The following is a 56,966-nucleotide window of genomic DNA, read 5'->3' on the forward strand; positions in this document are numbered from 1 at the left end:
ATGTCGGCTCATCACATCCTGGGGCTGAAGGCGGTCCCAAGGGTTGGGCTGTTCGCCCATTAAAGTGGTACGCGAGCTGGGTTCAGACCGGCGTGAGCCAGGTCGGTCCCTATCTGCTGTGGGCGTAGCAAACTTGAGAGGATTCTTCCCTAGTACGAGAGGATTAGGAAGGACACACCCCTGGTGCGCCGGTTGGGTCGCTAGACCCACACGCCGGGTAGCTAAGTGTGGCAGGGATAAACGCTGAAAGCATATAAGCGTGAAGCCCCCCTCAAGATCAGGTTTGCATGCGTCGCAAGACGTGAGAGACCCCCGGTAGACCACCGGGTTGATAGGCGGGAGGTGTAAAGGCAGAAATGCCCTCAGCTGACCCGTACTAACGGTCAATCGCTTGATCATTCCGACCATCGACCGATGTCCCTTCATGACGGCCTCAAACCCGACATGAACCATCGTCGAAATCATCCGGTCCCATGATGATCTCCCCCGGCGTTAACGAGCCGGATCAGGATCAATCATCAACCACCACGATCACCCTGCAAGCGGTCGTGGTCGGGATCGGCCTTGATTCAATATTTTCCCTCCAATCGTCACCTCTACTCTCACCACCGATCAGGTAGTGTCCGTAGCAGGTAACACGACGGGAATATTCATGGTCTCTATGTTCCAGCTCCTACGCTCTCTATCAAAACCTCAATGTACACAAGCAACACGATCACCCTTTCCCATCAAGGCAATGGGTGATCGACAACGGAACCTCAATACCGGCAAATGCCGCGTGTGAGATTCCCAAGTACCTTGGCTATTACTTGACAAATTCCTCAGCCCCCGGGGAGACCCGGAGGCTGGGTTTGTCGGTGACCATAGCGGCGGGGATACACCTGATCCCATTCCGAACTCAGCAGTTAAGCCCGCCGCGCCGATGATAGTGCACCAGCGCGAAAGTAGGTCATCGCCGACTTTATGAACCCCGACGGGAAAACCCGCCGGGGTTCTTTTTTTGCGCGAAGTCACTTCAATGCTTGGCCGCTTCGACACTCAACACCATTTCAAGAAAAAAACGCGACCGCTCACTGCGACCGCTGGCCGCGGTATGCGAACGACATTTCCGCAACGGAATAATTCAGAGGTTAAAAATTCAGATAGGTTCAATGCGCGTCGGATCGACGCCGTTGCGTGGCAAAAAAATCGACATCAATAAAACGGAGAGGGTGGGATTCGAACCCACGATGAGCCGAAGCCCATACTAGTTTTCGAGACTAGCTCCTTCAGCCGCTCGGACACCTCTCCAAAGGTGATTGCCGGGCGAACCGGCGAACGTCAAATCTTCGCTGATTTCACCGCGGAGTCAACTGCGCAGCTTGCGACTCATTTCCTCCCTCGCTGCGCACTCGCACGCTTTGCTTTCTCAACCCGTCGGCTGCGCCGCGAAGATTGTTCCCGGATGCGTGTGAGTCGCGCTGCTTCATCCCGACACGTCTTCAGCAGCAGGTCATACGAGCCGCGGTCGAATGGTGTTTGCCACACCTGATACAAATTCAACTTGTAAAACTCAGGCGGTGCGATGTAGCCCATCTCCGCGCCGGTCACGTTCATCACCACCACCGCGAAATCAGGAAACGCTGCGCGTAACTGGATCTGAAATTGTGAATAGGCTTCGTTGCAGTGCGCGATGATGAGTGTCTGTCCGATGCGGTAAATCCAGGCTGACTGCGCTTTGGTTTTGCTCTTACCTAGTGATTTGACGATCTGGAGTTTGCGAAAAAGCCGTTCCTTCATCGCGCGGTCTTTTGTTTGTGCGATTTGCTGTTCAAGCAAAGCGGGCGCGGGCATTTTCTTGAGCGGGAACGGGATCAAAACATGCCGCCCCTCGATGATGCGTGAAGGCTCAAACGCCTCCGGCCACCACACCGCCAGCGGCGCACCGGATTCGGTGACGCCTCGATAGGAGAGTCTCTGGCAGGGGGGGAGCATGGACTCGAGCGCCGAAAGAGCCGCGAACCCCAGACGCCTGCCATGACCGTCCGCCACTCGTGTGTCGCCTACGTACTGATGTGCCGGTGCCAGCTCGCCCGACGCGCCCTGGAGGAAAAGACACGGCGCGCCCCCGGTATGACTTTCCACAACATCACGCATCGCGCCGATGTAGTCGGTCGAAATCAGAGTGTTTAACCAGGCGAGCGTGGTTGGGTGGCAGGCATAGTTCACCACTGTCGCGAGCACGGAATCATCAGCATCGCGCGTGATGCGGCCGATCATTACGGTGTCATCCGCCTTGATATCGGGATTAAATCCGCAGACAACGCGACGCTTGGATTTATCCGGATCAGGCAGATCGCGGTTGGTCGCCAGATCACAGCGGCCGGTCGCCCACGTAAACGTCGCGGGTACCGTGGTCGCCAGGGCTTCTTCCGCTGCATTCGCCAGGGCCTCACCGAGCCGGGTGAGATAGGGGGCGATCATCTGACCGCCCGGCATCGAGGCGCGGCTGGACGCAGCCCACGGCGAGGCGTGGGTGTGCGAACAATTCACCATGATCTGCGCCCGTGTCAGGCCGAGGCGACGGTAGATCGGCTCCATCAGGCATTCTTCATCAGCACTTTCACCCAGATCACCCAGCAGCGCAAGGTCAGCACTGATGAGCAGGATCGGCGATGAATATTTATCAGCACGGATCGCCAGCGCGGTGACGCAGAGCGGTCGATGAGTGCCGCGGGAAACATCGTGCTTTGCCGCACCCCACATCCGGGCGTAGATGCCCGGAGGCGGAGTGATGTCGCGCCGCGCGACTCCGACGAATGCGCCGGCTGCCGGAGGAGTGTGATGCAGAGGAGCGGATTTATTTTTTGCCATGTGTGGTGCTCAGAAGGTTAGAAAGGAATGTACACGGATTAGCGAAGTTTTGACACTGCGCCAATCCTCGCGACAGTACCCGTGTGGCGAAGACCTGCATCATTATGAATCCGGTCGCAGCAAGAGGGCGGGGCGGCACGCTTTCAGGCGAATTGCTCGATGCCGCTGCCGATGGAGTGCTCATTCCGACTGAGTATCCGGGACATGCTCAGGAGATCGCCCAGCGAGCAGCGCAGGAAGGATGCGACACTCTGGTAGCCGTCGGCGGCGACGGTACGGTGCATCAGGTGGTCAACGGCCTGATGTCTGTCCCTTCGTCGCAGCGTCCGGCTTTGGGGATCATCCCGCTGGGCGCAGGAAACGATTTCGCTTTCGCGTGCGGCATCCGGGGTGATACCGTCGAAGCACGCCGACGCGCCATCCGTGGTACGACCAAACCGATCGATGCTGTACGCATCACCGATGATCGAGGCCGTGAGCGTTGGTTTGTTAATTCCGCCGGTCTTTTTTTTGACGCCTCCGTCAACCGTCGCAGCCATCGCCTTCGCAGCTTTCCCGGAGTCACACGATATTTCGTTGCGCTGGTTCAGTCGTTCTTTTTCGACTTCCAAAGCCCGAAAGTAGCCATGACCATCGATGGCCGTGTACGCGAAGAACAGGTACTGCTCCTGACGCTTGCCAACGGCCCCCGTGAGGGCGGCGCGTTTTACTGCACGCCTGCGGCGAAAGTCGATGATGGGCAGCTCGACTATTTGCTGGTGAGAAAAACCGGCCGGCTGTCTGCGCTCCGACTGCTCCCCCGTGTAATGCGTGCGGGGCCCACCCAGGACGACCGTGTGAGCATCGGACAGTTTTTGCGCATGGAACTAAAGTGTGACGGGTCGATTCCCATTCATCTCGATGGAGAGGTTTGGGTACGCGCCGAGGATGAGGTCAAATCGGTAAGTGTGCAGATCGAGCCGGGGGCGCTGCGCGTGCGCTCATGATCGAGCGGGTTGCCCTGATGGACATTACAGCCGATTTATCGGAGTCGCAGCTTTGCAGAGGCGGCGTATCAGCCTGCGATCAGGTCGTCGGTTCCAGTTCGTCGATCAGGCTTGAGTAGCGCAGTTGCTGCGTGATGCGGTTGCCTTCGCCAACGAGGACGACACGAGCCTCGTGCTCGTCGATCTCGCGTTCGTTGAGCAGGCCGTAACAGACGATGATGACCTTGTGGCCGGGTGCGACCAGTCTCGCCGCTGCTCCGTTGATGCCGATGATCCCGGAGCCAGCCTCGCCCCGGATGACATAGGTCTCGAATCTCATGCCGTTGTCGATGTCGAGGACGTGGACCGCTTCGTTGGGGCGGATGTCCGTAGCGCGCAGCAATTCAGCATCGATCGTGATGGATCCGACGTAGTCGGGATCACACTGCGTGATCGTGGCTCGATGGATTTTGCCGCGCAATAACTGACGGAGCATGGCTTACCTCGGTTGGAAGTATTATTCTAGCGTGATTTCCCGGGGTCGGCGGGAGCAAAGCAGAATGTTTTTTCTACACTGCCCGTTGAAACGGAGGCGTCCATGAACCCCGCGGTTGAAGTCGAGGAAGACGTTTACGCCTATGAAAACGCCAATAACGGGGCCACGCCGCAATGGTGTTTCGGCAGCCCAGCCTGCGTGCGTCATCACGACAAAGTGCTGGCAACGGGTCTGGAAACCATCCCTGATATCAAGCCCTTGAGCAATACACGCTGGACGCTTCTGAGCCGGGCTGATAACGCCGGCTGGCGGACCGTGTATCGGGACACCGAGCGCACGCGCGAGCCATGCCCGATGGGGCGGTTCAACGACGGGCGCATCTTCGTGACCACCAATGCGGCACTCACGCCGCCGGGTGAATACTCCGGCACTGCCCGTCCGGAGCTGTACGAGTTTGACGTGAATCGGCCTGACGCCGCACCGAAACGGCAACTGCCGGTATGGGATGAAAAGGTGGATTTCTACGATCACTCCTACCGCAGCTTTGCCGCGGACTCCGCCAACAGTGAATTCGTCTGGTTCAACAACATCGGCTACGACCTGGCTCATTGGGCGTTTCGTGATCGCAACGGGAATTGGATCGCCAACGGTAAGATTCGCTGGCCGCGCACGGACGAATACGGCCCCGGTAATCTCAACGGCGTCCCCACGCCTGATCAACCGCTGCGCGTGTGCTACCCGTGCGTAACTCTGAACAACCGCGCGGTTCACTTCTTCGGAGTCAGCGACATCAGCGAGCCGAACAAAGACTACAACGCCCTCAAGACCAGCATCACCGGCACCAAGTGGGATTACATTTTCTGCCGCATGTATTACACCTGCACCCCTGACATCACAAAGCAGCCCTTCGGCGCATGGGTTGAGGTCAGCAGTCGCGAAGCAATGCGTGGCTCGATGCGCTCCTGCGATTTATGGTTAGACCCCGACGGAGTTTTGCACCTGCTGTGGCTGGAAACCAATCTCGATCTGCGCCTGCGGGACAAGTATTTCCCCGGCGAGAAACTCACTGTCTCACTCAAATACGCTCGGATGCGTGAGGGCAAAGAAATCTGCCGCACCTCACTGATCGAGTCGCGGGAGGGCGGGCCGGCTGAAAAGCCGGAGTGGGGGCGATTCCACGTTACCCCGTCGGGCCGACTTCTGGTGGTGGCCACGGTCACGGGACATGACGCAGCCAATCGCAGGGTGTGTGAAAATCGGGTGCTGGAAATCCAGGCGGACGGCTCACCAGGCCGGGCATCCAAGCTGACGCTCGAACATCCGTTCAAGGAGCTGTTTTTCACCGCTACACCGCGAGGCGGCTCGGCACCTTCCGCAGTGCTCGATTTGTTCGGCGAGTGCCACGATCGGCCCAAAGTGATCCGCTATGCACGGGTGCGCGTGGAATAGTGACCGGCGGGCGGTTGCTCATCCGCCTTCACAGATGGGGAGTACGCGGATTCGTTCCAGCAGCGGCAGCAGTCCTTCCTCGATCACCTGATCCCAGCCCATCTGGGCTACCAGTGCCTGCCCCGATTTCACCAGCGCTTCGCGCGCCTGATCGTTCCAGGGCAGTCGCTTCATCAATTCATCGGCGATATCGACGGCGACGACTCGCTCGATGCGGTCACGCTCCTGGCGCGTCATGTTGAGCAACTCGCCGATTCCGCGCGGGCGGTCCAGCCGGGTGAAGTCGGCGGTGATGACATTCGGCGTGCCTTTGCCGCCGGTCACGTGGTTGATGAACCCGTAGCAGCCGCAAACGTTGGAGATGATGCAGACGGCACCGCTGCCCAGTGGTTCGAGCGGACTGATGCCGAAAGGCTCGTATGTCGCCATCCCGAATTCGGCATCGGTGGCGCGGCGGAAGTCGGCGAAATCCATCTCCGGCGGCAGGCGCTTACCGATCCGCGAGGCCGACCAGCCGAACTGATTGACCAGTACGACCTGCACGGCACGATGGCCTGCGTTGAAGGCTTCGATTTCCTTATCAAGCTCCTCCTCCGGCCCAACCAGGTCGGGATAACCGGAGCGATGAAGCCGCGGCCACCCGTAGTTGGCTTCCATCGCTGCGATGTCCTGCGCCCGCCGCACTCCGCCGCCGCTGCTGAGCAGGTAAAGCACCGCAGTCTTGCCGGCTTGGCTCAGCCTCTCATCGAGCGCGTGACAAACCGTCAGATCACGCCATAACCCTTTGCTGATCACCGGCCGGGTCACGTGCGTCAGCAGCACGTCGGGTTCATATCCCAGCAAAGCCTTGGAGTAGGTGACAAGCATCGCGCGGCTTTTAAGCTTGGCTTTCAGATCGACCTTCATGGCCGGGATGCCGTTGTAAACCAGGTCCACCGGCTGGTCGTTGAACCGCGAGCTGAGAAACTTGATTTCGTCGCGTGTCCGATCTCCGACCGCAATGATGCCGTCACAGAGGTATGAGCGGCTGACCAGCGCGTGTCGGAAAAGGTGGTCGAGACTGCCGAAGACATCCTGAATGTGTTTCCCCTGGGCGCGGGCCTGGTCGAGCACGTTGTAAAACATCGTGTCGTGGCCGGGATGGTCCTCGACCACACGGCGGGCGCTGGCGCATTCGTGGGCGTGAAACACAGTGCGGAAGTGGCGCTGGCCCTCCAGCGCGACGAGGAATGCCGTCGGCAATCCCATGAACTCATGCGAAAAGAGGATGCAGGGCAGCTCGGACTCCTGGAGAATCGCCCGCAGCGCATAAAACGCCGGCTGCGCCAGTCGCGCGTACTCCTCGTAGTCCCACATGGACTCGTAGCGCGACGAATCGAGGCCGAGCTTTTCCCACATCATTCCCTTGAACAGGTTGACGCGATCCTTGTTGATGCCGAAGACATCGATGAGGATCACCTCCGCCTCGCCGCGGCGTCCTTCACCGGGCGGGTTGTATTGCCGCTTGCCGTACACGATCCTGACGTTGAACGCCCATTCGATCGGCTGAAATTTGCTGGAGTATCCGTCGCGGTCGATGTTGTCGATCGAGCTGTAAAGCACCTTGCCGTGCTCACCGAGCCGGGCTTCGGGATCGACGGCGATGTGTGTGGCGGTCGGGCCGACGAGGATGGATCGCCCGACGTGCCGCTGGTACACGGGGCTGATCATCAACCCTTCGAGAACGGTGCCGATCCCGCCGATCTGCTCGACCGCCTCATGGGTGACGTGAGCGATGGTGAACGGTCGATCTGCGGCCCCCTCTGATCGATGAGATTGTCGCTTGGCCATCCTTGAGCCTCGGCACGGTCGCCATCGTGAGGGCGATCGCCTGTTGCAATTATCCCGGCGGCAGATGCCGCGGATCGACGCCGGAGTCCTTCGACCCCTTGCCTTTGGTCTTAATCGATCGCTGCGCCCGCGCCGGCTTGGCGCCGCTGGTTCCCGCGCCGCGAGGCATGGCGATCACACCCGTCCGCGCCAGCTCCGCAATGCCGTACGGCTGGATCAACTCGATGAAGGCTTCGACTTTTTCTTCCGTACCCGAAAGCTCGATCATCACCCGATCCACGCCTACGTCCACGACTTTGGCTCGGAACAGGTTTGCTAATTCAATAATTTCACTGCGCCGCGAGCGCCCGGATTCACCCGTGCCCGCGGTGAGCACCTGCACGAGCATCAGATCGCGCTCGACATACGCAGCGTCGTGATAATCCACGACCTTGACCACGGGTACGAGTTTCTGGAGCTGCTTACGGACCTGTTCGAGTACCGCGTCATCACCGCCGACGACAATCGTCATCCGTGATAACTCCGGATTTTCCGTCCGTCCGACCACGAGGCTGTCGATGTTGAAGCCTCGCGCGGCGAACATATCGGCCACCTGTGCGAGCACGCCGGGCTCGTTAGTGACCAGGGCGGCAATGACGTGGCGCATCACTGGGGAGGACGATTCACTCATAGACTAAGTATCATATGTCAGGAATGAGTGAAGTCACAAAGACGCACCCGCCAGCGTGAGCTTTTTATTAACCAGCCAACCTCAGAGTAGTAACCCATGACATTTTCATTCCGTGACGAATGGATCAACCAGTACCTCCGCGAGGGCTACTTGATTTTCCGACAGATTCTTCCCGTTACGCTCCTGCGCGATCTGCGACGTGAATGCGACAAGGCCCGCGCACTGGCGCATGAAGTCTCCGGCCCGCAAGCTCAGCGGATTCAACCCGTGGATCGCTATGCCGACAAACTCGACCTCAAGCCGTTCAAGGAATACTGCGAGCTGCCTGTGCTGCGGGATGCCGTAACGAGGCTGCTTGGACCGACCAGCCACGGCCAGACGCACATCATGGGAATCCTTGTGGAACCCAAGGATCGGCCGTGGTCCATCGGATGGCACCGCGACGGTCTGGTGGAAGTGCCGCTTGAAGCCCAGGATGATCTGCTGCGCGCCAAGCTGTGGGAGATATGGTATGACCTGACGCGCTTCAACCAGGTCAATTGTGCGATCTATGCCGACTCCTGCACTTGGTTTGTCCCCGGCAGCCACCTTCGTCAATACGACCTGCCCGGCGAGGTGGCATCAACCGGGGCCGGAACGCTCGAAGCCCTGACCAATAATCTTTCCAACGTCGAAGCTGAACGGATCAATTTCGAGCATTGTGAGTCGTTCCCCGGAGCGGTGCAGATCCGTCTGCAACCGGGTGATTTCATGGTGTATCGCAATCTGGCCTGGCATACCGGCAACTATGTGCCGTCGCAGCCGCGCGCTACGCTGCACGACCTGGTGATCTCACTTCAACCGTCAAACTGGAGCGGCTGGAACGAAGCCAAGCTCGCAGCCATCGAGCGGATGGGAAAGCGAAAGGCGGAAGCCGCGTCGCGCAGCGGCACGAGGAGTCCGCAGTCGGTGAGCTGATCCATTAATGGCCCCGGCGGGGATCGAACCCGCACGGCCCTTGCGGGCCAGGGGATTTTAAGTCCCCAGCGTCTGCCAATTCCGCCACGGGGCCGTGGTGAAACATCAGGTCGGCATTGTAATGATGAAAATGATCCGGCTGTGGGGTAGTCGCCGCATTGTCGCCGCCCGCTCCGCTTGACGAGTCAGGCCGACATCCGCCGCCCTGTTCCGCCCTTGTTCCGCGGGCTTGTGCTTTATGATCGCTTGACGACGATCCGAACCATCCGCGCACCCTGTACCGGGTGGCTGTTCCAGTTTTCGCGGAATTGCTGCACGTCGTAGGTCACCAGCAGCACATCGTCCTCCGTCTCGTTGAGCGACAGATACTCCCACGAATTGCTGTCACGCACGTTGGTGTCCTCCTGCACGCGCAGTTGTTGATTAGGCGGGACACCCATCATCGTCTGATAGGCCGTTTCCAGCTCATGCAGGTCGATCCTGCCTTGCCATTGACGGCCGGTGCCGGTGGGGTCGCACATCACAAACTTTCCGCAATGTCCATAGTGCTCAGCCACGTAGTCCACCTTCGCCATTTGCTCGAGGGAAGTGAACGTGCTCTTGGGCCTGCCGAAAGAGCAGACCAATCCGCCGCGCCGGAGCTTTCGGATGATCGGCCAGACGCCGGTGAGATATTCGCCGCTGTCGATGAGCCGAATGGGTTCGGGGGCTGTCCAGGTTTTGCCCATATCCGCCGAGCGAGTCTGAAGCATGGCGGCGCCGGTGCGTGCGATGACGTACAACTCGCCGCTGTCGAGCCGGGTGATCGACGCCTCATCGCCTCCTTCGGGGGTGTGGTCGGCGGCGAGTACCTCTGCCTTGCGATACCAGGTCTGCCCCGCATCGTGCGTTTCGTACAGCCAAACGCGGCTTTTTTTACTGTTGGCCGGCTGCCCATACCCCACAGCCATCCAATGTGTCGGTTTATCCAACTCGACAGTGGAGGTTATGTGGATGCGGCCGATCATGACGTTATCGAGCGATACGTCGCGGTTGTGGTTGCTGTGGTTGATGATTTCGTACCACGGGGCCTGCGGTTGACCGAAGGTCCGCATGGCGCGGAGAGTCATGGTGTCGGTTCCGGGCGCGTGGATGCGGACGAATTGATGGCGGAAATTCCGTCCATCCTCGGAGGTGCCGACATTCGCCACGAACCAGTCCGGCTCATTGGAGTCCTGCCAAACGTAGCTGTCGATTTCGTAGTAGCGACCGTCGGAGAAGGAATCCGACCACTCGACGCGGGGGCAGAGGTTTGGTGCATCATGCCACGTCTTGCCGCCGTCGTAGGAGTGATAGGACGTGTTCGGGGTGAAGTTATTGTCCGGGCCGATTCCGATGCTCATGCGCAGCGTGCCGCCGGGGAGCACAGCCACGTGCGGGATGTAGCGGCGATCCGCGCGCTCAGCAAGGATGGTGACGGGTTGTGAAGGGATGAGTTTCATCAGTTGGATTCCGGTTGCGTTTCCTGGCTGCGGATGGAGTTGCGATCAGACATCATGGGTGTGTCAGTGACATCCTGACGCCCGACGATGCTGCGTGCTGCTCCGGGAAGCAGAAGGTACAACAAACTTCACGGAGTGTCCTGTTGCTCGGGGGATTGATCTTCGGGAATTAAGAGCGGGCCGGGTGCCGCTTCTTCGTTGCGTTCGAGTGCCTGCGCCAAGGCGGCCTCCTGCGCAGCGTCGATCGCGGTTGCGAGTTTGTCCAGAAATACCCGTATTTTCTTTTGCGACAAAAGGCAGGCGAAATCGCGGTTGATCCCTGCGCGACGGATGCGGATATGTGTCTTGCCCCGCATGAGGACAGCAGCCGCGCAGAGGATCGCCAGGGCGAGAAACCCGGCACCCGTGGCGGATACCCCCGGTGCGTTTTCCGACCTGCCGATCATGATGAGAATCACAGCGACGATCAGGGGCGCCAGCGAGGTGAAGATCGCCGCAAGCCAGGCGACCGATTTCCATACGACGATGCTCTCGACTCGATCAAGACGGATGCGGCGAACGCGGTCGCGCGTGCCTTCACGTTGAAGGATCACCAGCGACTCAGGCTCAATGAGCAGCGATCGTTTCTTCGACAGGCTGTTGATGGTCAGGTCCGCGGGCATACGTTCCTTAGGAATTGTTGATGACGATGGCGACGATGATGGCGAGCACTCCGAATGCAGCCATCGCGCCGAAACCAAACGCGACGATTCCCAGCCAAGCCATGCGACCGGGGCCGACCAGTCTGGCGTAAAGAGGATTTTCGCGGCGCAATTTTCTCGTTGTAAAAAATCGAAGGATCATTAACGGGATAAAGATCACACCCAGAAACGAGACCAGCAGGGTGAACAGAGCCAGGGTGACGATCTCCGTGTCCGGTCGCGGCAGATAGTGCGTGTATGACTTAGTCAGAATCGATTTTCCCGCGCCTTCAAGGTACTGCACGCTGTAACTTTTACCGTCCAGGGCGACATGGCAGAGCGAGCAGATGTAGTCGCCCGTTCCGGCGCAGACCGCTACCGCGCGGTTGGCGGGATGATGGGCGCAGGCGGCATCCTCCGGGCCGGCAGGGGTTGGATGTTCGACCAGCAGGGGCAGCGGTCGGAACAGCAGGACCCGCGTTTTCAGATCGCAATGAGGGCAACGCATCTCTTCACCGGAACGCGCATCCATGCCGATCCCGCAGCGCGGACAGATGATGTCGTTGATCTCAAGCCGTGTGATCATGGGGTCGCAAACTTACGTTAGATGGAGAATGACTTTCGTACCCGCGAGTTGATCGTGGATCGACCTCTGCTGTCGGTCCGCCAGCGTGACAATGCAATCAGCGAAATAGAAAAGCGAGCCTAACCCGGTGAGCGTGACACCGATCATCTCATAGTCGATCAGAGTAACGGTAAGGATCGGGCCGATGACCTGCGGCCCGTAGAAGATCAACGACCGCTTGATTGACGTCCGCATGGAGATGGGCGAGCCGTTGAGCATGACCACCTTGATACCCGTAGCCCGTTTTCCCAAGGTCTGACCGTACTTGGCGTGCAGCACAACCGTGTAGAGAAAACACACAGCAATCCCGAAGATGGAAATGGCGGTCTGCATCAAGCCGGCATCCGTAGCGGTGCTCATCTGCGCACTGACGACCAGGCCAAGTATCCAGATGGGTATGAAGATAAGCAGATTGTCGATGAACAAGGCCCCGAACCGTTTGCCGAAAGTTGGCTTGAGCGATTCGCCGGGGAGCGGATCGCCGGCGAGCAGGCGTTCGAGCAGTTCCTGCTTTCCTTCCGCCGAGACGCGCAGGCCGCGCAGGATGATGGTCTGGTCCTCCGGCAGCCATTCGCCGGTCAGTTGGCATTGCATCTGACCGGGTGCCGGGGCGGTGGTTTCAGCCATGAATCACCTCTTATCGGAAATCATACGAAACTCGCGCCTCATTCACAGGCTTGATTCAGGACGTGAACGTCATGCTCTGCACCACAAGTCCCAGATTCATCACCGTCTGTTCATCGCTGAGGTAATCCATGTCTTCCGGCAGGGCGTACCGTTGACGAAACAGCTTGGCAGCAATCGCAAACAAGTCCTCGCGCACCGCGGGGTCAAGCTCATCACGCCGCATCATGAGGTCAAAGATCAGATCACGCTCATCGCGCGTCACCCGTGAGAGGATGCGATTGCGGATGGCGGTATCCGTCTGGAACGTATTCACCCGGCTTTGCTGACGGAGCAGAGCTGAGGGCAGGCTGAGCTTGGAATCGCGGATCACAATGGTATCCGCCGCCAGATCGCCGAGGCGTCGATGCAGCGGATCGATGAACGCGACCGCAGCACCGATGAACGCGATGAAGATGATCGTGTTGTCGATCCATCGGACCACGTTGCGGATGACGACCTCCGCGAAGCGCAGCCTTGTGCCGCGGGTGGAGATCACCCGCAGGTTCATGATTCGCTTGCCGGGAGATTGGCCGCCCCAGCGCAGCTCGAAGAAGGCGTAATAGCCAAAGTCGATGGCCAGCAGCCCGACAAAGGCGATCGCTGCCACCCATGAAGCCATCGAGAGGCTTGAGGCCATCCCCAGAAACCCCGCCAGCCATCCGGTTAACAGAACCACTGCCGCATACAAAATCAGGATGAAAAGCTGATCGACAAACCACGCCATCACGCGGCTGGCCAGACCGCCGATCTCGTAACGAAAATAAACCTGCTCAGGCGTGATGATGCGATGGTAGGGCACGCTGCCATTCTAATGGCGGCTGCGTTTTCCGGTTCAGCGGGTTGATCTGGTTGCGTCAAAAGCCGCAGTTAGGATCACGACACGGAAACCGGCTCATCCTTTACAATTCACGCCATGGACTTCAATGAGTTCCTCCTCCAGCGGCAACCGCGGTGGAAACAGCTCAGCCAACTGCTTGATCGCGTGGATCAGGTCGGTCTGGCGGGACTCGCAGCGCACGAGGTCGATGAGCTTTTTTCGCTCTATCGACTGGTATCGAGCGATCTGAATCTCGTGCAGACACGCACGGGAAACCCCACGCTGCTCGAATATCTGGAAACGCTCGTCGGCCGTGCTTACGCACGTCTGGCGGTGCCGCGTCAGTCGAGCTTCTTCCGCTCCTGGTGGACCATCCTCCGGCACTACTTCCCCGCGGAATTGCGTCGGCAGAAACGACTGCTGGCGATCAGCTTCGCGGTGATGGCGGCCGGCATTCTCTTTGGGGCGACGGCCACCCTCGTTTCCCCTCGAAACGCGGAGCTGTTCCTCGGCGCAGAGCATCTGGCTGAAAGCCCCAGTCAGCGCGTCGCCCGACTCGAGGAAAATGAGCGCACCGGAAAAACTCAGATCAGCAGCACCGGCGAAAATGCCTTCTTCTCCAGCTTTTTATTCACCCACAACATCCGCGTGACCATTCTGGGATTTGCGCTGGGATTTACCTTTGGCGTCGGCACGGTCGTTGTGCTCTTTGCCAATGGCGCGATGCTCGGATCGTTGGCGGTGCTTTACGCGCAGGATGGCGTGCTCAAGTTTTTCATCGCGTGGGTGGGGCCGCACGGTTCCATCGAGTTGCCCTGCATCATTTTCGGATGTACGGCAGGATTGATGGTCGCCCGTGCGCAGTTTCGACGTGACGGAGGCTCATTCATGTCGCAGTTGCGCCGGATCAGGCCGGCATTGGTCGATCTGCTGGTGGGGACCGCGAGTCTGCTGGTGGTCGCCGGCGTCATCGAAGGCGGATTCAGCCAGGTGAACGAACCGACGCTGCCGTACACGTTGAAAATCGCCGTCGCCGTGGCGCTCTTTGTCGCGCTGCTGCTCTATGTCTTCAAGATGCCGGCCCGATGTCGCGTGCCGGAGGAATCACACGGTCTGGCGAAGGAACTCCATGCGCTGGTCTCCTGATCCTGATGCAGCTCAGATCAATTGTCTTGCCTTGATCGACAGATAGCGGTTGACCAGCTCCACGCTCAGACGGTCGGCTTCGGATTCGAGAACCTGAACTCCCGCCAGCGCCAGCGACTGAATGGCGGCATCGCGCTCCGTGGCGAGCTGGTTGGCGGCAAGGATCTGGTACATCGCATGGCGGTGATGGGCCGCCGCTCCCGCCACGCGATCCAGCAACGGATCACGAAGACTGACGATCACTACGACATGCCGATGGGCCAGCAGCGGCATGACTTCCGCGAGGTTGGCCGCCAGTTGAGGGTCATTCAAATCAGTGAAAAGAAACACGAGGCATCGCCGTTTTTGATTGGTACGGATCGCCTGCGCCAGGGCTGCGTATGAGGGAAAGACTCCCTCCGGGTGGGCGTCCACCAGCGCGCGGATGATGCGATTGAGCAGGACCATGTCGCTGCCCGGCTTGATGAACTGCGTCACCGCATCGCGGAAAAGAGCCATCCCCACCCGGTCGCCCTGACGATGCGCGACATGGGCGAGCATGATGGATGCGTCGATCGCTCGGTCCAGAGCGGTGCCCTTGCCGACGGGGTTTCCCATCATCCGTCCGCAGTCGAGACAGATCAGGATGTCCTGACTGCGTTCCGCCTGATAAACATTGGTGATGGGTCGCCGGTGGCGCGCGGTGGCTTTCCAGTTGATGTCGCTGTAATTGTCGTCAGGGATGTAGTCGCGGAGTTGTTCAAACTCACGACCGCTGCCGACGATTCGCGTCCGATGGATGCCCAGTTGCGCCAGCGTGTGCGAACGGCGGAGCGTGTCGTATTGATTCAGCCCCTCAAGGTTCGGATAAACGGTCACCTGCGCAGCGTCGTTGAGGTCCCACCGCCTCTTGGCCAGACCAAGGGGAAAGCGCACATCCGCCTCAGCCGTCGGAATCTCGATCCGTCCGCGACGACGGGGCGTGACAGTGAGCGCAGCCACGACGACTTCACCCGGCTCGACCAGCGTTTCCAGACGATCCGTATCCGCTTCCAGCGTGGAAGGCCACGGCTGGCGCAGCCCGACGATGACGGCACGCTGTCCGCGATTTTCGATGCGGAAAAGGACATCGCAGGGCCGGTCGATCTGGACCCGCGTCCACTCCGAGCGTTGAACCGAAACCGGATTACGCGCCAGTCGCGCACCGTCCCAGTAAAGCAGGCCGATCAGCATCGCATCGACCGTCAGCGCAAGGTAAATGATCTGCGGGAACACCACCCCGACGAGGAGAATCATGGCGACGACCAGCGCGATGAAAAGCAGCGGCCGGCCGGGGACCGTGACGCCTGCAGTGCGGGCGGAGGGCGAGGGATCGTGCGTGGTCGGGGCGGCTGTCACCGGGGTACTTCAATTTTGTCGAGGATGGATTGGAGAACTTCATCGCGCGTCACGCCGCTGATTTCCGAATCAGCCGTCAACGTCAGGCGATGCCCCAGCACGGGTTGCGCCATGGCGACGAAATCATCGGGAGTCACGAAGTCACGGCCTTGCAGCAGGGCACGCGCCTTGGCTGCCATCAGGAGATAGATCGAGCCGCGCGGTCCCGCGCCGAGCAGGATCGAGTCATGCTCGCGCGTCGCACGGGTGATTTTCAGGCAGTAGTCCATCACCCCCGGCTCCACGCGCACGCTCGGCAGCATCGCCCGCAGCCGCAGCAGCCCCTGCACATCGAGCACGGGTTTGAGGTTCTGGGCTTCGAGTCGATCCGAGGGCGTCCCGCGATGCACCGCTTCCAGCACGGCGCGTTCGGCGTTGATGTCCGGGTATTCCACGGCGATCTTCAGCAGAAAACGGTCAAGCTGGGCCTCCGGCAGCGGGTAGGTGCCCTCAAACTCAACGGGATTCTGCGTGGCAAAGACGGTGAAGATCGGCGACAACTCGTAGCGCACGCCGTCAATGGTTGCGTGGCGTTCACTCATCGCTTCGAGGAGCGCGGACTGCGTCTTGGCGGGAGCGCGGTTGATCTCGTCACCCAGCAGCAGATCGGTGAAGATCGGCCCCTGGTGGAGCGCGAACGTGTTGGTCGCCAGATTGAAGACGTTGGTGCCGATCACGTCGGAAGGCATCAGATCGGGGGTGAACTGAATGCGCTTGGCGCGACAGGACAGGGTCAACGCCAGCACCCGCACCGTGAGGGTCTTGGCGGTGCCCGGCACGCCTTCGAGCAGCGCGTGGCCGCCGGTCATGATGGCGATGAGCATCTGCTCCAGCACGCGGTCCTGGCCGTGGATCACCCGCGCCATTTCCGTCTTGATGGCAGAGAGTTGCCGGCTCGCTTCCTTAAGGTCATCGCTGATGGGTTCGGACACGGGTAGCCTCCCTGACAAATTCAGAAGACAAGGTCAAGATTCTCGACAGTTGCACGTCATATCGGTGGTGCTTCGTCTCGGATCGCTTCTTCCCCGGTTGCGGCAGCGGTTCGCTGGCGATCCGTTGACGAGTTCTCATGGGGATGGGTGTCCGACATTCAGGGCAGGTCCCCGAAGTGTTGCCGGTCAGATCGTAACCGCACTGCTTGCAGAGTGGTGCGCTCTCCCGTTCTGTCTGACGCAGCGCATCGCTGATTTCCTGCGCCTGAGCAGCCAGCGCCGGCGGGAGCTGCGCCGCGCGTTTTTCCACGTCGGCGGGGCGGCAGCGCAGAGCCTTGGCCATCCGCTTCCGCACGGCCTGTGTCACCAGCGTGTGCGCCGCTTCCGCCTTGAGTGATTGACTGTAAAGGTGGCCGAGCGTCTCGATCTGCTCGACGCTCGATCGGAGCCGCGGCGGATCGTCGATCTCCTGAGGCCGATGTCCCCGTGTGCTCCAGGTGTACAGCGCGATGACGAAAACCAGTTGCAGGAGCACCGGCAGCAGCCCGATGCGCCTGAGCATCTCCATGATCGTCCCGCCATGACCGATGCCGTGCGACCATTCATCCATGATGACCGGCCCGCTGCCGATGAGCGAGAGAACGACTTCGAGATTGTCATTCTCCAGCAGCGAATGATTGAGGATCGGCGTCGGAGCACCGATGATGATCAGCTTGCCCCGCCCGACCCGCAGCTCGCCGGCATACGTGCCCTGTCTTGTCCCGGCGAGCGTGCGCCAGCGCGAATCCGTGACCGGAACCAGCAACATCGGAGAGCGAAGACTGATCATTCGCGACGGCGGAGAGGCCCAGCCGTCATCCGAGGAATCTTTCGCTGCGTTGGTATCAGGCTGCGTCTGATGTTCCGAATTCCACCCCACGGTGACGAGAAACCCCGGATGGCGGTCGGGCGGAAGTCCGTGGATTTCATGTGCGGCAGCACTCTGAAAAGGACCGAAGCTGTCCGCATTGACAGCGGGGGGCGCTCCCGCTTGCTTCATGAGTGAGGTCGTCTGTCGTGAAAACTGGATGACCGTGTTGCCTTCAGTCATCCAGTTGATTAACTCATCAGGCCGGAGCGACGATCCGCCGGTCTCGACGTTGTCGTCATCAGAGAGCACCTGTACGAGCACGCCGTGATCCGTCGATTCGAGGCGTGAGCGTTCGAGAGTGCGAACGGGTATGCCTCGTTGACGCAGCAGGTCGTAGATGGCCGCGGTGCCGTAGGGGTCATGCCGTCGAGTCGAGTAAACCGGCGACGCATCCCCGCCGCGTGTGGCGACCTCCGCCAGAAGGTAGAACGCCCAGACCATCAGCGCCAGTGCCAGCAACGTCACCGCGATAGTGAGTTTTCTATTCACCGGCGTTCCTCCGTGCCGTCGGCTGTCTGAGGAGGAATTGAATCGAATCCTTGACCCGGTCGATGCGGGACGACTCCGCGGGCCGCAGGCCGTACCACACGTTGTCAAACATCTCGGTCAGATCGGTGAACACCGGCAGGTCGTCCGGCGGGCCCTGGTAGCTGCGGACGTAAATCCAGTTGGTGCGGTTCTTGCGGAAGTTGATTTTTCCGGCCTGATGCAGCCCCGACAGCAGAGCCAGATAAAGCGCACGGTACACCGCCCGCGGGTCGCGCTCACTGAGCAGGCGGTCAGCCTCGGCGAGCCAAGACGGGGTATCCATCGCCAGTGCGTGGCCGTCTTCCAGCGCCTTGCGCACCTGATCGCGGCTCAGCACGCGCGCGCGGCCGGGTCCGCGTTCCATTCCGCGCAGCGCGCGGTAAGCCATGTACGCCGCCACGATGACCGCGATGCCCAGCACGATCCAGCCGAGCATTTTGACAATGCTCATCACCTCAAACCATGACCAGTTGGAGTTGGATGTTGACGGATTTGTTGAGCTTCGGGGTTTCCAGTTTTTGAACAGATCGCGCAGCCATTGCCCGAAGCTTTCCATCCATTCGCGCAGCTTGAGCATCAACTGCGATTCTTTCTGAGAGGTGGTTTGCGCTTGACGTTCCTGCCGCAGCCGCCATCGCTGGTAGAGCGGCTGGTCGAGAATGTGTTGGAGTTGTTCGCGCGGCGGGGCAGCAGCAGCGGTGTCGTCCGCGCCGGCAGGTACCGCGTACAGTGCCGCGAAAATCGCCGCGAGGATGATGAGCCATCGCTTCATGACGCGGCATCCTTGTAGGCCTGAAGCCGCCGCCGTAGATCGCTGCCCAGCCGTCGGGATTGCAGGTCATAAAACAGCATGACCGCCGCGACCGCCCAGAGCAGGTCAAAGACCAGAAAGAGCAGGTATTGAAGGAAGAAGAACCACGCCGGGCTGGAAAGCGTCAGCCGCAGGTCGTTGACATCGAGGCCGGCCAGCGTGGGAATCAGCATATTCACCACGAGCGTCTGGATCACGGTGACATTGATCCAGACGAGCATGGCGATCACCCCGATCGCGCCGGTGAGCTTGGTCATGCGACCACCGGAGCTGGTCAGCCACGATCCGGTTTCCATCAGTTGCTTGGTGGCCGGACCGCTCCGCTCGAGCAGTGAAGGAGTCACCAGCCCGGAAAGGTAAAATCCAAGGATCGACGGAACGATGAGAAACGAACCCCACGTCATCCCCATCAACGCCAGGATGCGCGTGAAGATGATCGGCACGATCCGCTTGCGTAAGGGTAACGGCGGCTCGCCGCGCAGATCGACCTGAATCCGCCTTTGTAAAAATCCCAGCCAGCCCCATCGCCAGACAAACGAGACCATGAACAGAATGACGACCTCAGGCAGCGCCGAGCGGTGACCGCTGGTGATCGCGTCAATGAGCAGAAACACGCAGACCGACATCGGCGCGATCGCCATGACATAAGCCGGCAAGACGCGCATCGGCCGTTGCCGGAGGTAATCAATGGCGGCATCCAGCGGGGGTAATACCGAACGCCGACCGGCCATCTCATATAAAAGCGGCGTGGCGGACACGCATTAAGCTCCCCAGGTTTGCTGAAGAATGTCGATCATCCACTCGCTGCTAAAGAGGAAAAAATAGTAGATGAAATAAAGCAACGCCGGCGAAACCATGATGACCACCGCCCCGACGATCCACGTACCGCCGGCTTCGACCTTGCGCTTCTGCGTCCGCTGCGACTGGAGAATTTTAAGGCCTTCTTTGCTGTAATTCACCCCTTCATAGCGGGTGGAGCATTCAGCGCAGATGGGAACCTTGGTGATCGTACAGATGCCGATGGCGGGCCGATCCGGGTGGCTTTTGCACATCTGCTTTTTGAGAGCCATGCAGTATCACGATAACCCCTTGGGCATGCGTCTGAAAGTCCCTTTTCCCGCCGCGCGTCGTGTCGTCGCTGACCTCGTGCCGCGAGGCGTCATTCGATCCCGAAAAAATCACTACACTTTTTCCAAATCATCCGTCTTCCACGGGAGGGTCCATGGCGTCCGCATCCAAGGGTAAGTTCAAAATCGAGCCGCTTTATTGGTTGCTCCTGGCGTTACCCGTGGCGATCGTGCTTGAGGTGACGCATGCGTCGCCGGTATGGATTTTCCTCGCCTCGTGCGTGGCGGTGATTCCGCTGGCCGGGCTGATGGGGCGCGCCACGGAAAATCTTGCCGAGACGATGGGGCAGGGCATCGGCGGCCTGCTCAACGCCACCTTTGGTAACGCGGCTGAGCTGATCATCGCACTCATGGCGGTCATCAAAGGTCCGCAGATGTATCCGCTGGTCAAGGCCTCGCTCACCGGGTCGATCATCGGCAACATCCTGCTGGTCCTCGGCGCGTCCATGGTCGCCGGCGGGCTTAAATACAAACGGCAGGTGTTCAACCGAACCGCAGCCGGCATGGGCGCGACGTTGCTCGCGCTGGCGTCGATCGGCCTGATCATCCCGACGATCTACGTTTACCTCGTGCAGGCGGGCGGCTCGACGCGCCTCGCGCCGCCGACGGTGCGCGTCGATCACCTGAGCGAAGAAATCGCCGTGATTCTCGCCATCACTTACCTGTTGAGCCTGGTCTTTTCACTCAAGACGCACCAGCATCTTTTTTCCGGCGAATCCGACCCGGAAACGTCAGACAACCAACCGCACAGCTCGGAAAATCATGGACATGGCCCCGTGTGGAGCCGCAAGGTCTCGGTCATCGTCCTGCTGGCGGCGACGGCGGCGATCGCGCTGGTCAGCGAGTTTCTCATCGGATCGGTCGAGGCCGCCGGCCAAAAGCTGGGCATGAACGAAGTCTTCATCGGCGTGATCGTTGTCGCCATCATCGGTAACGCCGCGGAACACTCCACCGCCATCCTGATGGCGATGAAAAACAAGATGGACCTCTCGGTGAATATCGCCGTCGGCAGCAGCATTCAGATCGCGCTCTTTGTCGCCCCCGTGCTGGTCTTCGCCAGCATGGCGATCAATCCCGGCCGGCCGCTCGACCTGCACTTCACCGCACTCGAAGCCATCGCGGTGGTCATGTCGATCGGCGTACTCGCGCTGGTGGCACAGGATGGCGAGTCGCACTGGATGGAAGGGGCGATGCTGCTGGCGGTGTATATCGTGCTTGGTCTGGCGTTCTTCAATCTGCCCCATGAGGCGCCCGGACAGGCGGTGCCGCCGCTGATGGAGCAGAGCGCAGTTCTGGAGACGGTGCCGCAGTAGCGGGCGCGATCCGTCCCCAGGGCACGAAAAGCGATCCGGCGATGAGGAACAGCAGCACGTACGCCGCCAGACGCAGCCGTTCCTTGCTCAGGTAATTGCCGACGCGGATTCCCGCCGCCATCCCGATGAGCGCGAAAGGCAGTCCCAGCAGGCCGACCTTGATGCCGTTCAACGCCTGATCGTGAAAGGTGTAGTAGAGCCATAAAAGTTGAGTCGGCGCGCTGGCGAGAAAGATCAGCCACAGGGCGACGCGGCTGCGGCGATTGTCCCAGCGGTGGGCCATGACCCAGAGGACGACCGGCGGCCCGCCCGTGCCGATCATCCCCGCCAGAAATCCGCAGGCGGTGCCTGCGATCAGACCCCAGACCATGTGAACTTTCTCCCGCGGCGCGATGCGCAGCCCCATGATGACCGCCAGCACTGCGAGGATGATGACGCCGAGAATCGCGCGGATCGTGTCCTTTTCGAGGCCGACCACGCGATGCAGCAGCCACACGCCCAGCGGTACGGAGAGGATGGATGTGATCATGACCGGCAGGATCGCGCGCCACGGCACATGGGCGCGGAAGTGAAAAGCAGCCACCGACGCCTGAATCGCCGTCGTCGTGCCGCAGACGGCAATCACCTGCGGCAGGGGTAATCCCGCCAGGAAAAGCAGCGGCCCGGCAAACAACGCAAAGCCGAATCCGACCGAGCCTTGCACTGCGGCACTGCCGGCGAGAATAAGAGCGATGAGAAAAAACATGGTCTGCCCGTCACGGGTCGATTCAGCGCGACGCTGCGCCGAAAAATTACTTCACCGGTTACACACTCAAGCGTACCGCGTCGGTGAGATTTTCAGGTCGTGTAGTCCGCGTTGATGGTGATGTATTCGCGGGAGAGGTCGCAGCCGAGCCATTCGGTCTGGTAACGGCCCAACCCCAGGTCGATGGTGAAGGTGATCTCTTTGGCGGCCATGAGGGTGTCGGCTTTTTTCTGTCGTGCGGGGCTGAGTTCGAGGGCAAAGCCGTTGCGACCCACGCAGAGATTGCCGATGTGGATGGTCAGCCGTTCGGGTTTGACCGCCGCACCGCTGCGTCCGACCGCCGCCGCGAGTCGTCCCCAGTTGGGATCGCCGCCGTGGACCGCCGTCTTGATGAGCGGGCTGCCCGTCACGGTGTAGCCGACCTTATCCGCGTCCTGCTGCGTCCGCGCGCCGCGCACGACGACGCGGTATACCTTCGTCGCGCCCTCGCCGTCTTTGACGATCTGGTAAGCCAGATCCCTGCACACGTCGGTCAGAGCCGCAGCGAAAGCGCGATAGCCCGCCGACTTGATGGACGTGATGGGGCGGTTCTTCGCCGCAGCGCTGGCCAGCACCAGCGCGGAATCGCTCGTGCTCGTGTCGTGATCGACGCTGAGACGGTTGAAGCTCACGTTGACCGCGCCGGTCAGAGCCGCCCGGAGCAAGGCCGGCGTGATGGCGGCATCAGTGGTGATGAAGGCAAACATCGTGGCCATGTTCGGCTGGATCATGCCGCTGCCTTTGGCGATCCCCGCAATCCGCACCGTCCTGCCGTCGATCCGCACCTGCGCGCCGGCCTGCTTGGGGACCAGATCGGTGGTCATGATCGCCCGCGCTGTCGCGGCGTCGGCGTCGGCGCCGCGCGTCACCGTCGGCATCAATGCCGCGATCCCACTCCGAATCTTTTCCATCGGCAGGTACTTGCCGATTACCCCCGTCGAGCAGGGCAGTACCGTCTGCGGACTGACCCGACCCGCCGAGGGCGCGTGCTGCGCCACGAGGCGGCACATTTCCAGGGCGTCGTCAATGCCGCGCTGACCGGTGCAGACGTTGGCACAACCGCTGCTGCAAATGATCGCCTGCGCGATGCCGCGCTTCAGATGCCGCCTTCCCACGATCACCGGCGCACCGGGCACCTTGCTGGTGGTGAACATGCCCGCCGCGGCACAGGGTTCGTCGGCGAGGATGACCGCCAGATCGGGCTTGCCGGATTTTTTGATGCCGCAGGTGCCGCCTGCGGCGCGGAACCCCAGCGGAGCTGTGATACCCGGTGAGTGCTTCGTCTTCATAGGGCCGGAATTATGCCACAACGCGGCGGAAGCGTGGTCCGCGCTGGAATCCGCGGCGCCGTTTTGTCTGCGAGTGCCGCCCTCGCTGTCGGCGGGTTTTTGATAGCGTTATGGATTCACGGGCGCTTCGGGTCTTTCCACGGGAGCAGTCAGCATGGCTTCAGACATCGCCGGTCAGATCGCGTTTCTCAACGGCCGCTTCATTCCTGCCGCCGAATGTCGCCTGCCCATCTACGACACCGGCATCGTGCTCAGCGCAGCCGTCACCGACTTCGCCCGCACCTTCCACGGCAAGCTCTACCGGCTGGAAGATCACGTCCAGCGGCTTTACGCCTCGGCGCGTTATGCCCGCATTGATCCGCCTCTGCCGATCGAGCGGACGCTCGACCTGGCGCAACAACTCGCTGCGCATAACCACGCGCTCGATCCTCAGGGCGAACTGGGGCTGGTCTTCTACATGACCGGCGGGGAAAATCCCTTCTACGCCGGCGCGGCTGCGATGCCTTCCAACCTGACGGCCACCTTTGCGATGCACACGTTTCCTCTGCCTTTCCACGTCTGGAAAGGCTCATTCCTGCAGGGCGTCCACTGCGTCACGCCATCGACACGCCACTGGCCGGCCCAATGCCTCTCCTCCAAGATCAAACACCGCAACCGCCTGCATATGTGGATCGGCGACCGAGAAGCGCGACTCGCCGACCCCGCAGCGGTGGCCCTCTACCTGGACCTGCAAGGCAATATCACCGAGACCGGCGGCTCCAACTTCGTCATCTACCGTCGCGGTACGGTGATCTCCCCGCGAAGAAATAACATCCTCTGGGGTGTGAGTCTGACGGTGCTCATTGAATTACTGGCGGAGTTGAACATTCCGTTTCAGGAAGACGACCTGCAAGGCCACGACGTGATCAACGCGGACGAAGCGTGGCTGCCGACGACACCCTATTGCCTCGCTCCGGTCACAAAGTTCAACGGCCTGCCCGTCGGTTCAGGGAAACCCGGTGCCATGTGGCGGCGAATACTCGATCTCTGGAGCAGCAAAGCGGGGAAAAATGTCTATTCGGAAGTGGTCGGCACGTCGTAACGGCTGCCCATCCGCGCTGCCCGTGCGTCGCGACGGTTCCTGTCGATGATCCGACGGCGATTTCCGTTACAATGTCCCGCTTCGCTGTTTCACCGATTAACAGGAGCAACGTCATGCTGATGACCACCAAGCCCATGTTCGATCTTGCTTACAACGGCGGGTTCGGCATCGGAGCCTTTAACGTCAACAATATGGAGATCACCCAGGCGATCATCGAAGCCTGCGCCGCGGAGCAGTCGCCCTGCATCCTTCAGATTTCCAAGGGCGCGCGGAAGTACGCCAACATCCGCATGCTCAAGCACATCATCGACGCCTGCGTCGAGCTTTATCCCCAGGTGCCCATCGCCATCCACTGCGACCACGGCGACACGCTCGACCTCATCAAGCAGTGCATCAACGACGGCTACACGAGCGTCATGATCGACGGATCGCACCACGCCTACGAGGAAAACATCCGCCTCACCCGCGAGGCGACTCAGGCCGCCCACGCCGCCGGCGTCGTCGTCGAAGCCGAGCTGGGAATGCTCGGCGGCATCGAGGAAGACGTCGTCGGTCTCGATGCCCACGAATATGAGAAAAACGTCGAGAAATTCCTCACCGATCCCGAACAGGCCCGCGACTTCGTGCAGCGCACGGGCATCGACTCGCTGGCGGTGGCGATCGGCACGAGCCACGGCGCCTTCAAGTTCAAGCATGAGCCGAAGCTCGCCTTCGACCGCATCGAAAAAATCATGAAGACCTGCCCCGGTCTGCCTCTGGTGATGCACGGCTCGTCGAGCGTGCCCAGAGAGTTTGTCGATCTGATCAACCAGTACGGAGGCAACATGCCGGGCACCATGGGCGTGCCTGAAGACCAGATCGCCCAGGCAGTGCGCAAGTACGGCGTGTGCAAGGTCAACATCGACACCGACCTGCGGCTGGCGATGACGGCGAAGATCCGCGAAGTGTTCGCCAAAAAGCCGGCGGAGTTCGACCCGCGAAACTATCTGGGGCCGGCGCGCGAAGCGATTGTCGGCATGGTCCGACGCAAGCTCCAGGTGCTCAACTCCGCAGGGCAGGCCCAACGAGTCATCCAGCACTGGCGCGAGCAGGGCGAACCGATGCCGACTTTCTACAATCAGCCCGCCGCAGTCTGATGCGGTGCGAAGGGTCTGACACATTAATCAACCGACTACCCAAATCGTCGCGGTCGATGCGCAGATAGCCGCGGCTCTACCCCCCCCATCCTCACGGATTGCCGAACTCGACGGCGTTCGCGGGCTGGCGATTCTGCTGGTGCTGGTCTGGCATTTTGTCGTGGGGCAGCTTGCCATTCCTCCGGGAACCTTCTGGGCTTATTTCATCGTACCCCTGCGGTTGGCGTGGTCCGGCGTGGACCTGTTCTTTGTGCTGTCGGGGTTTCTCATCGGCGGCATCCTGCTCGATAACCGTGAAGCGAAAAACCTTTTCAAGGTCTTCTACATCCGCCGCGCTTGCCGCATCTTTCCGCTCTACTTCGCCTCGATCGCGCTGTACGCGATCCTCTCATCGGTCGGGGCGGACCCGGCACCGCGCAACGTGGTGAATGACAGCACGCTGCTGGTGACATTCCTCACCTACACGCAGAACTTCGTGATGGCCTATCGCAACGAAATGGGCTGGATGGGTGTCACCTGGTCGCTGGCCGTCGAGGAGCAGTTCTATCTCTTTCTGCCGCTGCTGGTGATCGGATTACCTCGACGTTATCTGGCGTGGGTACTGGCGGTGCTCATCCTCGCAACGCCGATCATCCGCACGCTGATCATCGGCGATCAGACTTCTTTCGCCGCCAGTGCGGTGCTGCTTCCCTGTCGATGGGATGCGCTTTTTCTGGGTGTGGTCGGAGCCATGCTCTCCCGATCCAAGCGGTTTCGTGAGGCGACGCGGAGCAAGCCGTGGCTGTTGTTCGCCGCGCTGGGTCTGTCGTCGCTCGGAATACTCTGGCTGATATTCAAGCGAGCGACGATCGGCGATGCAGTCACGGCTCACTACGGCTACACGCTGATCGCGCTGTTTTACCTTTGTGTCGTGATGCTCCTGATGCACGGGCCGGAAAACAGCTTCAAATCCCTCTGTCGCACCCGCCCGCTCGCCTGGCTGGGGACGGTTTCATACGGCGTGTATCTCCTGCATGAAGGATCGAGCCATCTGCTCCATCATCTGATCCGCGGCCAAACCCCCGCGATGAAAAACGCCGGCGATGTCGTCATCACGCTCTCATCGGTGGTGTTGACGCTGCTGGTGGCGGGGGCGTCCTATCGGTGGTTTGAGTCGCCGCTGATCCGCCGCGGCCACAGCGTGAAATATGATCGCGCCCGTGTCGCCGTGACGAATCCCTGACCCGTGGCGCAGCCGGTTCGGGTTGCACGCTCAGGCGAAAGCGCGATTACTCCCACTCGATTGTCGCGGGCGGCTTGCTCGAAATGTCGTACACCACGCGGTTGACGCCGCGGACCTCGTTGATGATGCGGTTTGAGATCGTCGCCAGCACGTCGTAGGGCAGTCGCGCCCAGTCGGCGGTCATGAAGTCCTGACTCTCCACCGCGCGGATGGCGACGACGCGATCGTAGGTCCGCCCGTCACCCATCACGCCCACCGCGCGGGCGTTGAGCAGCACAGCAAAAACCTGCGCCGTTTTGCGGTAGAGATGATTGATCTCGATTTCTTCGAGCAGGATTTCATCAGCTTCACGCAGCAGGTCGAGCTTTTCCCGCGTCACTTCGCCGAGCACGCGAACCGCCAGTCCGGGGCCGGGGAAGGGGTGCCGCCAGACCATTTTTCCCGGCAGGCCGAGAACTTCACCGAGTTTGCGGGCTTCATCCTTAAAGAGGCTCCGCAGGGGTTCGATCAGCTCGAAACCCAGCTCAGCGGGCAGACCGCCGACATTGTGATGGAGCTTGATGTTTGCCGCAGTACCCGCGTGGCCGTGGCCGCTCTCGATCACGTCAGGATAAAGCGTCCCCTGCGCGAGGAATCGCGCGCCGCCCGCGGCATCGGCGGACGCTCTCTTGAACACGTCGATGAAGCGATGGCCGATCCGGCGCCGCTTTTCCTGCGGGTCGTCCACGCCCGCAAGGTCGGACAGGAATTCCTTCTCCGCGTCGATGACGCGCAGGTCCACATCGAAATGATCGCGGAAGGTGGTCTCGACAAACTTGCGCTCGTTCTTGCGCAGCAGGCCGTTGTCCACAAAGATGCAGGTGAGCTGCTTGCCGATGGCTTTGGCCAGCAGTGCAGCCACCACGGAGGAATCGACGCCGCCCGACAGCCCGCAGACCACGCGCGCCGAGCCGACCTGTCGGCGGATGAGCTTGATCTGTGATTCGAGGAAATCCGCCATTTTCCACGAGCCGGTCGCATGACAGACGCGAAAGAGGAAGTTGCTCAGGATTTCGCTGCCGTGCGGCGTGTGGGTGACTTCGGGGTGGAATTGCACGCCGTAAAACGGCCTGCTCTTGTGACGTACCGCGGCATTGGCGCAGGTGGGGGTGGTCGCCAGCGGGATGAAGTGGTTGGCCAGTTCCTGTACCTGGTCGCCGTGACTCATCCAGACCGTGGTGTGTTCGGGGACGCCGGCGAGCAGGTCGCGGGCGTCGGTGATGTGAATCTGTGCCCGGCCGAACTCGCGCGATTTTCCGGGTACGACCCGCGCCCCCAGCAGGTGCCCGCCCAGTTGCATGCCGTAGCAGATGCCCAGCACGGGTACGCCCAGGTCAAAGATTCGCGGGTCGCAGGTCGGCGCACCCGGTTCGTAAACACTCGCCGGCCCGCCGGAAAGAATGATGCCCAGCGGTTTCATGGCGGCGAGCTGCTCAATGGCGATCCCCGGCGCGACCAGCAGGCTGAAGACGCCCGCTTCTCGCACACGGCGGGCGATCAGTTGCACGTACTGCGATCCAAAGTCGAGGATGGGCACGACCTGCCCGACGTACTCAGGCGGCATGCCGAGCGGGAGATTTGGCAGGGTGGTAGAACCGGTCGCGGTCATAGAGGGTTTCCGCAAAAGCGGATCATAAGAGGAAACGGCAGGTGACGAAATTCGAGGGCGTCCGGTTTGCCCGGTTCGTCACGGTGCGCCGAATAGATACCGACCTATCGCTGCGATCGTGCGGCGACAGCTGCGCCGAAGCGGCGCTGGTCGGCGGCGCAGCGGCTTGCTGCGGTGTTCCGCCGCGATCCCCTATAATTCCCTCATGAAACCTCTGGTGCTGATCCTCGTCCTGCTGACGCTGGCCGTACCGCCCCTGACCAGCGACCAGAAAAACCAACTCGCCACCGCGGAAGATTACTCGCCCCTGCTCGACGAGCCGGCCCTCTATCCGCTGCTGAAAAACGCCAAGGACTGGAAGCCCGGCGACGAAGCCGGCGCGACCGTGCCCGACTACGACGCGATCCTCAAGGATCCTCCCGCGCATCGCGGCCAGCTTTTCCTCATCGAAGCTCCGTACATCGACGTGCTGCCGAAGATCAAGTTCAAGTCCCTGCCCGGCCCGTGGACGGAACACGCCGAGGCGTGGGGAGTCCGCGAGGGCAAGGACCCCAAGGTTCGTCGGTCGATCGTGGTCATCCTCACCGATCCGCAGCACCGGCCGGCGGCGATGAACACCGACATCCGCGTGGCGGCACGCTTCTTCAAGGTCTGGAGAAGCGAGAGCGATTTTCTTCAGGAGCAGTTCCTCGTCTTCGTCGGGCATTCGGCCCAGATTGTCGAAGGCAAGGCTGCACCGACGAAGGAGCCAACTGCCGCTGGTGACGCGGGATTTTTCGGGTCCACAGTTTTTCGCGTCATCATCGTGCTGATGGCGCTGACGCTGGCGGGGGCGATGCTTTATCGCAATCTGATGAAACGACGGCTCGCGGAGGAATCCGTGCGGCGTGAGGAGCTATTGGCGGTGCGGATGAATGAGCTGGAGCAGGAGTCCGCCGGCGAGCCGCCGCTGCCGGGCGATGCCGCCGATGCGATGCGCGAGATGGAGCGCCGCGCCCGGCTCAAGCAGGACCAGCCTGACGAAACTGCCCAGTGACGCCGTCGCCGCTGCCCGCCGTGATCGTTCGGCGGAGCACCCGTGCCGCTGCACGCGGTGGTTTCACGGCACATCTTCACCCAAACCCGTTTTCCCGTTTACACTGTCCGCCCATGGCGACCGTTGATCTTGCCCTGCCTCATCATCGTTACCAGATCGTCATCGAGCCGGGACTGCTGGCGCGAGGCGGCGATTACATCCGCAAGGTTGCGCCCCATCTGCGTGCTGCGGTCTTTGCCGACGCAGCGATCATCCAACGGCACGGAGAAATCCTTCAGTCATCCCTGAGCCGCGCCGGTTACAGCGTCGTCGGGGCGCAGGCTCCATCCGGCGAGGATCATAAAAATCTCGACACCGCAGCGCGGATGTACGGCTTCCTCACCGAGGCACGACTCGAACGGAAAAGCCCCGTCATCGCCCTCGGCGGCGGCGTCGTCGGCGATACCGTCGGGTTCGTCGCGGCTACCTACCTCCGCGGCGTACCCTTCATCCAATGCCCCACCACGCTGCTGGCGATGGTCGATGCCTCGGTCGGCGGAAAAGTCGGCGTGAACCTCCCGCAAGGGAAAAACCTCGTCGGCGCGTTTCACCAGCCGTCCCTCGTCCTCATCGACACCGATACGCTGGCGACCCTCCCTCGCCGTGAACTCTGCTGCGGACTGGCCGAATGCGTCAAGCATGGCGTGATCCGCGATGAAAAACTTTTCGCATGGATCGAGGAAAATCTCGACGCCATCCTCGCGCTGGATCCCGCTGCTCTGGTCGAGCTGGTGCGCTGGAACGTGCAGATCAAAGCCAACGTGGTGATGGCGGACGAAAAAGAAACCGGTGAGCGGGCGCATCTGAACTTCGGCCATACGTTCGCCCACGCCATCGAAGCGACAGCCGGTTACGCGACGCATACCTATCACCACGGCGAGGCGGTGTCGCTGGGCATGATCGCGGCGACACGATTGGCGGTCGATACCCGTCGAGTGCCTTCCTCGTTGTACGACCGGCTGGTGCGGCTGCTGACGCGGATCGGCCTGCCGACGCGCGGCCGTCTGGCGCCGACGGCCCGGCTCATCGAGTCGATGCGGTTGGATAAAAAAGTCGCCGATGGAAATATCAGGCTGGTGCTGCCTGACCGACTCGGTGCGGTGTCGATCGTGGATGACACGCCGCAGGCTGCGATTGAAAAAGCCTGGACCGCCGTGCGGGAGTAAGGGCGTTCAGGCGGTGGTTTTCACTCCGTAGGAAGGCTCTCCGGCGATTCTCCGTCTGCCGCCGGGATGCGGGTTGAAACCGCTAGAATGACACCATGCGCCGTCCGTTACGTCGAAGCGACAATGCCTACCGCCTGGAGATGACGCCGATGATCGACGTCATTTTCCTGCTGCTGACTTTTTTCGTTTACAGCATGGTGATGATGATCCGCGCGGATGTTCTGCCGGTGAAGCTGGCGCCGGTGGCGTCGGGTCGTGCCGCCGAGGGCGGGCGGATCGAAGCGATCACGGTGGATCGCGCGGGCAAGCTGTACTACAACCGCGAGCCGGTGACGGTCGAGCAGCTTGACGCCAAGCTGGCGGGGCTGGCCGCCGACCCGAAGCGGCCACGACTGTGGATCGCCATGGAAGCCGCGGGTGAAGCCGACCGCGGCCCGATCCTCTTTGCCCTCGTCGGACGGGTGCAGCGCGCGGGAATTTACGACATCGGTTTCGTCGGCCCGCAGGAGCCGTCTCCCAGCGGGACATCCAGCCCGTCGAGCAGCGGGGCTGCGGGTAGCCGGTGATGGATACGCGATACTCCATAACGTCAGGCACGATCCTGGCTGACCAGCGTGATTCATCGCTGCCGCTGATGGCCGGTCTGGTCGTTGCGGTGCTGGTTCACCTGGTCTTGATCGCTGGAGTCGAGACCGTCCAGCGGGAGAAATTATTTTCCTTCATGCGGTCGCCGTCGCCTGACGCGAAAAACGACACGCCCTCATCCGCCCGCCGACATCCCGCCGCATTGAAACATCAGGCCGCCAACGCGCCCGAGGCCGTCCGGCAACTGGCGGCAGCACTGGCGGAACCCGTCAAGCTGCCCGCTCGACAGCCGGCCGCACGCGAGGAGCCGGAACAGGATCCCATCCGTTTCGGCAAGGATAACGGCGATCCGCTTTCGCTCGCATGGATCGGGTACGACGACTTTCAAGACATGGTGGCTCTCCGAGGCAACACCGAGCAGCCCGCTCTCCAGAAAGACGTAGCTCCGACACCCGGCGCACCGCTGCGGCCTGATCCGACCTCCGCCCGACCTGCGCAGGCAGCAACTCCCGCTGTGCCCGGCTCACCCGGCTCGCCCGACGCCGCACCGCTTGCCGCAGTTCCCGCGCGGGTGACAAGCGCTGCGAATCCGCAGCCATCGCCCACAGCCCAGCCCAAGCCGCGTGCTCTACCGGCTCTGACACCGACACCGACGCCGACTCCGACGCCGCTTCCCGCGCCGACCGCCGCAGCATCCAAGCCGCCCGCTGTCGCGCCCGCACCTGTGCAAACAGCAAAGCCGCCGGTCGATCCTGCGCCGCTGGCGCTGGACGATCCTCAAAAGTATGTGAAGCTGCCGACCTCGCCGGGTGCAGGCGATGCTCCGCGAATCGAAAAGCCGGTCGAGACGCCCGCTCCGAAGCCGCCGGGTGAAGAAGCGACGAAGAAAACGTCCGGGGCTGAGCCTTCGGAACCGAAAGATGCCGCCCGTGTTACTCCCGCTGCGAAAATGGACAAGGGAGAAGCCTCGATACCGGAGTCGGAACGGCTGGCGATGGTGTTGCCGCGTATTCCTGAGCCGATCGTTCCGCCGACGGTGACGACTCGTCCCGCGCCTCCCGCGGAGAAGCCCGGCGAATCCGATGACCCTGACACCAAGGCGGCGATCCCCGCGCCGCCGGCGACGCAGCCGACCGGCAATTCCTCCGCCGCTCCTGCCGCCCCCGGAGTTGCCGGCTCACCCGGTTCTCCCGGCGCACCGGGAACGCTGGGTGTCGCCACCGGCGCGCCGCGAGCCGACAGTGAAAGCGCGCCGGTAAGCCTCAACGGCGGCCAGGCGATTGACGTGCGCCCCGGCCGCGTCGTTGCCGGTGAAGGCATCGAGATCAGTACCGCGCATCCGCGCTTCAGTGCCGTCGCTCTTTCCAGCAGCATCCCGAAAAATCCGCTCGTGCGGATCGTCTTTGACAAATACGGCACGGTGATCGAGGCCGAAGTGCTCCGCTCCAGCGGTTACCCCAACATCGACGGGCCGATCCTCGCGAGCCTGTACAAGTGGAAAGCGTCGGGTAAAAAACTCGAACAGCTCAATCGCTCGTTCGAGGTCAAGATCAACATTATTCTTCTGCGTGAAGAGATCGAGTGACCCATGCAGCGCACGCAAGACGGCGGAGTCATCATCAGTTGCGATTTCTGCGCCACGGACTGGGATCCGCAGACCGGCCTGCCGCCGATGACGGAAGGACATCACGGCTCGGTTCTTTGTCTGGAATGTCTCAAGGCAGCGTTAGGTGAAGTCCGGTCGGTCGAGTCACCTTACCGCTGCACGCTCTGTCTGCGGGAAAACCTGCCGACGACGCTGCCCGCTTATCGCAATCCGCTGCGGCCGGCGGCGACGGCGTGCCGGGACTGCGTGCATCAAGCGGCGCAGGCGTTCAGCCGCGATCCCGATGTCGATTGGAAATGGAAACGGTGAGCAGCCGTCCGCTGAGCGTCGCGGAGCGGTAGTCGATGTCACGCGGAAATGGCGTAGCGCATCAGGCGGCCTGACGCACGGGTTCGGCCAGCTCCTCGCGGAGCTTCAGGGCGGCACTGTAGCGCGGGTTGGCCTCGATGGCGCGCGCGAGCGCGTCGTTGGCGCCGGCCTTGTCCCCCAGCGAGCTGCGGCAGATCGCCAGGTGATATTGCGTGTCGGGGCGGCTTTGATGGATCGTCGCTGCGGCCAGCGTTTCCTCAGCCTTTGACAACATTTCCTCAAGTACCGACTCACGCGGGGACCGGGTCTGGATCAATTCCCCGGCACGGCGGACGGCGATCCCGCCGGCCAGTCGCACCCACTGCGAGAGCAGGAGCGAGCGGCGTTCCTGTTTGCTGGTCTGGAGAGAGAGCATCTTGTGGACACGGCGGACGAGACGAAAACGTCGTTCCGACAGGGCGCAAACGAGCAGGCCGGCCAGGGCGCGGGTGTCGGGTCTGTGCTGGATCGCGCGCCACCAGACGCGCGCCGCCGTCGCCGACTCGCCGGCGTGCATGTGAGCGGTCGCCAGCGCGATGAGCGTGTCGAGGCTCCGCCGCCCGCCGAGTCGCCATGCTTCCTGAAGATGTTTGATCGCGCCGCGGTAGTCACCCAGATCATCCGCCAGCGTGCCCGCTGCGTGATGCACGGCATCGGCTTCGGGGTCGCGGAGCAGCAGCGCATCGTAAACGTCCTGCGCTTCGCGGTAACGTCCCGCCAGTCGGTAGAGACGCGCCAGGCGGAAGGGCAGCGTCGGATCGTTGGCGTCTTCCTCGCGTCGCAGCAGTTCGATGGCTGCGTCCGGCCGGGTCATCGCCAGCAGTTGCGCGAGCGTGACCCGCGCGTTGCGGTCGCCCGGTTCGAGCCGCATCACCTGTCGCAGCGCGTGCTCCGCCTCACGGTTGCGGTGGAGCTTGAGGCACAGCCCGGCCCTCATGCGGTGTGAGCGCACATCATCGGGAAACTCGTCGGCCAGCCGCTCCAGCAATGACAGAGCCAGATCGTGATGCTCCGCACGGATCAGGGCTTCGACGCGCAGCATGGCGATGTCGGGTCGTCCGCGCTGCTGCGGGAAATAGAGGTCATGCGCATCCAGCGCGGTCAACGCGCGTGCCGGCGAATTGCTTTCCAGATGGAGCTTCGCTTCGAGCAGTCGCGCTTCGGGCAGGGCGGGGTCGAGTTCCAGTGCCCGGCGCAGATGCGCGAGGGCGACATCGGGCAGCCGCGCTTCGGCAGCGGCGCGGGCGGCATCGAGCTGTTCGATGGATTCCTGGGCGCGTTGCAATTTCATGCCGCCAGCTCGCTTTCGAGCTTCCGTGCCAGGGGGTTGTCAGGCTCCTGCCGGAGCCAGTCGGCCAGATGAAGTCGCGCTGCCTCGGAGCGGCCGTCGTGTTTTTCGCGTTGGATGAGTGCGGCGCGGAGGTCCGCGTATTGCGGGTGCGCGGAAACCGCTTCCCGGAGGATGGTTGTCGCCGGCGGCCCCAGCGCGGGGTCGTCCTCGACACGCGCCAGCACCAGCGCCAGCGGGGCGGCATAGGGATTGATCTTCAGGCCGCGATGCGCCCAGCGGCGGGCGTCGTCTTTGTCGTCGGCCAGCAGAGCCAGCTCCGCCATCGCCTGACAGACGACCGCCGCTTGTCGTGTATCGGTGTTGAATTGCCGTGCCGCCAGCCCCAATGCCGCACGGAGTATCGCCAGGTCAGCCATGACGGGGGCGATGCGTTGGGCGGCGACGAGGCTGGGAATGACGCGCGGCTGGGCGACCAGTTCGTTGGCCAGCCGTTCGATGCGTGCGTCAGGCAGCGCGGGCATCTCGCTCATGCCGGGTAATTCCATCAGTTGAAGCCAGAGCGCGACCGCTTCGTCGTCACCGTGTGCATGGAACAGTTGGATGATGAGCCGCCGCGCCGCTTCCGGCAGGTCGGCGGAGACGAGATTGGCGATCAGGAGTTGCAGGAAATCAGCCCCCGGCTGCTGTGCGGGATTTTCCCGGCGATTCAGCACCGCCCGCGCATCATCCATCCTGCCGTGGCGCGTCAGCAGTGCCGCCAGCAGAACTCGTGCAGCATCGGGACAGGAAGACTCGCGCGACCAGGTGTGCAGTTCCAGCTCCGCGCCGGCGAGGTTGCCGGTGAGACATTCTCCGGCCAGTCGCGCCAGCCGCTCGTGGTCCGGCTCAAGGGGAATCTCCACCGGCGGGCAGGTCAGCGTCGCAGCCGATGAGCGCGCCCAGGGCGCAGCCAGCCAGCGAACCTTTCGCCATGTTTTGACTAACCAGCCCATCGCAAACCCTCAAGAGGGGATCTCCCTTGTTTGCCAATATCGGCTGGGTGAATTGGGCGGTTAACTCCGCGTCTGTGGACTATGACGCCCAGGCAGACGGGGATGAGGCGGTCAGGTTCCGATAAGCACGAGATTGTCGCGGTGGATGATCTCCGCAAAGGCGGGGCGGCCAAGGATTTTCTCAAACTGGCTCGATTTTTTACCCATGATGAGCCGCACTTCATCGGCGGAATAGTTGGACAACCCGCGCGCGACCACCGCTCCCTTGCCGTCGCGCACAAAGAGCACCTCGCCGCTCTCAAACTGTCCGGTGAGTGCGATGACGCCGCTGGCGAGCAGACTCTTGCCCCGTTGAGTCAGCGCCGTGACCGCGCCGTCGTCGATGGTCAGCGTGCCTGCGGGTCGCTTGGTCAGTCCGATCCAGCGTTGCCGGCTGTCGAGTTTTTTCGCTGCGGGCAGGAAAAGGGTGCCTAGTGATTCACCCGCGAAAAGTCGCGGCAGGAGCTGCGGTTCGCGGCCGCCGGCGATGATCGCCACCTCGCCGGCCCCGGTGACGAGCTGGGCGGCTTCGAGCTTCGACCTCATCCCGCCCGTGCCCAGATCGCTCTTATCCGAGCGGACCAGCGACATCGCTGCGCCGATGTTTTCGACCACATCGATCCTCTTGCCCGCCGCGTCGAGCAATCCATCGACGACCGTCAGCAGCACCATCACATCGGCTCGCAAGGCGTTGGTGACCAGCGCAGCCAGCCGGTCGTTGTCACCAAAGCCGATCTCCTGAAGGCCGGCGACGGTGACGGTGTCGTTTTCGTTGATGATGGGCACGCAGCCGAATTGATGCACCTTCGCCAGACAGTTGCGAAAGTTGAGGAACCGCGTGCGGTGGTCGAAGTCATCGCGGGTGAGCAGGACCTGCGCCACCTTCAGGCCGTGATGACCAAAGGCCGCATGGAAGTGGTTCATCAGAACCGGCTGGCCGGTGGCAGCGACAGCCTGAAGCTCTGCGACATCGCGCGGACGCCGGGCCAGTCCCAGCTCGGCGCGGCCGGAGCCGATCGCCCCGCTGGAAACCAATGTCACTTCCAATCCTTGCTCGCGCAGACGGGAAACCTGTCCCGCCATTTCGCGGAGATAAGGCAGATCGAGGAAGCCGTCCGACTTCGTGAGCAGTTGCGTCCCCATCTTGACCACGACGCGGCGGGCGTGGGAGAGCACGGATTGTCGTAGTTCGTGGGGAGGCATGGTCGGTTTTCGCGGCGGAGATTATCACAATCGGCGTTCGCCGACCGGCATCAGCCGCACCAGTAAATCGGCGTGGCGCTGCATCGCGCCCTGACGGGAAAGGATAACACGCCGACCGCGCTGCGCCAGTTCACGGGCACGCTGAGGGTCGGCCAGGAGTTCGGCGGCGACGCGGCCCGGCTCGCTGGTGACGATGATCCCTTCGCCGGCGATGAACGCCTCCATCGTGCTGGCAAAGTCCTTGTAGTGCGGGCCGATGATCGTCGGCTTGCCCAGCGCGATCGGCTCCATCATGTCCGAGCCGTAGAGTCCCAGAAAGCTCCGACCGACGATCACCACATCCGCCAGCGCGTAGGCTTTGCGCAGTTCGCCGATGGTGTCGAGCAGGAACAGCCGTTGGCCGTCGAGAGGCCGCGCCGTGCCGTCTGGGCAGCCCGTGCGGCGGACGATTTGCGGAGCCAGCGACACGACGCCGTCAAACCACTCCGGCTTGCGGGGCACGATCATGAGCTGAGCCTCAGGCGGGCAGGTGTCGATGAGGAGCTTGTCCTCGCCCGGCGCGGTGGAGCCGGCGACGATTAGCGGTTTGCTGCCCGCGCGGCGGTCGATGCCCAGGGCACGCGCCAGCTCCTCGGAGCCTGCGACCGTGTCGGCGATCTGCGCCGCGTCCCATTTCATCGTGTCCAGAACTTCGACCCGCTGCGCTATGGCCCCCAGCCCGATGAAACGGTCGGCGTACTCGCGCGTCTGGGCGGCGACGGCGGCCAGACGTGCAAACGTGGACCGCAGCAGCGGGGCGATGAGCCGATACCGCGAGTAGCTGCGCTGACTGAGCCGCCCGTTGATGACGCAGACGGGGATGCCCTCTTTGGTGCAGCGGCGGACGAAGTTCGGCCACACTTCCAGCTCGACCAGCGCGACCAGATCAGGCTTGACCGCGCGGAGAAACCGGCGGACGCACCAGGAAAAATCCAGCGGGTAGCGGACGACTTGATGACGCGAGCCGAATAGCTGCCGGGCACGCTCCTGGCCGGTGTTGGTCGTGGCGGCGATGACGATGCGCCAGCGCTGCTGCGTCTGGTTTTCCAGCAGATCGACCAGCAGCCGGATGGCGTTGGCTTCTCCGACGGAGACGGCGTGAATCAGGAGCGTGGGGCGGCTGTCGGCTGGGAGTCGGCAGCGGCCAAACCGCGCCCGCCAGTCCGTCCGCCATTTGCCTGTCGCCAGCAGCCGGTAAATCCACACCGGGCTGGTCACCAGCAACGCGATGAAATAAAGCAGATCGACCAGCCACGCCATTGCGCCATTCTACGGGGTTTGCGGCAGGGGATGCTCGCCCTGCGTGAGAGAATCGCTGCTCATGCGCATCCATGTGCGGCTTAGCGGCGAAGGGTTGATCCGTTCCCGCTCAGCGCGACAGGACATCCGCACATGCCGCCTGTATCATTGAGCCATGACAACGACCTGCGACCGCGTCCCTGATCCGGCCTGTGTGCCGCGTACCGGCAGTTATCGCCGTCGCTGCGCGATGCCCTGAGGGCATCGACACTCCCTCCATCTCCGGCGTCGGATGATCTTCCCCCTGAACGAATCGAGCACGAGGCCGCTCCATGAGCACCGGTAAGTTTTACGTCACAACCCCGATTTATTACGTCAACGATCGCCCGCACATCGGGCATGTTTACACGACGACCATCGCGGACATCCTCGCACGCTATCATCGGCTGGCGGGGGATGATGTCTTCTTCCTCACCGGCACCGATGAGCACGCAACCAAAGTCGTGGACTCGGCGGCGGCGCACAACACCACCCCGCTGGCGTGGGCGGATCGCAACGCCGCTGCCTTTGAGGAGACGTTCGCCAAGCTGGGTATCTCCAACGACGACTTCATCCGCACCACTCAGCCGCGACACAAGGAGCGCGTGCAGCGCTATGTCCAGCGGCTCATGGACTCCGGCGACGTTTACCTGGGCCAGTACGAGGGCTGGTACGACGCCGGGCAGGAGGAATATCTCACCGAAACCGCCGCCGCAGCAGCAGGCTTCAAATCACCCATCAACGGCAAGCCGCTCGTGCGGAAAAAAGAGGACAACTATTTCTTCAAGCTCAGCCGGTATCAGCAACCGCTGCTCGATCTCTACGAGAAGCAGCCGGGCTTTGTCAGACCCGAAGCGCGGAAAAATGAGATCGTCAACCGCATCCGCGACGGCCTCAATGATGTGCCCATCTCCCGCACCGGCTCCAACGGCTGGGGCATCACCGTGCCCGGCGACGACAAGCACACCATCTACGTCTGGATCGACGCGCTCTTTAACTACTACTCGACGGTCGATACACCGCAGCGGCAGAAATACTGGCCCGCCGACGTGCATCTGATTGCCAAGGACATTCTCTGGTTTCACGCGGCGATCTGGCCGGCGATGCTGCTGGCGCTGAACATCGACCTGCCCGGCAGCATCTACTCCCATAGCTTCTGGATCAGCGAAGGTCAGAAGATGAGCAAGTCGCTGGGTAACTTTATCGACCTCGAAAAAATCGACAGGTACGTGACGACCTTCGGCCTCGACGCGCTGCGCTACTTCCTCGCCAGCAACGGCCCGCTGGGAACCACCGACAGCGACTTTGCCGAAGCCAAGTTCATCGAGGTTTACAACACCGACCTGGCCAACACGCTGGGTAACTGCTTCTCCCGCGTGACCAACATGACCAACCGCTACTTTGGGGGCAAGCTGCCCGCCAAGGGGCAGAGCGTCGCCGCCAGTGCCGCCTACGCGCATCAGGCTGAGCAGAGCGTCGCCGACTGGACGAAGGCATTTGGCGGTGTGCAGTTGAACGAGGCCATCACTGCCGCCCTCGATCTGGTGCGTGCCATCGACAACTACATCGAGCAGACCGCGCCGTTCAAGCTCGCCAAGGATCCCGCGCGTCTGCCCGAAGTCGGCACGATCCTCTACAACTGCGCCGAGGCTCTGCGCATCGCGTCGCTGCTGCTCTGGCCGGTCATTCCCGGCAAGGTTGAGGAACTCTGGCGGCGGATCGGCTGCGGGCACTACGCCGACGCGCTGGCCGACAAAGGACGCGGACAACTCGCACAGTGGACGCAGTGGGGCGTTTTGCAGCCGGGCACGCCGATCACCGCAGGCGATCCGCTCTTTCCGCGCTATCAACCGCCCAAGGTATGAGCATCAGCGGATGCGCGGTCTGCGTCTGTCTGAGTGTGTCGCGCGGTGATGATGTGAATGATTCGGAAAAAGAAAAGAGGTCGCTGTCGCGACCTCTTTTCGCGTTTTGGGATGTCGGGTTGGATCAATAGCGGTTACCGCGATCACGATCACGACCGCCGCCGTACCCGCCGCGACCACCACCGCCGCCGCCGCCGAAACCACCTCCGCGCGGCTCGCGCGGCTTGGCTTCATTGACGGTCAAGGCGCGACCGCCGTGGTCCTTACCTGACAGGCCGGCAATCGCCGCCTGCGCTTCTTCATCAGTTCCCATCTCGACGAAGCCAAAGCCTTTGCTTCGGCCGGTCTCGCGGTCCATGATGACTTCCGCGCTCTGCACCGTGCCGAAGGCTCCGAGCAGTTCCTGTAAAGTGGCGCTGGTGACCGAATACGGCAGATTTCCGACATACAACTTCTTGCCCATCGTGTTATCTCCTCGATGGCGCTCGACCCGTGGATTTGCTTTCGGGGTCGCTGGCGAAAGAGGCCGTGGTTCCGGCCCGGGAAGGTAGGAGAGACGAAAAGAGAAAGGTCGGTTCAGACATGGATGGTCCCGGGCCTCGGCTCATTCGGCAGACTTACCAGATACATAGTGTACCAAGTTTTTGCTTGTCAAGATAGACCGCCCGGAAACGGCCGATAACCATCGCCAACCCATCCCGCTCCGACTTGAAACGCCGGTCGGGATGGTCAGGGTTTCGCAAGAGAGGGGGAACAGCCTTCAGCGGCTGCGATGACGGCGGGTCAGGAGCATCCCACCCGTGACGGCCAGCAGTGTCAGCGTCGCCGGCTCAGGCACGCTCGATGCGTAGATGGTTGCACGCAGGTGATCGGACAAGCTGTCATCATCCGTCCACGCGCCTGCGATCTCGTACCAGAGGAAAGTACCCGATGAGCCGACCAGCGGGGAGAGCATGGAGTCGATCATTTCCAGGCTCGTCGCGCCGGCATCTCCCGGATTGTCCTGCGATAGTGCCCAGGTGAAAGAGTTGGGAACCAGCAGGTAATTAAAGGTGAAAGTCACGGTCTGGGTCTGGTTTGCGGAGAAGCCGACGTTGGTGACGCTCGACGAGCCGATGACCGTGGATGGCCGGGGGCCGTCGGGTGTCAGACCGTCGGAAACGGTCGCGCCGTCGTTGAGGTACAGGGTGAGAGTCAGGTCCGCGCTGTAGGCTGCGCCGGCAAAGAGAGGCACATCGATGGCGGTGACATAGCGTTCGGTACCGCCGAGGGTGACTTGATCGCCCAGCGATTCCAGGCTGTTGCCTTCGACTGCGTATCGGGTTGGAGTCGGAGCGCTGTCATCGGTCTGATACACGATTGCGGAAAAAGCAGGTGCTGCGAACATCGTTACCAGAAAAAGTCCGAAGGTGGTCAGTGATTTCATAGGTCTCCGTCCTGTAGGTTTTGGGAACTACCAGCCGCTCCTTGCTGCCGTTGAGTAACAAGAATAAACGTAATAAAAGGACTGTCAAGCCCCGTGTTACGTTTTGAACCTAACGGATTGCGTACAAATTAAAAATAACTCTGGGGGGAACCGCGCGGCTCACAATAAAGACGCAGCGAGTCGGGGTGTCCTCGCCCCGGCATTTGCTGAACACCCACAGCTCCCGCGGCGCTCGGCGGGAGTGCGGACGCTGCCTTCATTCCTGTTTTTTGAGATGCGTCAGCAGCTCCTGCTCGCCCCAGACTGTGATTCCCAGCTCTTTTGCTTTGTCGAGCTTGCTTCCTGCCTCGTCTCCTGCGATCACCAGGTCTGTTTTTCCCGACACGCTGCCGCTGACTTTTGCACCCAGCGAGGTCAACATCTCCGTCAGTGTGCTGCGGTCGAAATTTTCCAGCGTGCCGGTGAGCACCACGGTTTTTCCCGCGAAAGCGGAAGCCGCATCTCCCTTGCTGGATGTCGCTGCCGCTCTGCCTTTCATGTTCACCCCTGCCTTGCGCAGGTCCGCGATGGTGCGTTGCCCCGCCTGGCTGGAGAGAAAGTCCCGCAGCGAGCGTGTCGTTGTGCCCGGCTCGTAGTTGGCTTTGGCCATCTCTTTCTTTTTGACATCGAGGTCGCCGGTCGCCAGTGCCAGGTCGATTTCCCTGAAGTCCGCTGCGGTCAGCGCGTCGATGTCCGCGAAGTGCTGCGCCAGCACGCGGGCTGCGGTGTTGCCTACATGCGGAATACCCAATCCGGCCAGCACCCGCGCCAGGCCGCGCGATTTCGACTCCTCGATGCCTTTGAGGAGGTTGTCCACCGTCTTTTCACCCATGCGTTCGAGGCTCAGCAGGGTGTCGCGTTTGTTTTTGAGTTGATAAATGTCGGCGAATGAACCGAGCAGGCCGGCATCGCAGAGCTGGTCCACGCTCTTGCGTCCCAGCCCGTCAATGTCCATCTGGTTCCGCGAGGCGAACCAGATCAGCCGTTCGCGGAGCTGCGCCGGACATGAGGGGTTGGTGCAGCGCAGGGCGACTTCATCCTGCTGTTGCGTGACCGGCTCGCCGCAACTGGGGCATCGCGTCGGCGGTTCGATCGGTCGTGCGTCGGGCGTCCGTTTTTCCGTGATGACACGGACAACCTTGGGGATGATCTCGCCCGCTTTTTCGATCACCACGGTGTCGGAGAGGCGCAGGTCCAGCCGCTCGCGGATCTCGTCGATGTTGTGGAGGCTGGCGCGCTTGACGGTTGTCCCCGCCAGTTGCACCGGCTCAAGCTGCGCCACGGGTGTCAGCGAGCCGCCCTTGCCGACCTGCCACTTGACCTCCAGCAGGATCGTGGTCGCCTGTTCCGCAGCGTATTTGTAGGCGATGCACCAGCGCGGACTTTTCGAGGTGACCCCCAGCCGGTCCTGCTGATCGTAGCGATCCACTTTCACGACGATGCCGTCCACCCAGTAGGGCAGCGTGTCGCGCTGAGTCTCGAACTCCTCAATGAACGTCCAGACCTCGGCAAAGTCACGGCAGGTCCGCGTCAGCGGATTGGTCGGCAGGCCCCAGGAACGCACCGCACTCATGAACTGGCTGTACGTCTCGAAAGGTTCCGGCTGCACCTCGCCTCGACCGTGCGCGAGGAATCGCAGCTTGCGCTGGGCAACCACTTTCGGCTCGTGCTGCTTGAGCGTGCCTCCCGTCGCATTGCGCGGATTGGCAAAGGGTTCCTCACCCGCCGCGGCACGCTGCTGGTTGATCTGCTCAAACACCGGCGTGGTCATGAAAATCTCACCGCGAACTTCAAGGACCTCCGGTATGGGTGTCTTGCTCTCGTGCAGACGCAGGGGGATGGCTTTGATCGTGCGGACGTTGGCGGTGATGTCGTCCCCGCGCTGGCCGTCCCCGCGTGTCGCCGCCAAGACCAGACGGCCGCCCTCATAGCGCAGACTCACCGCGATGCCGTCCACCTTCGGCTCGGCGACGTACACCGCCTGCTTCTGCGTCAAGAGCGAGCCGCCTTCCTCCAGCCCGCGCAGCACCCGCTCATACCACGCATGGATTTCACCGCGATCGTAGGTGTTGTCGATGCTCATCATCGGTCGGGCGTGGGTGACGGTGGCAAACTCGTCGATCGGTTCGCCGCCGACTCGCTGCGTCGGCGAGTCGGGCGTGATCAATTCAGGATGCAGCGTTTCGAGGTCCTGAAGCTCGCGCAGCAGGCGGTCGAAGTCCTGGTCGGAAATTTCCGGCTTGTTCTCGACGTAATAAAGTCGGGTGTGACGTTCGATGTCAGCACGGAGTTTGGCGATGCGCTGGGCGGGAGACATGACCACATCATAAAGCCGGGGCGGACTGCGGATAGGTCCGGCTCGTGATTTGCGATTCTTCGCCGCGCGGTGACGGACCGCTGACCAGCAGCAGGGCGCAACCGAATTGAAGCGGTGCCGCGTCGGCTGATGCGCGATCAGTTCCGCATCGCGCGCTGCAGCGCGTTGCGGGCGGTCGCGTTGCTGGTGGCTTGCAGCACTTCGTTGAAGACTTCAGCTTTACCCTGACGCTTGATCTGTCGGACCAGTTCCACGAGGTGCTGATCGCGGTCGCGGGCGAAGCGCGGGAACGCCTGTTCGAGATCGTGACGGGTGTACTTGGAAAGCGGGTCGTTGAGTCCGGTCTGCACGACGCCCCAGTCGATGAGGCTGCGCGGCTCGGTGCTGAAACGGTAGGAGTCGAGCGTGGCCTGGAGCCGTTTGCTCAGGGACGCGAAGGGATCGGTCATCGCTTCGGGCAGGCTGTAAAGCTCCTTGCCGTTGCGTTTTTCGCCGAGCGAATCGAGCCACCCGCCCGCCGATTTTTCTTTTGCCGCCAGTGCGAAACGGCTTGAGGTTTCAGACACGATGGTTGAATGATCTCTCATAGGTACGACTGCTTCCTTGCGTAACAGCGGCGCCACGCCGGTATTGATGGTCACCTGACCATGGTTGGCGAAGCGCACGATTAGACGTTGAGCGGGTTTGCCCTCATGGGTAATGGTCATCGCCTGGTCGATCACCCCGTCACCCCATTCGGGGCGGCGCGGGTGTACCACGATCTCACCAAGTCTGAATGGATCCGACTCTGCCATACTCCCGCAGACTGGAACGCAGCCCGCGACCGAATGGATGAGAAACTCCTCCGTGAATCCAGAACAATCCTGCACATCAACCGACTGCGAATCCCCCGGAAACTCCTCGAAACCTTCTCGAAACCATCCCGAAACCTCCCGAAACTCCCTGCGAAAACTCCCTCCCGGAAACGCTCGGAATAAGTCGAAACTTGCCGGACCTTTCCGGCTTTGACGGCCACTGTCCGACTTTGCCTTTGATGCGGAGCGAACCGACTCGGATGGGTCACACTCTTGGTTGAGCGACACCCTCGCGGGTTGATCCGCTGCGTCGGGGCGACTTACTTTTTGCGAATGGACTCAACGTTGCAGGTATCGTCCGAACCGCAACCCCGGTTTGAGTTTTCTCATCATAATCCAGCCAATGTCAGCCGCAAGGGGGGCTTCAGAGACGGGGGAAAACTCATCCGTCCCGCCCCGCGCCGCGGTTTTCGACACGTCATCCGCGGTTCCTGAAACGGCGGGTTGACCCTGCCGCCCGAACGTGCAGGAAATGCCCTCACTTGAAAGCTGGCTCAATCCCCTCGAAACTACCGCACGAATGCCCACCGCATTGATTTCCGACATTCACGCAAATCTCGACGCGCTTAACGTCGTACTGGCTGACATTGATCGGCGAGGTATCACACGCATTCTCTGTCTGGGTGACATCATCGGGTACGGCCCGAACCCCTGCGAGTGTCTTGATCTGGTCGCCAAGCGGTGCGAGTGGGCGCTGATGGGAAACCACGACTTCGCCGTCCTCTTTGAGCCGACGAGCTTTAACGCCAGCGCGGAATCCGCCGCGTACTGGACGCGCAGGCAATTCGAGAACGAGACCAATGCGGAACTCCGCCGCGCCCGCTGGGAATACCTGGGGAATCTCCGCATCCGGGAGCGCACCGCCGAGGAGCTTTACGTCCACGCCTCGCCGCGACGACCGATCAACGAATACATCTTCCCCGATGATGTCATCACCGCGCCGACCAAGATGACCCAGATTTTCGAGCGCATCGACAAGCGTTGCTTTGTCGGCCACACCCACGTCTGCGGCGTCTTCACCGATGAGCCGGACTTCTATCCGCCTGCCGATCTGGACGGCTACTACGAATTCAGCGACCACGAAAAATGCGTCATCAATCCCGGCTCGGTCGGCCAGCCGCGCGACCGCGACCCGCGCGCCAGCTACGCCATCGTCGATGAGAAGGGCGTCGAGTTCGTCCGCATCGCCTACGACATTCCAGCGGTCATCAGCAAGATCAGAAAGATCGACGAGCTGAGCGATTTTCTGGGTACGCGTCTGCTCGAAGGCCGTTGAAAATTGTCCGATGGCTCGCCGCCGTCTGCGGCACGGGAAATGCCTTCACCTTCGCCTCAGCGGCGCACGATCTCCGCCATCGCTTTTTCCATGTCGTCAAAGAGATGGAAAACCGAGTCGAGTCGTGTGACCTTAAAGACGAACAGGACATCCGGGCGGCAGTGAACCAGCCCGATGCGTCCGCGCACGTGTTCGAGGTCCTGAAGAAACATCACCAGGCTGCCCAGACATGCCGAGGGGATGAAATCGACCGTCGCCATGTCCAGCAGGACATGCTGGGCGTTGTCGCAGCGCATCTTCTGCATCAGCTCATCAATCAGCTCGGTGAGCTGGCGCAGGGACAACTCGCGGGTGCCGACGGTGGCGATGACCACGTTGTTAACCTGCTCGATGACGGTGCCGTCGGTGAGCATCACAAAACCCTCAGTGAAGGCGATTCATGGCTGTTATCGGCACGTGACAGCCTCGACTTGCCGTGGGCGGAAGAAAAGGAGAGATATTTTCCGAGGCGCAAGCGGGCCAGTCGTTACAGTCGGATTGACGATCAGGCGGAGCCGGTCGGCGTGACGGGCAGAAACGTCAGCTCCTGCACGGTCGCGGTCACGGATGCGCCCTCAGCAGGAGCCGCCACGACTTCCCCGGCGCGGTGTCGGCCCCATTTCATAACCGCCAATGCGATGGCGATGTTTCCAAGCATCGGTGAGATCGTCGAGCTGGTGATGCCTCCGATGACCTCGGATGCTTTTGCCGGGTCGGTGACCGCTGTCCCCGCGATGGGCATGCGGTCGTCGGTGAAGCGCAGGCCGACGAGCGTGCGCTTGGGGTGGCCGAGGTTGTGCATTCGCGCGACGATTTCCTGTCCCAGGTAGCAGCCCTTGGTGAAGCTGACGACCTGTGAAACCAGCCCGGTCTCAGCGGGGAGGCTGTCGGGACCGAAGTCGATGTGAAAAAGGGGCGAGCCGGCCTCGATCCGCGCGGTGTTGAACGCCAGCCAGCCCGCGGGACGGATGCGCGTCTTGCCGTCTCGCGGAGTCGGCGGGGAGGAGGAGGAGTCGTCCGTCGTGTCGGGTTTCCAGCCGTCCTGCCGCGCCCGTTCGAGCAATCGCGCGTAAACATCCGCTGCGCCCTGATCGGGAAAGATCAGGTGCAGTCCCATCGAGCCTGTCTGATCGAAACGGTGGACGGTTCCGCGGACGCCTGCAATCTCAATGGGTCGGTGCGCGAATGCTTCGAGCGGGCCGACGGGTTGTCCGGCGATCTCGTCGAGGATCGCGCCCGACAGCGGTCCGTGGATCGACATCTGCTGCGCATCATCCAGCCCGCGCAGTTGCACATCTTCCATCACGATGTAGTTGTTCAGCTCGCGGATGATGTTCGACACGTCCGCCCGATCGGTGACCAGCAGCGTGCGGTCGCTCTCCTCCAGAATGATCAGGTCTGCGATGATCCGTCCCGTCCGACCCAGCAGGAAAGCGCGTCGGCCGAGACCGGGCTTGAGCGACAGCGTGTCGTGCGTCACCATTTTGTGAAGGAAGTCGCGCCGCTCCGTGCCTCGCACTTCGATCACGCTGCGGTGCGGCACGCTGAAGATGGCCGCCCCTTTGCGGGTGGAGGCGTACTCCGCCTCATACTGGCCGAAGGTGTCCACGACCTCGATGAGTTTGTCATCGTTGGCGGGCTGGCCGAAGGGCATGAAGGTCGCCAGCGCGGTTTCCTGAATATCTCGGATCGTCGTCATGCTCTGACTCTACGCGACGACCGCCCGCGAGCCAATCGCCGCTGCGGGTGAAAGCGGGGCGGCGTCATCCCGCTATCATGCGGAGTCAGAAGGAAAAAATCATCATGGCCAAGAAAACGATCGCCGACGTGGAAGTTCAGGGTAAGCGCGTGCTGATGCGCGTCGATTTCAACGTGCCGATGGAGGACGGACGGATCACCGATGACCGCCGCATCCGTATGGCTCTCGAATCCATCCGCAGCGTGGTGACACGAGGCGGGCGGCTCATCCTGCTGAGCCATCTTGGGCGACCGGAAGGCTCCGGCGTCGAGCCGGAATTTTCCCTCAAACCTGTCGCGGCACGGTTGGGTGAACTGCTGCACAAGCCCGTCGCTTTTGCCGAGGATTGCGTCGGTGACGACGCCCGGGCGCAGGCTCTTTCGCTGCATGACGGTCAGGTGCTGCTGCTGGAAAACGTCCGCTTTCACAAAGAGGAAAAGAAGGGCGATCCGCGCTTTGCCGCCCAGATCGCAGCGATGGGTGACATCTACTGCAACGACGCCTTCGGCACCGCGCACCGCGATGATGCGTCGATGGTGGCTCTCCCGCAGGCGATGGCGGGCAAGCCGCGCGTCGTCGGCTTCCTCATGCAGAAGGAAATTCAATTCCTCAAGGACGCCATCGAAAAACCGCAGCGGCCATTCACCGCCATCCTCGGCGGCGCGAAAGTCTCCGACAAAATCCCTGTCATCACCAACCTGCTCAACATCGTGGACAAAATCATCATCGGCGGGGCGATGGCGTACACCTTTTTCCGCGCCCAGGGCAAGACGACCGGCAGCAGCAAGATCGAGCCGGACATGGTGGACAAGGCCCGCGGAATGCTGGCCGCCGCCGCCGGGAAAATCGTCCTGCCCGTGGACACCCACTGCGGCGACGACTTCAAGCCCGACTGCAACAAAAAAGTATTCGAGGGCAACATCGACGAAGGGTGGGGCGGGTTCGACCTTGGCCCCAAATCTATCGAGCTTTTCAAAAAGGAAATCAGCGGCGCACGGACGATTGTCTGGAACGGCCCGATGGGAGTCTTTGAGATGCCCCCGTTTGACAAGGGCACCCGTGCCGTCGCCCACGCCGTCGCCGACGCCACCCGCGCCGGTGCGGTGACGATCATCGGCGGCGGTGACAGCGCAGCGGCCATCGAGGAGTTCGGACTCTCCGAACAGGTCAGCCACGTCTCCACCGGCGGGGGGGCAAGCCTCGAAATGCTCGAAGGCAGAAAATTCAACAGCGTCGAATTGCTCGACAACAAATAGCGGTCAATGATGTCACAGGGAGCCGGATCGTCGCGGCCCCGGCATCCCGCCCGACAACGCGCCGTGCTGATGATCGGATGACTCGTTAACGGTTCAATATGCTCGATCCGGCTGTCAAACCTGCCCGCCCGCTCATCGCTGCGTCGATCCTCAGCGCGGACTTTGGCCGCATGGCCGACGAATGCCGCGATGTCCTCGACCGCGGCGCGGACCTGCTGCACATCGACGTGATGGACGGCCACTTCGTCCCCAACCTCACCATGGGTGTGGATATGGTGCGCGCGCTTCGCCGACATTTCCCCGATGTGTTTCTGGACTGTCACCTGATGGTCGAAAAGCCGGAGATGTATATCGACATGTTTGCGCAGGCGGGGGCGAACAACTTTACCTTTCACCTCGAAGTGAGCCACCCGACGCGCAGCGGCGGCATCGACGCCGACGACCTGATCCGACGCATCCACGCACGGGGCATGAAGGCAGGAATGGCGGTCAATCCTCACACCATCCCAAATGGATTGGCGTCCTTTCTCACCCAGCTCGACGTGGTGCTGGTCATGAGCGTCAACCCCGGCAGGTCAGGACAGAAATTCATCCCCGATGTCCTGCACAAGGTGGAATGGCTCAAGAGCCGCATCGCCAGCCACACGCGGCTGGAGATCGACGGGGGAATCAACCCGCAAACGGTCGGCTCAGCGGTGCGCGCCGGAGCCGACATGCTGGTGACCGCTTCGGCTCTCTTTGGCGCATCCGACCGCAGCGCGGTGATCCGTGCGCTGCACGAGGCTGGGTGATTCAGCTCATCGCCGGCGGTTGCGCTCGCTTGCTCTTGGCGTCATCGTGATCGGGTCGATCAGGACTTGGCCGCCGATAGCGCCATCCGCGCCAGTCGATCCGCCAGCTTCGGCAGGGGGATTCCCGCGTGCTGTGCCGCCTTGGGCAGCAGTGAATGGCTGGTGAAGCCGGGAATCGTGTTCACTTCCAGGATGTAGGGCTGCTGGTCGCTGTCCACCATGAAATCGACGCGGCAGAGGTGCTTGACGCCCAGCACGGTCGCAGCCTCGATCGCCAGCTTTTGGATGTCGCGCAGCACTTCCTTGCGCAGGTCGATGTTGAAAAGGTATTGCGTGTCGTCGCGGTCGTACTTGGCTTGATAGTTGTAAAACTCGGTGGCGGGAACGATGTGAATCGCAGGCAGCGATTCGAGACCCTGCGCGCCGGCGATCACGCCGACCGTCAGTTCCTTGCCCTTGATGTATTTTTCCAGCAGCAGTTGAGGATGACGGCGGTGAAGACGTGACCGCGCCCGCCGCACCTCCTCCGCATCCATGCAGATCACCAGGTCGATGCTGCTGCCCTCGGTGGGGGCCTTGACCACCAGCGGGGGGGCCAGCGTCCGCCGTCCGCGCGGGGCAAGCGACTCGAACTCCGGCGTGGGCAGGTTGTGCTCCATCAGCACGCGCTTGGTCCGCGTCTTGTCCATGCACAGCGACGCCACCGCGGAGCGACAGCCGACGAAGGGCAGCCCCTTGGACTCGAGTATCACCTGAAGCCCGCCGCCCTCTCCCCACGAGCCGTGCAGCATCGGGAAAATCAGATCACCACCCCAACGCGAAAACTCATCGAGAGCGGACAGATCGTCGGGGGTGATGTCGCGCTGCTGCGCGTCGTGGCCGGCCTGTGCGAGGGCGTTGGTCACTGTCGCGCCGGACATGAGGCTTACCTCGCGCTCGCGGTCGGGACCGCCGGCGAGAACCATCACTTTCAATCGTTTCTTATTTTCCGCCATGGCTCTTAGCTATCGGCCAAGCATGGCGCGGAGGGTGTAAGTTTGCGTCGGCGTCGGTCAGCGCATCCCGGCGGCTCAGGGGCGATGTCCCCAGACGCTCCAGATGAAAAAAAGCAGACTCAGGCACAGCCCCAGCGTGCCGAGCAGAGCACCGGTCAGACAGAGCTTCGCCCCCAGCAGTTCCGGCTTGCGCCGGAGTTCCCGTCGTCCCAGCACCGCCAGGACGATGGCGATGATTCCCAGTATCACCCCTAGAACCAGCGTGAAAAAGTCGAACACCGCCAGGATGCCGCACATGACGCTGAAAAGGGCGAACGGGCTGCGTGCCTGCACCCATGCCTTGATGCGTTCCGCCCGCTGCTGCTCTGCCGCCGTTTCTCGACCGAATAAGGCCATGAATCGTTCCTGTGCGTCTCCGTGTCGTTGATCCTCACCGCACCGCTGCGCGAGGTCACGCGCTCTTTCCGTGCAGCCGCTTCGCAGCACGCTCTGGACCGCTCCGCTTTACAGCCTGCTCAAGTCCACGAATAATCATCACCCATCACCAAACCCGCAGGACACCCGCTTATGGTAGGCGATTCTACCTCCCGCACTTACTCCTTTCGTGGTGTTGATGTCAAACTCCATCAGCCGATGCTCGTGGCGCGCAGCAAGGGTTATCTCTGGTTCCCCACGCTGGCGCGCATGAATGACGGCAGCCTCCGGGCTTCCATGACTGACTACGCCGACGACCATCTGGCCAACTCCACCGGGCAATACGCCTGGTCGCGTGATGCCGGCCGAACCTGGTCGCAGCCGATCCAGATGCGCTATGGGGATGTCGATGTCCGCCTACCCAACGGTGACGCGGTGATCCAGCCCTATTACCTCTATCCGATCAAGGAGCAGCCGCTGACGATCGGCTCTCCGTACAACTTTGCGCCGCATGATCGACACGAACTGCGGGAAACTACGCCGGGAATAACGGTGACGGGATTTCCCCGGCCGGATGTGCGCCTCAAAAACGGTGCGGCCGGCTTTGTCTTCAACGGCCAGTCCGTCGCCGTCGAGGGCGGTTACCTGGCGACGATTTACGGCACGTTCGAGGGCGATACCCGTTTCAGCCTGCTCGCGGTGCATTCATCCGACGCGATTCACTGGCGCGTCCGGTCAACCATCAGCGACGCGAAATGCCCGCTCGAATGCAGTGAAGGCCCTTGCGAAGCGGCGCTCTGCCGGCTCAAGGACGGCAGGCTCATGTGCGTTTACCGATTGGGAACTTTCTATCCCTTCGGTCGGCAATTCAGCGCCGACGACGGCCGGACCTGGACCCCGCCGCAAACGATTCCCGCGTTTTCCGTCCAGCCGAGTCTGGTCACGATGAAAGACGGCACGGTCGCGCTCTCCGGCGGGCGGCAGGGCATCTACCTCTGGCTCAACCTCGCCGGTGACGGCGAAAAGTGGGTCCGCGTGAATATCGAGGACCACCATAACCTGTTCAACGAAGCCGAATCATTCTGGCGGCCGGGAATCTCATCCTGTTACACCGAAGTCGTCGCGCTGGATGAGTCAAACCTGATGATGATCTACGACCGGATTCCCTTCGGATGGGCGGCCATCCCGCCGGAGGCTCACGACACCAACTCCGTCTGGGTGGTCCGCGCCACGATCCGCCGCACGTGATGCGGTCGCGCGTCACCGCACCGACACGCCAGCTCACCCGCCGCCTCAGTGCAGCCGCGTCGCAGCACGTTTTCGCTTTTAGGTGCTGCTGGAAGGGATGTGACGGGCGATCGGCATCAGCAGGTTGTGAACCAGTTGATCGCTCGCCAGGTCGTTGGCGTGGCGCGCCATGTCCTCAAAAATCGTCGGCAGCTCCTCGATCTTGTCGATCGGGCCGAACCGCCGCACCGTCAGAAAAATGCTGATCGGCTCGTCGCGCCGCGCCGGCGCCATGCCGCGCCGATTTTTCGTGCGGGTTTTGACCTCAAAAAACGCCTGCATATCCACGCGATCCGACAGCGTGATGCCGAACATCGGCTGGACATTCAGAATGCTCGCGCCGTTGATGCCCAGCAGGTTTTCCACGGCGGAGTTGCGGTAAAGCGCCTCGAAAACGATCGCGTCGTGGTTGCCGCTGCACGCCAGATCAAAGCCGAACATCAGATCGAGATAGTCCACGTCGAGCGGGCTGACCGTCAGGTGATAGGGGATGATGTCGAGCACCAGCCGGTGCAGCCGATAGGACTCTTCCATGCTGCTGGGGTTGACGTGGCCGGTGCGGATGCTGGTCCGACGGATCGCCAGCCAGCGATATTCCTCATTCCGCCGCGACGATTCGAGCGCAAGCTCGTGCTCATACCGGCGAAAACGATTCATCGTCGGCATGACTTTGCGAACCTGATCCATCATGTGCAGGATCGTCTCGCGGTCGCTGGGCAGGTCCATCTTGAGGGCAAGCTTCTGGTTGACATAAAAGTCGCTGCACAGTGCCCCATAATTTGTTCCCATGGATCAGTCCCTTCCGCGGCACCAGCCACGATGAAACATGCCATTATAGCGAAACCACCCGCGGATAAGGGTGCCGAAGTCAGGAACGCCTCGACTCGCAGCGCGTGTCTCATCTCCTCGTGTTGAGCAAATGACGGGAAACGAACCAGGTCGGCCCGGCCCGGCCTTGGCACGTCGGCTCACCTGTGCCGCCGCCGACTTTCACCGTAACGCAATCCCAGACATCGGCCGCAGCGCAGTTGCCGCGACTCCGGCTCGAGCAACGCGCCGTAGCGCTCGACGACCGCCCGTTCCGCCTCGCTGCCCGGCGCATTGGGCCTGCCTCGACTCGGATCACACAGCCCGCGCAGCCACAGCCGCGCAATCTGCGCGTCACGCATCTCGCTGCGCGTCGCCAGCGGCATGAATAGCTTGACCACGCACCGACGACAGATCGGACAAACCAGATAATGCCGCGACAAAATCGCATTCATCCGCCGCAATCTCACGTCGATCACCTGCCCCCAATTTTTGGGTAAGACCAGCACTTTCGTGATCGTCGCGCCTTTGTTCGGGTTCCCCGGCAAGCCGTCGGCCTCATCAAACGCCCGCGCACTCGAACCGCCGCTGCTGCTCTGCGGGTTCCAGCTCGCCCGTTGACGACGGCGCAGCTTTTCCGCGCGCAGTCGGCCTTCACTCGAATCGTCCGTCGGCCTGATCGCGTTGGATTTGCCGGTGCGCCAATCGCCGCGCAAGGTTCGCGGCATCCGCTGACGGTGCAGCGTCATCAGGTCGCCGCGCCCGACATACACATGGCCGCATACGTCCTTCGTAAAGCCGCGTGAGGTAACACGCCCGTTCACCGCCGCCGTTTGCTGCGCGCTCCCTTGCCCGTCCGTAGCACGCTGCGTCTGAGTCCGCGATTGCGAGAACGGATGAATCCATGAGCGTGTCTGTGTCGGACTTCGGGGGGCGGTTGCGCGATGCAGCCGCTGCCACATGGAATCTCTGCCCTCGTGTTCGCGGTCGGCTTCGTCCGCGTGCTGGGGAGCAGAGTGATTGAATCGAGGGTCATTCCAGACGACCAGATGGCGCAGCTCCGCAGCACTGACCTCAACGCAGGCGGAACGGTCGATCCGCCCGGCCCGGTTAAGCCAGGAAGCCCGGACGAAGAGCGTCGCCAGCGTCGGCGGTTCGATAACCATTAAACTATCTTAGCCGTGATGTTCAACGATTGCAACACCAAAAGCGCGCCGGGCAGCAGGGCGAGTAACAGGTTGTAGCCAGGCCATGCGGGATCAGTTGTTGATACACAGCGATCGCGGATCATCCAGCAGATGCTGTTCAAGTGATCGTGGTGCTAAGCGCGTTGCGGCATATCCTGACGCATGACGGTCAGATACGAGGCCACGAAAGCCGGCTCATAGTCGGTCGCGTTGCTGTATTCAACAAACTCGACATGCTGCCGCGCGAAAGCGATGATGGCTTCCGTAGCGAGGAGTGAATCGAACTGCTCAAGCAGACTGAAATTGTCGTCACCAACCTGCTGTTTGAAGAAGCACGGCAATAATTTGAGAATCTGAGTACAGTGCTCACATGGCAAAACAACCACTAGCCGAGGTCTTCGGCTTCCCGATAGATAATCAAGGTTCCGAAGCGAAACGCTGCCGGGACAATGCACTGTGCCCATTCGGGAATGTGGTGCCAAACTGTACCAAGGACAAGGCGAATGATCCGCTCGGCGTTTGCAGCATCTACGATGGGGGGAATGTTGTAATCACTTGCCCGATCAGGTTCCGAGAGCGTTGGATCATCGCTGAGGATGCTGCCGGTTTTTTCTTCCCAAAGGGAACAAAGTGGACGACGTTGACGGAGGTTCGTCTAAGGGACAAGCACGGCAAGTCGGCAGGAAATATCGACGTTGTACTTTGCGCGTACGACGCGCGCGGCAAAGTGATCGACTTCGGAGCGTCAGAAATCCAAGCAGTCTACATCTCTGGTAATGTGCGGAACCCGTTCGAGCACTACATGGAGGATCCGAGAGCTCGGGCTAAAATGGATTGGAGCAAGCATCCGCACTATCCCGGTCCGGACTACTTGTCCTCGTCTCGCAAGCGGCTGGCACCGCAACTCCTGTTCAAAGGCGGCATCCTGAACGCGTGGAAGAAGAAGGTTGCGGTTGCAATCAACAGCGGCTTCTTTGCGACGTTACCCATGCTCAAGGAGACGGACCCGGACAAGGCGGACATTGCTTGGTTCGTGTATGACCTGGTCAAAGACGCTGGTAAGAACGTCTATTCACTTCAACGAACGAAGGTTGTGTATACGAAGTTCTTCGAAGCGATTGACAAGATCACCCGATCCGAGCCGGGCAATATCTCTGAGTTCATTGACGTGCTACAGGACAAAGTGGATGAAAAGCTTGAAAACAATAATCCGCCCGATACGGCGCTCATCTCCTCGCCCATTTAGAATGGGTCATCAGATGACGTTCTTTCCGGTTACTGCCGCGGAATACGTCGTCAACGTCGCTTCGGTGCCGAAACGCAGCCCGTTTCGGTATCCGGGTGGAAAAACTTGGCTTGTGCCGCACATACGGCAATGGCTTACGAGCATCAAACCTAGACCAACGTTATTGGTCGAGCCATTCGCGGGAGGGGCGATTGTCTCGCTTACGGCTGCGTTCGAGGGCTTGGTGGATCACATCGTGCTGTCCGAACTTGACGACGATGTTTCGTCCGTATGGCGCACGATCTTCGAGGGTAATGCAGAGGCGTTGGTAGAGCGCATCTTGACGTTTGACCTCACACACGACAATGTCCGTGCGACGCTTGCGCGGCAGGACGGTGATATTTCTGAACAGGCGTTTCGCACGATCTTGCGGAACCGGACGCAGCATGGTGGGATCATGGCGGCTGGGGCAAGCCTGATCAAACACGGCGAGAATGGCAAGGGCTTACGCTCGCGGTGGTACGTAGATACATTGGCGAAGCGAATCCGTGCAATCGCAGCGATCCGGGACCGCTTCACCTTTGTCGCTGGCGACGGGATAGAGCTTATGCGCCAGTATTCCAGACGCAAACGTGCCGCGTTCTTCATCGACCCGCCTTATACGGCTGGTGGAACGAACGGAAAGCGTGCTGGTACTCGACTCTACACGCACTATGAGTTGGACCACGAATTACTGTTCGAAAAAGCCGATCGCGTTGCTGGCGACATCCTATTGACCTATGACGATGCGCCTGATGTGCGAGAGCTCGCCGCAAAACATTCGCTTGAGGTTGAGCAGGTTGCAATGAAAAACACACATCATGCAAAGATGACCGAACTTCTCATCGGTCGGAACATGCAATGGATACGGTGACGAAGACCTTATTCTTACGATATGGGAGAAGAATACCGGCACTTACCTCTACGTTCTCGAGGGCAATGAGCAGCACCTGAATA

Annotated in this window: 53 protein-coding genes, 2 tRNA genes and 2 rRNA genes; 22 read left to right on the top strand and 35 right to left on the bottom strand. The window is 61.5% G+C overall.

Translation table 11 applies throughout. The features are described 5' to 3' along the window. Positions 1–399 (top strand): 23S ribosomal RNA (locus IT444_13885); the annotation flags it as partial. A gap of 454 nt (positions 400–853) precedes the next feature. After that, positions 854–961: ribosomal RNA gene (rrf, locus tag IT444_13890) — 5S ribosomal RNA — on the top strand. A 242-nt stretch (positions 962–1,203) separates the two neighbouring features. Here the strand turns inward: rrf and IT444_13895 are convergent. After that, positions 1,204–1,290: transfer RNA gene (locus IT444_13895), tRNA-Ser, on the bottom strand. A gap of 78 nt (positions 1,291–1,368) precedes the next feature. Next, positions 1,369–2,853 (bottom strand): hypothetical protein, encoded by a 1,485-nt coding sequence (locus tag IT444_13900; GenBank protein ID MCC7193858.1) that lies wholly within the window; start codon positions 2,851–2,853, stop codon positions 1,369–1,371. An 83-nt stretch (positions 2,854–2,936) separates the two neighbouring features. Between IT444_13900 and IT444_13905 the strand changes: the two genes are divergently transcribed. After that, entirely contained in the window at positions 2,937–3,839 is a 903-nt protein-coding gene (locus IT444_13905; protein ID MCC7193859.1) for a diacylglycerol kinase family lipid kinase, read from the top strand. Between the two features lie 79 nt (positions 3,840–3,918). Here IT444_13905 and IT444_13910 read toward each other — a convergent pair whose 3' ends face one another. Continuing rightward, the gene (locus tag IT444_13910; GenBank protein MCC7193860.1) at positions 3,919–4,314 is read right to left on the bottom strand and encodes an aspartate 1-decarboxylase; all 396 of its coding nucleotides are present in this window, start codon (positions 4,312–4,314) and stop codon (positions 3,919–3,921) included. 102 nt (positions 4,315–4,416) lie between these two features. Here IT444_13910 and IT444_13915 point away from each other — a divergent pair, with 102 nt between their 5' ends. Then, positions 4,417–5,763 carry a hypothetical protein gene (locus tag IT444_13915; GenBank protein ID MCC7193861.1) on the top strand — a complete coding sequence of 449 codons (1,347 nt, stop codon included), beginning with the start codon at positions 4,417–4,419 and terminating at the stop codon, positions 5,761–5,763. Positions 5,764–5,781: 18 nt separating this feature from the next. Here the strand turns inward: IT444_13915 and IT444_13920 are convergent, their stop codons facing one another. Then, positions 5,782–7,593 (bottom strand): hypothetical protein, encoded by a 1,812-nt coding sequence (locus IT444_13920; protein MCC7193862.1) that lies wholly within the window; start codon positions 7,591–7,593, stop codon positions 5,782–5,784. 49 nt (positions 7,594–7,642) lie between these two features. Continuing rightward, positions 7,643–8,263: an acetolactate synthase small subunit gene (gene ilvN, locus IT444_13925; GenBank protein ID MCC7193863.1), complete on the bottom strand. Its 621-nt coding sequence runs from the start codon at positions 8,261–8,263 to the stop codon at positions 7,643–7,645. 96 nt (positions 8,264–8,359) lie between these two features. Here ilvN and IT444_13930 point away from each other — a divergent pair, with 96 nt between their 5' ends. Next, positions 8,360–9,220: a phytanoyl-CoA dioxygenase family protein gene (locus tag IT444_13930; protein ID MCC7193864.1), complete on the top strand. Its 861-nt coding sequence runs from the start codon at positions 8,360–8,362 to the stop codon at positions 9,218–9,220. 8 nt (positions 9,221–9,228) lie between these two features. Here the strand turns inward: IT444_13930 and IT444_13935 are convergent. The 6 genes from IT444_13935 to IT444_13960 form a co-directional block, all read right to left on the bottom strand. Then, a tRNA-Leu gene (locus tag IT444_13935) sits at positions 9,229–9,314 on the bottom strand. A gap of 142 nt (positions 9,315–9,456) precedes the next feature. Next, on the bottom strand, positions 9,457–10,701 hold the full coding sequence (locus IT444_13940) for an exo-alpha-sialidase (GenBank protein ID MCC7193865.1): 1,245 nt from the start codon (positions 10,699–10,701) through the stop codon (positions 9,457–9,459). 128 nt (positions 10,702–10,829) lie between these two features. Next, complete coding sequence (locus IT444_13945; protein ID MCC7193866.1) at positions 10,830–11,363, bottom strand: hypothetical protein; 534 nt, start codon at positions 11,361–11,363, stop codon at positions 10,830–10,832. 7 nt (positions 11,364–11,370) lie between these two features. Continuing rightward, positions 11,371–11,967 (bottom strand): hypothetical protein, encoded by a 597-nt coding sequence (locus IT444_13950; protein ID MCC7193867.1) that lies wholly within the window; start codon positions 11,965–11,967, stop codon positions 11,371–11,373. A 12-nt stretch (positions 11,968–11,979) separates the two neighbouring features. Beyond that, the gene (locus tag IT444_13955; protein ID MCC7193868.1) at positions 11,980–12,633 is read right to left on the bottom strand and encodes an RDD family protein; all 654 of its coding nucleotides are present in this window, start codon (positions 12,631–12,633) and stop codon (positions 11,980–11,982) included. Positions 12,634–12,688: 55 nt separating this feature from the next. Then, the gene (locus IT444_13960) at positions 12,689–13,471 is read right to left on the bottom strand and encodes an RDD family protein (GenBank protein ID MCC7193869.1); all 783 of its coding nucleotides are present in this window, start codon (positions 13,469–13,471) and stop codon (positions 12,689–12,691) included. 114 nt (positions 13,472–13,585) lie between these two features. Here IT444_13960 and IT444_13965 point away from each other — a divergent pair, with 114 nt between their 5' ends. Then, positions 13,586–14,635, top strand: a complete 1,050-nt coding sequence (locus tag IT444_13965) for a stage II sporulation protein M (protein MCC7193870.1) — start codon at positions 13,586–13,588, stop codon at positions 14,633–14,635. 12 nt (positions 14,636–14,647) lie between these two features. Here IT444_13965 and IT444_13970 read toward each other — a convergent pair whose 3' ends face one another. Genes IT444_13970 through IT444_13995 form a run of 6 tightly spaced genes read right to left on the bottom strand, consistent with a single transcriptional unit; the run spans position 14,648 to position 20,302 of the window. Then, positions 14,648–16,012, bottom strand: coding sequence for a DUF58 domain-containing protein (locus IT444_13970; protein MCC7193871.1), 1,365 nt, complete (start codon positions 16,010–16,012; stop codon positions 14,648–14,650). After that, positions 16,009–16,983, bottom strand: a complete 975-nt coding sequence (locus tag IT444_13975) for a MoxR family ATPase (GenBank protein MCC7193872.1) — start codon at positions 16,981–16,983, stop codon at positions 16,009–16,011. The genes IT444_13970 and IT444_13975 overlap by 4 nt, the downstream gene beginning before the upstream one ends. Beyond that, positions 16,961–18,382 (bottom strand): DUF4350 domain-containing protein, encoded by a 1,422-nt coding sequence (locus IT444_13980; GenBank protein ID MCC7193873.1) that lies wholly within the window; start codon positions 18,380–18,382, stop codon positions 16,961–16,963. The genes IT444_13975 and IT444_13980 overlap by 23 nt, the downstream gene beginning before the upstream one ends. Beyond that, positions 18,375–19,193 (bottom strand): DUF4129 domain-containing protein, encoded by an 819-nt coding sequence (locus IT444_13985; protein ID MCC7193874.1) that lies wholly within the window; start codon positions 19,191–19,193, stop codon positions 18,375–18,377. Before IT444_13985 ends, IT444_13980 begins: the two co-directional genes overlap by 8 nt. Continuing rightward, complete coding sequence (locus IT444_13990) at positions 19,190–19,990, bottom strand: hypothetical protein (protein MCC7193875.1); 801 nt, start codon at positions 19,988–19,990, stop codon at positions 19,190–19,192. Before IT444_13990 ends, IT444_13985 begins: the two co-directional genes overlap by 4 nt. Before the next feature lie 3 nt (positions 19,991–19,993). Then, entirely contained in the window at positions 19,994–20,302 is a 309-nt protein-coding gene (locus IT444_13995; GenBank protein MCC7193876.1) for a hypothetical protein, read from the bottom strand. 152 nt (positions 20,303–20,454) lie between these two features. On the opposite strand from IT444_13995, the gene cax reads away from it, so the two are divergent. Beyond that, on the top strand, positions 20,455–21,672 hold the full coding sequence (cax, locus tag IT444_14000; protein ID MCC7193877.1) for a calcium/proton exchanger: 1,218 nt from the start codon (positions 20,455–20,457) through the stop codon (positions 21,670–21,672). Here the strand turns inward: cax and IT444_14005 are convergent. Continuing rightward, on the bottom strand, positions 21,590–22,417 hold the full coding sequence (locus IT444_14005) for a sulfite exporter TauE/SafE family protein (protein ID MCC7193878.1): 828 nt from the start codon (positions 22,415–22,417) through the stop codon (positions 21,590–21,592). The genes cax and IT444_14005 overlap by 83 nt on opposite strands. A gap of 92 nt (positions 22,418–22,509) precedes the next feature. Beyond that, a complete protein-coding gene (gene argJ, locus IT444_14010) occupies positions 22,510–23,745 on the bottom strand; it encodes a bifunctional glutamate N-acetyltransferase/amino-acid acetyltransferase ArgJ (GenBank protein ID MCC7193879.1) in 1,236 nt (411 codons plus the stop codon). Positions 23,746–23,899: 154 nt separating this feature from the next. Here argJ and IT444_14015 point away from each other — a divergent pair, with 154 nt between their 5' ends. The 3 genes from IT444_14015 (at position 23,900) to IT444_14025 (ending at position 27,184) form a co-directional block, all read left to right on the top strand. Further along, complete coding sequence (locus IT444_14015; protein ID MCC7193880.1) at positions 23,900–24,826, top strand: aminotransferase class IV; 927 nt, start codon at positions 23,900–23,902, stop codon at positions 24,824–24,826. Positions 24,827–24,939: 113 nt separating this feature from the next. Then, positions 24,940–25,962: a ketose-bisphosphate aldolase gene (locus IT444_14020; protein ID MCC7193881.1), complete on the top strand. Its 1,023-nt coding sequence runs from the start codon at positions 24,940–24,942 to the stop codon at positions 25,960–25,962. 139 nt (positions 25,963–26,101) lie between these two features. Further along, positions 26,102–27,184, top strand: a complete 1,083-nt coding sequence (locus IT444_14025) for an acyltransferase (protein ID MCC7193882.1) — start codon at positions 26,102–26,104, stop codon at positions 27,182–27,184. A gap of 46 nt (positions 27,185–27,230) precedes the next feature. On the opposite strand, the gene guaA is transcribed toward IT444_14025, so the two are convergent. Further along, positions 27,231–28,787 (bottom strand): glutamine-hydrolyzing GMP synthase, encoded by a 1,557-nt coding sequence (guaA, locus tag IT444_14030; protein MCC7193883.1) that lies wholly within the window; start codon positions 28,785–28,787, stop codon positions 27,231–27,233. Between the two features lie 250 nt (positions 28,788–29,037). Here guaA and IT444_14035 point away from each other — a divergent pair, with 250 nt between their 5' ends. From IT444_14035 to IT444_14055, 5 genes are all read left to right on the top strand, one after another. Then, positions 29,038–29,868 (top strand): hypothetical protein, encoded by an 831-nt coding sequence (locus IT444_14035; GenBank protein ID MCC7193884.1) that lies wholly within the window; start codon positions 29,038–29,040, stop codon positions 29,866–29,868. A gap of 113 nt (positions 29,869–29,981) precedes the next feature. Beyond that, entirely contained in the window at positions 29,982–31,073 is a 1,092-nt protein-coding gene (aroB, locus tag IT444_14040; protein ID MCC7193885.1) for a 3-dehydroquinate synthase, read from the top strand. A 95-nt stretch (positions 31,074–31,168) separates the two neighbouring features. Then, entirely contained in the window at positions 31,169–31,639 is a 471-nt protein-coding gene (locus IT444_14045) for a biopolymer transporter ExbD (protein MCC7193886.1), read from the top strand. After that, the gene (locus IT444_14050; GenBank protein MCC7193887.1) at positions 31,639–33,243 is read left to right on the top strand and encodes a hypothetical protein; all 1,605 of its coding nucleotides are present in this window, start codon (positions 31,639–31,641) and stop codon (positions 33,241–33,243) included. The genes IT444_14045 and IT444_14050 overlap by 1 nt, the downstream gene beginning before the upstream one ends. A gap of 3 nt (positions 33,244–33,246) precedes the next feature. Then, positions 33,247–33,573 (top strand): hypothetical protein, encoded by a 327-nt coding sequence (locus IT444_14055; GenBank protein ID MCC7193888.1) that lies wholly within the window; start codon positions 33,247–33,249, stop codon positions 33,571–33,573. Positions 33,574–33,634: 61 nt separating this feature from the next. On the opposite strand, the gene IT444_14060 is transcribed toward IT444_14055, so the two are convergent. The 4 genes from IT444_14060 to IT444_14075 all read right to left on the bottom strand — a co-directional run bounded on the left by IT444_14060 (position 33,635) and on the right by IT444_14075 (position 38,436). After that, positions 33,635–34,903, bottom strand: a complete 1,269-nt coding sequence (locus tag IT444_14060; protein MCC7193889.1) for a tetratricopeptide repeat protein — start codon at positions 34,901–34,903, stop codon at positions 33,635–33,637. After that, on the bottom strand, positions 34,900–35,895 hold the full coding sequence (locus tag IT444_14065) for a hypothetical protein (protein MCC7193890.1): 996 nt from the start codon (positions 35,893–35,895) through the stop codon (positions 34,900–34,902). The genes IT444_14060 and IT444_14065 overlap by 4 nt, the downstream gene beginning before the upstream one ends. Before the next feature lie 111 nt (positions 35,896–36,006). Next, on the bottom strand, positions 36,007–37,137 hold the full coding sequence (gene proB / locus IT444_14070; protein MCC7193891.1) for a glutamate 5-kinase: 1,131 nt from the start codon (positions 37,135–37,137) through the stop codon (positions 36,007–36,009). 24 nt (positions 37,138–37,161) lie between these two features. Further along, positions 37,162–38,436: a hypothetical protein gene (locus IT444_14075; protein ID MCC7193892.1), complete on the bottom strand. Its 1,275-nt coding sequence runs from the start codon at positions 38,434–38,436 to the stop codon at positions 37,162–37,164. Between the two features lie 311 nt (positions 38,437–38,747). On the opposite strand from IT444_14075, the gene IT444_14080 reads away from it, so the two are divergent. Beyond that, positions 38,748–40,319 carry a methionine--tRNA ligase gene (locus tag IT444_14080; GenBank protein MCC7193893.1) on the top strand — a complete coding sequence of 524 codons (1,572 nt, stop codon included), beginning with the start codon at positions 38,748–38,750 and terminating at the stop codon, positions 40,317–40,319. Between the two features lie 124 nt (positions 40,320–40,443). On the opposite strand, the gene IT444_14085 is transcribed toward IT444_14080, so the two are convergent. From IT444_14085 to IT444_14100, 4 genes are all read right to left on the bottom strand, one after another. Continuing rightward, entirely contained in the window at positions 40,444–40,782 is a 339-nt protein-coding gene (locus tag IT444_14085; GenBank protein MCC7193894.1) for an RNA-binding protein, read from the bottom strand. A 297-nt stretch (positions 40,783–41,079) separates the two neighbouring features. Continuing rightward, on the bottom strand, positions 41,080–41,745 hold the full coding sequence (locus IT444_14090; protein ID MCC7193895.1) for a PEP-CTERM sorting domain-containing protein: 666 nt from the start codon (positions 41,743–41,745) through the stop codon (positions 41,080–41,082). A gap of 256 nt (positions 41,746–42,001) precedes the next feature. Beyond that, complete coding sequence (ligA, locus tag IT444_14095; GenBank protein ID MCC7193896.1) at positions 42,002–44,101, bottom strand: NAD-dependent DNA ligase LigA; 2,100 nt, start codon at positions 44,099–44,101, stop codon at positions 42,002–42,004. 137 nt (positions 44,102–44,238) lie between these two features. After that, positions 44,239–44,895 (bottom strand): DUF3553 domain-containing protein, encoded by a 657-nt coding sequence (locus IT444_14100; protein MCC7193897.1) that lies wholly within the window; start codon positions 44,893–44,895, stop codon positions 44,239–44,241. Positions 44,896–45,427: 532 nt separating this feature from the next. Between IT444_14100 and IT444_14105 the strand changes: the two genes are divergently transcribed. Beyond that, positions 45,428–46,231 (top strand): metallophosphoesterase family protein, encoded by an 804-nt coding sequence (locus IT444_14105; GenBank protein ID MCC7193898.1) that lies wholly within the window; start codon positions 45,428–45,430, stop codon positions 46,229–46,231. Between the two features lie 56 nt (positions 46,232–46,287). On the opposite strand, the gene IT444_14110 is transcribed toward IT444_14105, so the two are convergent. Further along, positions 46,288–46,647, bottom strand: a complete 360-nt coding sequence (locus IT444_14110; GenBank protein MCC7193899.1) for an STAS domain-containing protein — start codon at positions 46,645–46,647, stop codon at positions 46,288–46,290. 128 nt (positions 46,648–46,775) lie between these two features. Beyond that, positions 46,776–47,969: an aminomethyltransferase family protein gene (locus tag IT444_14115; protein ID MCC7193900.1), complete on the bottom strand. Its 1,194-nt coding sequence runs from the start codon at positions 47,967–47,969 to the stop codon at positions 46,776–46,778. 104 nt (positions 47,970–48,073) lie between these two features. On the opposite strand from IT444_14115, the gene IT444_14120 reads away from it, so the two are divergent. Together IT444_14120 and rpe are read left to right on the top strand one after the other, a co-directional pair. After that, positions 48,074–49,264, top strand: coding sequence for a phosphoglycerate kinase (locus tag IT444_14120; protein ID MCC7193901.1), 1,191 nt, complete (start codon positions 48,074–48,076; stop codon positions 49,262–49,264). Between the two features lie 98 nt (positions 49,265–49,362). After that, positions 49,363–50,055: a ribulose-phosphate 3-epimerase gene (gene rpe / locus IT444_14125; protein ID MCC7193902.1), complete on the top strand. Its 693-nt coding sequence runs from the start codon at positions 49,363–49,365 to the stop codon at positions 50,053–50,055. Positions 50,056–50,114: 59 nt separating this feature from the next. On the opposite strand, the gene IT444_14130 is transcribed toward rpe, so the two are convergent. After that, complete coding sequence (locus IT444_14130; protein ID MCC7193903.1) at positions 50,115–51,050, bottom strand: D-alanine--D-alanine ligase; 936 nt, start codon at positions 51,048–51,050, stop codon at positions 50,115–50,117. A 75-nt stretch (positions 51,051–51,125) separates the two neighbouring features. Continuing rightward, the gene (locus tag IT444_14135) at positions 51,126–51,446 is read right to left on the bottom strand and encodes a phage holin family protein (GenBank protein ID MCC7193904.1); all 321 of its coding nucleotides are present in this window, start codon (positions 51,444–51,446) and stop codon (positions 51,126–51,128) included. A 171-nt stretch (positions 51,447–51,617) separates the two neighbouring features. On the opposite strand from IT444_14135, the gene IT444_14140 reads away from it, so the two are divergent. Continuing rightward, a complete protein-coding gene (locus IT444_14140) occupies positions 51,618–52,712 on the top strand; it encodes an exo-alpha-sialidase (GenBank protein MCC7193905.1) in 1,095 nt (364 codons plus the stop codon). Positions 52,713–52,790: 78 nt separating this feature from the next. Here IT444_14140 and IT444_14145 read toward each other — a convergent pair whose 3' ends face one another. From IT444_14145 to IT444_14155, 3 genes are all read right to left on the bottom strand, one after another. Next, positions 52,791–53,540, bottom strand: a complete 750-nt coding sequence (locus IT444_14145; GenBank protein MCC7193906.1) for a hypothetical protein — start codon at positions 53,538–53,540, stop codon at positions 52,791–52,793. A 179-nt stretch (positions 53,541–53,719) separates the two neighbouring features. Continuing rightward, positions 53,720–54,724, bottom strand: a complete 1,005-nt coding sequence (locus IT444_14150) for a hypothetical protein (GenBank protein ID MCC7193907.1) — start codon at positions 54,722–54,724, stop codon at positions 53,720–53,722. Positions 54,725–54,879: 155 nt separating this feature from the next. Next, positions 54,880–55,086, bottom strand: coding sequence for a hypothetical protein (locus tag IT444_14155; protein ID MCC7193908.1), 207 nt, complete (start codon positions 55,084–55,086; stop codon positions 54,880–54,882). Between the two features lie 29 nt (positions 55,087–55,115). Between IT444_14155 and IT444_14160 the strand changes: the two genes are divergently transcribed. Both IT444_14160 and IT444_14165 read left to right on the top strand, forming a co-directional pair. Further along, entirely contained in the window at positions 55,116–55,991 is an 876-nt protein-coding gene (locus IT444_14160; GenBank protein MCC7193909.1) for a hypothetical protein, read from the top strand. Between the two features lie 13 nt (positions 55,992–56,004). Further along, positions 56,005–56,883, top strand: coding sequence for a DNA adenine methylase (locus IT444_14165; GenBank protein ID MCC7193910.1), 879 nt, complete (start codon positions 56,005–56,007; stop codon positions 56,881–56,883). The last annotated feature ends 83 nt before the right edge of the window (positions 56,884–56,966 follow it).

This window comes from Phycisphaeraceae bacterium, assembly GCA_020851465.1.
GTDB lineage: Bacteria > Planctomycetota > Phycisphaerae > Phycisphaerales > Phycisphaeraceae > JADZCR01.

What these genes read in the sequence shown, in the direction of transcription:
- IT444_14150 (MCC7193907.1), bottom strand. Translation starts at nt 54,724, where the DNA reads ATGGTTATCGAACCGCCGACGCTGGCGACGCTCTTCGTCCGGGCTTCC.
- IT444_14045 (MCC7193886.1), top strand. Translation starts at nt 31,169, where the DNA reads ATGCGCCGTCCGTTACGTCGAAGCGACAATGCCTACCGCCTGGAGATG.
- guaA (MCC7193883.1), bottom strand. Translation starts at nt 28,787, where the DNA reads ATGCCGCCTGAGTACGTCGGGCAGGTCGTGCCCATCCTCGACTTTGGA.
- IT444_14160 (MCC7193909.1), top strand. Translation starts at nt 55,116, where the DNA reads ATGGCAAAACAACCACTAGCCGAGGTCTTCGGCTTCCCGATAGATAAT.
- IT444_13965 (MCC7193870.1), top strand. Translation starts at nt 13,586, where the DNA reads ATGGACTTCAATGAGTTCCTCCTCCAGCGGCAACCGCGGTGGAAACAG.
- IT444_14105 (MCC7193898.1), top strand. Translation starts at nt 45,428, where the DNA reads ATGCCCTCACTTGAAAGCTGGCTCAATCCCCTCGAAACTACCGCACGA.
- IT444_14080 (MCC7193893.1), top strand. Translation starts at nt 38,748, where the DNA reads ATGAGCACCGGTAAGTTTTACGTCACAACCCCGATTTATTACGTCAAC.
- IT444_13985 (MCC7193874.1), bottom strand. Translation starts at nt 19,193, where the DNA reads ATGAAGCGATGGCTCATCATCCTCGCGGCGATTTTCGCGGCACTGTAC.
- rpe (MCC7193902.1), top strand. Translation starts at nt 49,363, where the DNA reads ATGCTCGATCCGGCTGTCAAACCTGCCCGCCCGCTCATCGCTGCGTCG.
- IT444_14090 (MCC7193895.1), bottom strand. Translation starts at nt 41,745, where the DNA reads ATGAAATCACTGACCACCTTCGGACTTTTTCTGGTAACGATGTTCGCA.
- IT444_14140 (MCC7193905.1), top strand. Translation starts at nt 51,618, where the DNA reads ATGGTAGGCGATTCTACCTCCCGCACTTACTCCTTTCGTGGTGTTGAT.
- IT444_14050 (MCC7193887.1), top strand. Translation starts at nt 31,639, where the DNA reads ATGGATACGCGATACTCCATAACGTCAGGCACGATCCTGGCTGACCAG.
- IT444_13930 (MCC7193864.1), top strand. Translation starts at nt 8,360, where the DNA reads ATGACATTTTCATTCCGTGACGAATGGATCAACCAGTACCTCCGCGAG.
- IT444_13900 (MCC7193858.1), bottom strand. Translation starts at nt 2,853, where the DNA reads ATGGCAAAAAATAAATCCGCTCCTCTGCATCACACTCCTCCGGCAGCC.
- IT444_14020 (MCC7193881.1), top strand. Translation starts at nt 24,940, where the DNA reads ATGCTGATGACCACCAAGCCCATGTTCGATCTTGCTTACAACGGCGGG.
- cax (MCC7193877.1), top strand. Translation starts at nt 20,455, where the DNA reads ATGGCGTCCGCATCCAAGGGTAAGTTCAAAATCGAGCCGCTTTATTGG.
- IT444_14055 (MCC7193888.1), top strand. Translation starts at nt 33,247, where the DNA reads ATGCAGCGCACGCAAGACGGCGGAGTCATCATCAGTTGCGATTTCTGC.
- proB (MCC7193891.1), bottom strand. Translation starts at nt 37,137, where the DNA reads ATGCCTCCCCACGAACTACGACAATCCGTGCTCTCCCACGCCCGCCGC.
- IT444_14115 (MCC7193900.1), bottom strand. Translation starts at nt 47,969, where the DNA reads ATGACGACGATCCGAGATATTCAGGAAACCGCGCTGGCGACCTTCATG.
- IT444_13915 (MCC7193861.1), top strand. Translation starts at nt 4,417, where the DNA reads ATGAACCCCGCGGTTGAAGTCGAGGAAGACGTTTACGCCTATGAAAAC.
- IT444_14120 (MCC7193901.1), top strand. Translation starts at nt 48,074, where the DNA reads ATGGCCAAGAAAACGATCGCCGACGTGGAAGTTCAGGGTAAGCGCGTG.
- IT444_13945 (MCC7193866.1), bottom strand. Translation starts at nt 11,363, where the DNA reads ATGCCCGCGGACCTGACCATCAACAGCCTGTCGAAGAAACGATCGCTG.
- IT444_14060 (MCC7193889.1), bottom strand. Translation starts at nt 34,903, where the DNA reads ATGAAATTGCAACGCGCCCAGGAATCCATCGAACAGCTCGATGCCGCC.
- IT444_14135 (MCC7193904.1), bottom strand. Translation starts at nt 51,446, where the DNA reads ATGGCCTTATTCGGTCGAGAAACGGCGGCAGAGCAGCAGCGGGCGGAA.
- IT444_13950 (MCC7193867.1), bottom strand. Translation starts at nt 11,967, where the DNA reads ATGATCACACGGCTTGAGATCAACGACATCATCTGTCCGCGCTGCGGG.
- IT444_14165 (MCC7193910.1), top strand. Translation starts at nt 56,005, where the DNA reads ATGACGTTCTTTCCGGTTACTGCCGCGGAATACGTCGTCAACGTCGCT.
- IT444_13910 (MCC7193860.1), bottom strand. Translation starts at nt 4,314, where the DNA reads ATGCTCCGTCAGTTATTGCGCGGCAAAATCCATCGAGCCACGATCACG.
- aroB (MCC7193885.1), top strand. Translation starts at nt 29,982, where the DNA reads ATGGCGACCGTTGATCTTGCCCTGCCTCATCATCGTTACCAGATCGTC.
- IT444_14145 (MCC7193906.1), bottom strand. Translation starts at nt 53,540, where the DNA reads ATGGGAACAAATTATGGGGCACTGTGCAGCGACTTTTATGTCAACCAG.
- IT444_13920 (MCC7193862.1), bottom strand. Translation starts at nt 7,593, where the DNA reads ATGGCCAAGCGACAATCTCATCGATCAGAGGGGGCCGCAGATCGACCG.
- IT444_14015 (MCC7193880.1), top strand. Translation starts at nt 23,900, where the DNA reads ATGGCTTCAGACATCGCCGGTCAGATCGCGTTTCTCAACGGCCGCTTC.
- IT444_13995 (MCC7193876.1), bottom strand. Translation starts at nt 20,302, where the DNA reads ATGGCTCTCAAAAAGCAGATGTGCAAAAGCCACCCGGATCGGCCCGCC.
- ligA (MCC7193896.1), bottom strand. Translation starts at nt 44,101, where the DNA reads ATGTCTCCCGCCCAGCGCATCGCCAAACTCCGTGCTGACATCGAACGT.
- argJ (MCC7193879.1), bottom strand. Translation starts at nt 23,745, where the DNA reads ATGAAGACGAAGCACTCACCGGGTATCACAGCTCCGCTGGGGTTCCGC.
- IT444_14100 (MCC7193897.1), bottom strand. Translation starts at nt 44,895, where the DNA reads ATGGCAGAGTCGGATCCATTCAGACTTGGTGAGATCGTGGTACACCCG.
- IT444_14065 (MCC7193890.1), bottom strand. Translation starts at nt 35,895, where the DNA reads ATGGGCTGGTTAGTCAAAACATGGCGAAAGGTTCGCTGGCTGGCTGCG.
- IT444_14005 (MCC7193878.1), bottom strand. Translation starts at nt 22,417, where the DNA reads ATGTTTTTTCTCATCGCTCTTATTCTCGCCGGCAGTGCCGCAGTGCAA.
- IT444_14130 (MCC7193903.1), bottom strand. Translation starts at nt 51,050, where the DNA reads ATGGCGGAAAATAAGAAACGATTGAAAGTGATGGTTCTCGCCGGCGGT.
- IT444_14075 (MCC7193892.1), bottom strand. Translation starts at nt 38,436, where the DNA reads ATGGCGTGGCTGGTCGATCTGCTTTATTTCATCGCGTTGCTGGTGACC.
- IT444_13955 (MCC7193868.1), bottom strand. Translation starts at nt 12,633, where the DNA reads ATGGCTGAAACCACCGCCCCGGCACCCGGTCAGATGCAATGCCAACTG.
- IT444_14085 (MCC7193894.1), bottom strand. Translation starts at nt 40,782, where the DNA reads ATGGGCAAGAAGTTGTATGTCGGAAATCTGCCGTATTCGGTCACCAGC.
- IT444_14035 (MCC7193884.1), top strand. Translation starts at nt 29,038, where the DNA reads ATGAAACCTCTGGTGCTGATCCTCGTCCTGCTGACGCTGGCCGTACCG.
- IT444_13940 (MCC7193865.1), bottom strand. Translation starts at nt 10,701, where the DNA reads ATGAAACTCATCCCTTCACAACCCGTCACCATCCTTGCTGAGCGCGCG.
- ilvN (MCC7193863.1), bottom strand. Translation starts at nt 8,263, where the DNA reads ATGAGTGAATCGTCCTCCCCAGTGATGCGCCACGTCATTGCCGCCCTG.